Below are 55,859 nucleotides of genomic sequence, written 5' to 3' on the forward strand. Positions count from 1 at the left end.
CGCCCGGTCCTGTGGAACCCGCAGCTCAAGCTTGCCCACCCGGGTGACCAGGGTGCGGCCGTAGTAAGCCGAGCGATACCCAAGGCGCTCAGGCGTGCGTTCGCCCTTCGAAGCACCCAGCGCCTCCTCCATCTCGGCCTCAAGCACCTCCTGCATCACCGCACGGAGCACTTCGTGCAATCCATCCGGGTTCGAAAGCAAAATGTCTTTGACGGCAGCGCTGGCGGTCTTACCTTCAGTCTTGGTCATGGTGGCGTTCCTTCGCGGGAATCAGGTGACGTGAACAATCACCAGCCTGCCATGACCGCCCCCTCTCAGCGAATTTGCAGAACTCTCAGCACACTACCTAAATACCCCAACGCCGGTGCCGCCCCTCATCCGGCTGCCGCCACCTTCTCCCCGTATAGTGACGGGGAGAAGGGAGACACTCTGGCAACACTCACCTTCTTCGGTTAGCTTCGCCAAAATTCCTTGGCGGAAGGATGAACCTTTTTGAACCTATCGGCGACAGAGCAGACAGGAGCCAGGCGGCTCGACCGGCCATGACGGCAGCGACCGAGACTGATCGCGCGCTTGTCGACCGGGTCGCGAAGGGCGACCGTGCCGCTGTTCGGCTGCTGTTCATGCGTCACCACGCGCGGGTCTACCGCTTCGTGGTGCGCCAGACGGGATCGGAAATGATGGCCGACGATATCGCAAACGAGGTCTTTCTCGAGCTGTGGCGCCAGGCGCCCGGTTTCGAAGGGCGCTCGGAAGTCTCGACATGGCTGCTCGGCATCGCCCGGTTCAAGGCGCTGTCGATGCTGCGCAAGAAAAAAGAAGACTGGATCCATGACGATGATGCGGCGCAGGTTCCCGATGGCGCCGACACGCCGGAAGTCGCCACCATGAAGGAAGACAAGGGCGCCGCCTTGCGGCGCTTCGTCGATGCCTTGCCGGAGGAACACCGCTCGGTGATCGACCTTGCCTATTACCATGGACAGTCGGTGACGGAGATCGGCGAGGTACTCGGCATCCCGGTCGCCACTGTCAAGACCCGAATGTTCTACGCCCGCAAGAAACTCGGCGAAGCCCTCAAGGCCGCCGGTTACGACAGGGGGTGGCCATGAGCAATCCTGAAGACATGAGCGCCGCTGAAAAAATGTCGCGCCGTGACGAAATGGAAACGCTGCTGCCGTTCTACCTGAACGGCTCGCTGGAAGGCTCGGACCTCGAAGCCGTCGAGGAATGGCTGGCGTCCGATCCGGCGGCGACGGCGGCGCTTGGCGAGGCTGAGGCGGAATTCTCCGGCGCCACCGCCGCCAACGAGGCGATCCGGCCACCGGCCGATGCGCTCAGCCGCTTTGCCAGGGCGCTCGACGCCGAAGCCGGACCGGTCCGCGCTCCCGCGGGCCGTTCCTGGCTGGCGCAGGCACTCGGCCGTTTCATGGCGGTGCCGGTCGGTGTCGCCTGGGCGGCAGCGGCGGTGCTGCTGGCGTTGGTCGTGGTGCAGTCCTACGTGCAGACCGGCGGCAAGAGCCATGATTTCGAGATTGCCGGCGCCGAGGATGATCTGGCCAAACTGCCGTTCGCGCTGGTCAAGTTCAAGCCGGATGCGAAGATGTCCGACATCGCTGTTTTCCTCGACCAGAACGCGCTGAAGATCGCCGGCGGGCCGGCCGCCTCGGGCGTCTTCCGCATTGCCATCCCGGTCAAGACCGGAGCAGACTACACCAGGCTCGTCGGCCTTATTGCCGCCCAGCCGTTCGCGGAGACTGTGATCGAGGGAAGGAAACCGGTTGATGGCAGCTAGGGCGGTCATTCGATTTGCGGCGATCCTGGTGGCGGCGACGACAATCGTCGCCGTGCCGGCGTCGGCGCAGACCAATGATCCCAATGCCGGCCGGGCCGACTGCACCGACGCGGCCGGAGCGGCGGCTGCCGACTGCCCGAAAGACGGCAATGAGGCCAACGTCGGCGGCGAACCAGGCGCAGTTACCCTTCCGGCCCTGATCGTCGACCTGTTTCCCAACCCACCGGCTCCCGTAGCGCCCGTGCCGACGCCGCGGCCGTCAGCGCCGCCTGCCGACANCGCCGCCTGCCGACACGCAGGCCGGGCCACCCGCCGGCGGGGCGATCGTTTCGCCGACCGATCTTGTCGCGACCGCGCCGCGCCGTGCCATCGCCGGCGAGTTCGTGCCCGACGAGGTGCTGGTGACCGTCGACGGCGATGCCGGCGCCGTCCAGCAGATCGCCGCCTCCTTCGGCCTTGAAGTGCGCTCGCAGCGCCAGTCGCGGCTGCTCGGCACCACGCTGGTGCGCTTCGGCATTCCCGACGGCCGCCCGGTCGGCGCCGTGCTGGCGCAGCTGGCCGCCGATGGCCGCACCCTGCGGCGCGAGCCAAACCATATCTATTCGCTGCAGCAGGCGGCCGGCATCGTCAACTATGCCTTCGAGCGCATTCAGCTCGACAACAAGCAAGCCAGTGGCGAAAACGTGCGCATCGCCGTCATCGACACCGGCATAGACGACACCAATCCGGCGCTGTCCGGCGTCATTGCCGACCAGTTCGACGCCATGCCCAACGTGCCGGTCGAAAAGCGTGACCACGGTACCTCGGTCGACGGGCTGATCGCCGGCGTCGGCGCGCTCGAAGGCATGGCGCCCGGCGCCAGGATCTATCACGCCCGCGCCTTCGAGGACGGCAGGTCGACCATGGATGTCATCCTGTCGGCGCTCGACTGGGCGGCGGACCAGAATGTCAGCATCATCAATATGAGTTTCGTCGGCCCCAAGAACGATCTGCTCGCCACGGCCTGCCGCAATGCGCGCGGGCTCGGCATCATCCTGGTCGCTGCTGCCGGCAACAACGGGCCGAAAGCGCCCTATGGCTACCCCGCCGCCTATGACGGCGTGATCGCGGTCACCGCCACCGACGCCAAGGACGGGCTGATGCAGCAGGCCAATCGCGGCGCTTATGTCTTCATCTCGGCGCCCGGCGTCGAGATGGTGGCGCCGAGCGGCGCCGGCTCTGACGTCGTCACCGGCACCTCGTTTGCCGCCGCGATCGTGTCCGGCGCTATCGCCAATTTGATCCACGCTTCACCCGAGCGCTCCGCCGACGACATCGAAAAGGCGCTGGCCGCCACCGCCAGGGATCTCGGTCCGAAGGGACGGGACAATGATTTCGGTTATGGGCTGCTGGATACGAAGGCGGCGGCGAACAAGTAAACCGGGCGAAATTCGCGCCACCAATTCAGAGCGCCGGGCCCAGCCGGACAGGGCTGCCATCATGGAAGCGTGACAGCCGGAAGCGGCTGAGGTCGTGCCCCGTCTGGTTTCCCTGGATCAGGTCGGCAACGACACGGCCTATGCCAGGCCCGATACCGAAGCCGTGACCGCTCATTCCCGTCGCGACGAAAAGACCGCCGACGGCCTGCACATGATCCACGATGGGGACGACGTCGGGCATGGCGTCGATCATGCCGCCCCAGCCTGCCTTCAGGCGAACTGTTTCGAGCTGTGGAAAAAGACGTCCGAAATTGCGTTCTATGGAACGCAGACCGGCTCGTTCAGGGGGCGGGTTCAGCACCCGCATTTTTTCGAAAGGACTGACGGAATCCGGCGCCCAATCGCGCGGCGTCGACCAGGCGTCAGGGTAGCCTGACGGGGCGAACGGAAAGTAGCGCGTCCCGAACGGATTGTCCCTGAGGGCTGGAAGGTATCTGGTGGCGTGCCGGAAGGCGTCAGGTCCCAGGTAATGCAGATGGCTGCCGCCCGCGGCGAGCGTATACCCGCCATCCTGCCGGCGCCTGAAAGCGATGTGTTCGTCAGTCGCCGCACCTGCATAGATTTCAGCCAAGGGGTCCGTTGCGGCTGCGGTTACCCTGACGCTGAGCTGGGGGATGGAGACGCCGTGTCTTCTCAGGAACAAGGATGACCAGGCACCTCCCGCGACCAGCACGCTGGAGGCCTCGATATACCCCGTCTCGGTCCACACGCCCTTGACCTTGCCGCCTGAGATTTCGAGGGTTCGCGCTGCGCAATTCTCGACGATTTTGACGCCTTTTCGCACGGCGAGCCGGGCAAGTGCGGGCACCGCCAGCCAAGGCTCCGCCCGCATGTCGGAGGGCGTCGTCATCGCGCCCTTGAATTTGCGCGACATGCCTTTGATGAGTGCCGCGGTTTCGTCTGCATCCAGGAGACGGGTGTCGAGCGCATGCGTCGCAGCGATCTTCATGAATGCTTCGAAGCCGGCCATGTCCTTGTCGGTCCTCGCCAGGTAGGTCACACCTGTCTGGGTCAGGCCGATGTCCTCGCCGCATTCCTCAGCCAGTTGCCGCCACAGGCGAATAGCCTCTATGACGATGGGCAACTCGTCGGCGTCGCGTCCCTGCTTTCGGATCCAGCCCCAATTGCGGGACGACTGTTCGGCCGCAATGCGTCCTTTTTCCAGCAGCGTCACCGGGATGTTCCGCTGTGCCAGGAAAAGCGCCGTCGTCACACCGATGATGCCGCCACCGACAATGACCACCTCCGACGTTTTCGGCGGTGGGCCAGGATGCCGGATTGGATCCGTTTCGGAGAACGGGAATATGGGCAAGTGGCGCACCCTGAGGACTGGTTGATGGCTCTGGCTTACTGGTTGCCACCCACTCGAAGCCAAATCAAGGACAGGTCCAGGCAGACCGTTGTCCCAACGAAGTCAATCTATCTGCGGGCAACATCCACATGGGTGAACTTGCCCAGCGGAGCAATTGGATTAATCCCTAAACCGGCGCGCCGGCGACCGAGCCTCTCACCACCAGGTCGACAGGCCAGACCTCGCCCCGCGCGCCTTCTTCCAAGCCGGAAATGCGCGCTGCCAGGCGTTCGGCGATGCGGGCGCCGGCGAGGCGGATCGACGAGCGCGTCGTCGACAGCGGCACGGAAAAATTCTCCGGCTTCAGCCATGGAAAGACGTCGTCATGGGCAATCAACGACAGGTCGCCGGGAATGGTCAGGCCAAGGTCGCGCACCGCGCGCACGACGCCGAGCGACATGATCAGGCTGGAGCAGGCGATCGCCGTCGGCCGCTCGCTCTGTTCGAGCAGGCGCCTGGCGGCGCGGTAGCCGTTCTCCTCGGTCATGGTGAGTGAACAGACATGGCGCTCGCCGAGCGTCAGGCCGCTCGCGGCCAGCGCCCTGCGCATGCCGCGCTCGCGGTGGATGGCGAAGGTCTCGCGGTCGTCGCCATTGATCAGCGCCAGCCGGCGGTGGCCGAGCTGAACCAGCAGCCGGGCGGCGTCGTGGAAGCCGCCCTCATTGTCGATGTCGGTGAAGGGATAGTCGAAATCGAAGCCTTCGCTGCGGCCATGGACGATGAAGGGAATGCCGAGCGTGTTGACCAGCGCCACCCGCCGGTCGGCCGGGCGCGGCGAGGAGATGTAGACGGCGTCGACCTGGCGGTTGGCGACGATGCGGCGATAGGTGGTTTCCTGGTCGTCGGCATCGGCCGGCGACAGCACCAGGTCGAGCTCGTGCGAGCGGGCATAGTCGCCGAGGCCGGAGAGGAATTCGACGAAATGCGGGTCGATGTCGACGGAGGCGCCCGTCGGCAGCACATAGCCGATCATGCCCGTCTTGCCGGTCGCCAGCCGGCGCGCGCTCGGATTGGGCCGGTAGCCGTGGCGCTTGGCGGCATCCACCACGCGCCGGCGGGTTTCCTCGTTGACCTCCGGATAGCCGTTGAGCGCACGGCTTACCGTTGTCTGCGACAGGGCTAGCATATGAGAGAGCTGCTTCAGGTTCACTGGGAGGCCTCCAAGCCTCAAAGCGCTTTTAATTTTGAAGCCACGCGGCGCCACAACGGGCGCGGCCAAGCTGGTCGACCATACGCACTGGTCCGGCCAGTTTGAAGCTTAATACGCTGCTGCACCGCCGTAAAACTATGCTGCAGCGCACTTTACCAAGTCTTCCATCTCGAAATTAAATCGATTAGCCCACCGCCCTCTTGACTTCCAGCCGATTCAATGGCGAGATCAAAAAGACCAAAGCGCTTTGGAAGACTCTTCGAAAGGTTGCGGTTCCTTTCTGAACGAGTCACAGTCCTGCAGCGTCGGCGGGCGGAATGGAGGTTCCGTCCGGGTGTATGTGTCCACACTGGGAGGAATACCGATGAAGAAGATGCTTCTGCTTGGCGCAGCGTTTGCCACGCTCGCCTTGTCCCTGCCGGCGCAAGCCGAACTGAAGTTCAAGCCCGGGGAAGACAAGCGCTTCAACTGGGCCAATTACGAAGAGCTGAAGAAGGTCGATCTCAAGGGCGAGACGCTGACCATCTTCGGGCCCTGGCGCGGCGAGGACGAAGGCCTCATCCGCACTGTTCTCGAATATTTTCAGGAAGCCACCGGCGCCGAGATCAAATACTCCTCGTCGGAAAATTACGAACAGCAGATCGTCATCGATACCCAGGCCGGCAGCCCGCCCAATATCGCCGTACTGCCGCAGCCGGGCCTGATCCAGGATCTGGCGTCCAAGGGCCTTTTGACGCCGCTGGGCGACGACACCGCCAAATGGATCAAGGACAATTACGGCGCCGGCCAGTCATGGGTCGATCTCGGCACCTTCAAGGACAAGGACGGCAAGCCGGGCTTCTTCGCCTTCCCCTACAAGGCCGACGTGAAATCGCTGGTCTGGTATTCGCCCGACAATTTCGAGGAAGCCGGCTACAAGGTTCCCAAGACCCAGGAAGAGCTCGCCGACCTCGAGAAGAAGATCATCGCCGACGGCGGCACGCCGTGGTGCATCGGCCTCGGCTCAGGCGGCGCTACCGGCTGGCCGGCGACCGACTGGGTCGAAGACATCATGCTGCGCACCCAGACGCCCGACGTGTATGACAAGTGGGTAAAGAACGAGATCCCGTTCAACGATCCGGCGGTGGTCAACGCCATCGACATTTTCGGCAAGATCGCGACCGACGACAAGATGGTCGACGGTGGGGCCAAGGCGGTTGCCGCGACCGACTTCCGCGACAGCCCGAAGGGCCTCTTCTCGGTGCCGCCGAAATGCTACCTGCACCATCAGGCATCGTTCATCCCGACCTTCTTCCCGGAAGGCACAAAGGTTGGACAGGACGCCGACTTCTTCTACTTCCCGCCCTATGCATCCAAGCCCGAGCTGGGCACGCCTGTGCTCGGCGCCGGCACGCTGGCCATGATCACCAAGGATTCGAAGGGTGCACGCGCGTTCATCGAATTCCTGAAAATGCCGCTGGCACATGAAATCTGGATGGCCCAGGGCGGCTTCGTCACGCCGCTCAAGTCGGTCAACAAGGATGCCTATGCCAGCGACGCGCTGAAGAAGCAGGGCGATATCCTCGCCAATGCCTCGACCTTCCGCTTCGACGGTTCGGACCTGATGCCGGGCAAGATCGGCGCCGGCGCCTTCTGGACCGGCATGATCGATCTGGTCGGCGGCAAGTCGGCGCAGGATGTCGCCACCGACATCCAGAAGAGCTGGGACGCTATCAAGTAGTCAGCTGTCAAGCAGTCAGCTGGCAAGGAACCACTGCCAAGTAATCAGCCGCTTTGGCGGCAAATTCAGGACTTCCTCCACAGGCTGGGTCCGGGCCGCTATGGCCCGGATCCGACCGGCGCCTTACGCCGGACCGATTTGCGTTCGTTCGTTTCAGAATAACTTAAATCGGCGCAGAGCCACATCGCCAGGGCTGTTCAAGGCCCGGCCGATCATGCGCAGGGAGAGGGACCCATGGCTGCTCAGATATTATCGGCCATTTTTGCCATTTTCGTCGGCGTCGGCGGCTGCGTCGCCTATTTCTGGGGCGCCAACAAGCTGGTCGACCTGATTTTCCCGTCGCGCGGCGTCGCTGGCGCGGCAGCCATCGACAATCTGCGCCGGCAAGGGCTGGTGCGTCCCTGGCTGTTCGTCGGCCCGGCAATGATCATCCTCACCGTCTATCTGATCTACCCGGTGGTGGCGACGCTCTGGCTGTCCTTCCTGGATCGCGGCGGCCAGCATTTTGTCGGCTTCGCCAACTATGAATGGGCGTTCGGCGACCGCGAGTTCCGGAACTCGATCCTCAACAACATCATCTGGCTGGCGGTGGTGCCGGCGGCGTGCACCTTCCTCGGGCTGATCATCGCCGTGCTCACCGACAAGATCTGGTGGGGCACGATCGCCAAGAGTCTGATTTTCCTGCCGCTGGCGATCTCGTTTGTCGGCGCCAGCGTGATCTGGAAATTCATCTACGAATATCGCGGCGAGGGCCAGACGCAGATCGGCCTGCTCAACGCCATCATCCAGTATTTCGGCGGCCAGCCGCAGGTCTGGATATCGCTGCCTTTCTGGAACAATTTCTTCCTCATGATCATCCTGATCTGGATCCAGACCGGCTTTGCCATGGTCATCCTGTCTTCGGCGCTGCGCGGCATCCCCGAGGAAACACTCGAAGCCGCTGTCATCGACGGCGCCAATCCGTTCCAGATTTTCTGGAAGATCATGGTGCCGCAGATCTGGGGCACCATCGCCGTGGTCTGGACGACCATCACCATCCTGGTGCTGAAAGTGTTCGACATCGTGCTGACCATGACCAACGGCCAATGGAACAGCCAGGTGCTGGCCAATCTGATGTTCGACTGGATGTTCCGCGGCGGTGGCGATTTCGGCCGCGGCGCCACCATCGCCATCATCATCATGATCGCGGTCATCCCGATCATGGTCTGGAACATCCGCCAGGCGAACAAAGAGACGGGAGGACATTGAGATGGCCGTCGCGACCGGAAAGTCCTTTGCCAGCCGCTTCGGCGTCCACATCGCCGTGCTCGTCTTCGTCGCCATATGGACCGTGCCGACGCTCGGCATCCTGGTCTCGTCGCTGCGCGACAAGGACCAGATCATCGCCTCGGGCTGGTGGAACTCGTTCTCCAACTCCAGCCAGACTGAAGCCGGCCGCCTGCCGCCGGCCTCGGCGCAGGTCGAGAAGGACGGCAAGTTCGTGCTTGCCGGCAATATCTTCGGCGACGGTGCTGCGCGCAACATCAGCGCCTTCGGCGTCAAGTCGGCGGCACCGACGCAATATCCGGCCGGCACCACTGCCGATCTCGGCGACGGCGTGACCTTGCAGCTCAATGCCGACGGAACGTTCGTCATGAGTTCGCCCAAGGCTTTCGAAGGCGACCGTGGCCAGCGCGTCTATTACGCCTCGTCGGCGCCACCGAAATTCACCACCGACAATTACAAGACCGTGCTGTTTTCGGAGGGCATCGGCCGCTCGTTCATAAACTCGCTGACCGTCACCATCCCGGCGACGGTCATCCCGATCCTGATCGCCGCCTTCGCCGCCTATGCATTGGCGTGGATGCGTTTTCCCGGCCGCGCCTTGCTGATCGCCACAATCATCGGCCTGCTGGTCGTGCCGCTGCAGATGTCCTTGATCCCGCTTTTGAAGATCTACAACGGCGTCGGCATCTTCTTCGGTGTGCCGTCGAAAACCTATCTCGGCATCTGGCTGGCGCATACCGGCTTCGGCCTGCCTTTCGCCATCTATCTCCTGCGCAGCTATATTGCCGGCCTGCCGCGCGAGATCATGGAATCGGCGCGCATAGACGGCGCCAGCGATTTCGAAATCTTCGTCAAGATCGTGCTGCCGCTGTCCTTCCCGGTGCTGGCGTCCTTTGCAATCTTCCAGTTCCTGTGGGTGTGGAACGATTTGTTGGTGGCAATGGTTTTCCTCGGTACCGAAGGGGACCAGATCGTGCTGACCGCGAAGCTCAACGCGCTGCTCGGCTCGCGCGGCGGCGACTGGGAAATCCTGACGACATCGGCCTTCGTCACCATTATCGTGCCGCTGATCGTGTTCTTCTCGCTGCAGCGCTATTTCGTCCGCGGGCTGCTGGCCGGCTCGGTCAAAGGAGGTTGAGACTTATGCAAGCCGCTTTGAAGGCGACCTCGAAGCCCGATCTCGCCGTCGATCGCGACTGGTGGCGGGGCGCGGTGATCTACCAGATCTATCCGCGCTCCTATCAGGACTCCAATGGCCACGGCATCGGCGACCTCAAGGGCATCATCCGCAGGCTGCCCTACATCGCCTCGCTCGGCGTCGACGCCATCTGGATTTCGCCCTTCTTCAAGTCGCCTATGAAGGATTTCGGCTATGACGTCTCGGACTATTGCGACGTCGACCCGATGTTCGGGACGCTCGCCGATTTCGACGCGCTGGTTGCGGAAGCCCATCACCTCAGCCTCAAGGTGATGATCGACGAGGTGCTGTCGCACACCGCCGACAACCATCCATGGTTCAAGGAGAGCCGCGGCAGCCGTAGCAATCCCAAGGCCGACTGGTATGTCTGGGCCGACGCCAGGCCGGACGGCACGCCGCCCAACAACTGGCTGTCGATCTTCGGCGGCTCGGCCTGGCAGTGGGACACCAGCCGCCAGCAATATTATCTGCATAATTTCCTGTCCGAGCAGCCCGACCTCAACTTCCACAATCTGCAAGTCCAGGACGCGCTGCTCGACGTCACCCGCTTCTGGCTGGAGCGCGGCGTCGACGGCTTCCGCCTCGACACCATCAATTTCTACTTCCACAGCCAGGGGCTGGAGAACAATCCGCCGCTGCCGCCCGAAGAGCGCAACGACCAGACAGCACCTGCGGTCAATCCCTACAACTACCAGGACCATATCTACGACAAGAGCCGGCCGGAAAACCTTGCCTTCCTCGAACGGTTCCGGGCGCTGCTCGACGAATATCCGGCAACCGCCGCGGTCGGCGAAGTAGGCGATTCGCAACGCGGGCTGGAAGTGGTCGCCGCCTACACCGCCGGCGGCAAACGCGTCCACATGTGCTATTCCTTCGATTTCCTGGCGCCGGAAAAGATCAGCGCCGCCAAGGTGCGCCAGGTGCTGGAAGCCTTCGGCAAGGTCGCCAGCGACGGCTGGTCGTGCTGGGCATTTTCCAACCACGACGTGATGCGTCCGGCCTCGCGCTGGGCCGCCGACGAGGCCGACCCGGCTGCCTATCTGAAGGTTATCTCGGCGCTGCTGATGTCGCTGCGCGGTTCGGTCTGCCTCTATCAGGGAGAGGAGCTTGGGCTGGGCGAAGCCGAGTTGCAGTTCGAGGATCTGCAGGACCCCTACGGCATTCGCTTCTGGCCCGAATTCAAGGGCCGCGACGGCTGCCGCACGCCGATGGTGTGGGATGCAACCGCCAGCAATGCCGGCTTTTCGACGGCCAAGCCCTGGCTGCCAGTGCCGGGCAAGCATTTGTCGCAAGCGGTCAATGTTCAGCAGGGCGACGCGGCCTCGCTGCTCGAGCACTACCGGCGCTTTCTCGGTTTCCGCCGCCAGCATCCGGCCCTGGCCAAAGGCGACATCGAGTTCATCGAAAGCGAGGGCGACACCGTCGCCTTCACCCGCCGTGAGGGCAATGAGCAGATCGTCTGCGTCTTCAATCTGGCCAGCAAGCCGGCCGAGGTCGATCTCGGTGGTCAGGCGCTGCTGCCATTGGCCGGGCACGGTTTTTCGGGACAATCCGGCACAGGTTCCATCCGCCTCGGCGGCTACGGCGCCTGGTTCGGGCGCATCGACTGAGTTTTTGACGAAACTGGATTTTTTGAGGAAATCCAGGTTCTCTAGGGAAATCACTGGGAGGAAATTATGGCCGATGTCACGCTGAGACAGGTGAAGAAATCATACGGCAATCTGCACATTCTCCACGGCATCGACCTCGACATAAAGTCGGGCGAGTTCATCGTCTTCGTCGGCCCGTCGGGTTGCGGCAAGTCGACCTTGCTGCGGTCCATCGCCGGGCTTGAGGAGATCACCTCCGGCGAGCTGAAGATCGCCGGCGAGGTGGTGAACGACGTGCCGCCTTCCAAGCGCGGCATTGCCATGGTGTTCCAGTCCTATGCGCTCTATCCGCACATGACCGTCTACGACAACATGGCCTTCTCGATGAAGATCGGCAAGGAAAGCAAGGCCGAGATCGACAAGCGGGTGCGGCAGGCCGCCGAAATCCTGCAGCTGACCAAATATCTCGACCGCCTGCCCAAGGCGATGTCGGGCGGCCAGCGCCAGCGTGTCGCCATCGGTCGCGCCATCGTGCGCAATCCGAAAGTGTTCCTGTTCGACGAGCCGCTGTCGAATCTCGACGCGGCGCTGCGCGTCGCGACCCGCATCGAGATCGCCAAGCTCAAGGAATCGATGCCTGCCACGACCATGATCTACGTCACCCACGATCAGGTCGAAGCGATGACGCTCGCCGACCGCATCGTCGTGCTGAAGGATGGCCATATCGAGCAGGTCGGCACGCCGATGGACCTCTACAAGAAGCCCGGCAATCTGTTCGTTGCCCAGTTCATCGGCTCGCCGGCCATGAACATCCTGCCGGCGACAATCGACAGGACGGGCAACCCGACAATCGTCAGCCATGTCGGCGGCCGCAAGGCAACGGTGCCGATCGCAACGCCGGCGTCAGCAAAGGGTGCGGCAGTCAGCTTCGGCGTGCGGCCGGAGGATCTGTCGGCCGCCACCGGCGCGGAATATCTTTTCGAGGGCGTGGTGGACTATGTCGAGCAACTCGGCGAGGTGCAGCTTGTCTATGTCGATATCGGCCGCGCTGACCTGCCGTTGGTGACCAAGCTGCCCGGCAATGTCGAGGTCAAGCGCGGGGCAAAGCTGCGACTGACCGCGGATGCCGGGGACCTGCACATCTTCGACGCCGATGGGCACTCCTTCTCGCTCAAGCCGGTGGAAGTGAAGGCGGCTTGAGATAGCTGCGTCGTACAGGCATGAAAAAAGAGCGGCGGGCCAGGCCCGCCGCTCTTTTTTTAAGCTTCGGCTGTTAGTTGTTGCCGAACCGATCCCTGTCGCTGCTCTGAGGAACGAACTTCTGTTGGTCGTCCGACGAGTTCAGCAGCTTGTAGACCGCCGAGTTGGTGCCGGTCGATGAAGTGCGGGTGGTGTCGACGGCAGCGGCCGGCTGGTTGGCGCCATTGGAGCCATAATTGTCGCTGCCGGCAAAGGCAGCGCTCGAAATAGCCAGAAGGGCTGCGGTGGCAAGAACGATCTTCTTCATTTTAGTCTCCTGAATTTTTCTGATGTCGCCAGCTGCAGCGGATAAGCCCGCCGCGTGCTGGGAAACCGGCTTTTAACGGCCGAAAAGGTTACGGTCGGCACCGTGGGCAGGCGCCTGCTCGGCTGGAGCCGACTTCTCAACCGAAGCCGTATGGCCACTATCGGTCGACGTAATCGCAGGCTGGTTGGCGCCGTTCGAACCGTAGTTGTCGCTGCCGGCGAAAGCGCTGCCGGAGATGGCCAAAACGGCGGCGGCAGCAAGGATGATCTTTTTCATTTCAATACTCCTGAATTTTTTGGGATCCCGAGAGCGACGGGTTAGCCGCCCTTCTTTGGTCGGGATCAGCGATTGCCGTAGAGGTCGCGGTCGGCGCCCTGAACGACAGGCTGCTTGTCAGCGTGCGCCGGCTTCTGAATGGAAGCCGTATACGAGCTGTCGACCGAGACGGCTGGCTGGTTCGCACCATTGGAACCGTAATTGTCGCTACCGGCGAAGGCGCTGCCGGTGATCGCCAAAACGGCTGCGGCAGTGAGGATGATCTTTTTCATTTTTAGTACTCCAGTTTGTCTGTCCGTCTAGCGGCGTGTCTTGGGAGGAATTCGCGTCGTTCGGACAGCCCCGATGTGGGAAAGCCATAGGCTGGTTTCCAATCACGAAGTTGTTCCGTGTGGACTACGGTCCTGCACCTTGAAATTGTGCCAGGAAGTTCCTCTATGGTCATTTATCGCATTGTTTTCAGTTGCTTATGTCGAACCGAGTGGTTCGCTCCGGTGTCGGTTTCCGGGCCGTCGTTCACACCGTCCTGCACGCATTGTCAACAGAAACGAACCGTTCGGTTCGATTAGAGATTGCTAATAGTAACTTTTCGATACCGTTGAGCCCTTTTTGCCCCCGATCGGAACTGGATCCGCAGCGATTCGAAACGGCGATGATGGCGTCGCAAGAAACGTCTCAGCTCTTTGACCGGCGGCGGGGGGCGTATGCCGCGCGTGTCGCGCCGCATGGATATGATGTCGCTTTCATGCCGACGTCGCGATCGCTGCCGTGATTAGATGATCGCATCTCAGGTGCCGCTTCGTGACGACGCAGCGGAGAATTGGGAAGCCGGTCAGAATCCGGCGCTGCCCCCGCAACGGTGGTGGAGTTGAAGTCGCAACGGGAGACCACTGGGCAGCAGCCTGGGAAGGTGTCGCGATGGTCCGCAAGGACAACTCCAGAGCCCGGAAACCAGCCCGAGATGCCTAGACTCGACTGATCGCGGTGGGCGGTCAAGAGGTGGATAGTGCATGTCCGGAGCCGCGCCGGCCTGCGTCCGATCCTTCCTCCATCACCACCAAGTTCAGTCCTTAAACCACGAGGACAGAACTATGGATACGCGCAACGACATGCTGAGGCTCCTGAACGGCCGCAAGCAAGGCTTTTCGCTGGAACAGCCCTTCTACACCGACCCGGACTATTTCAAGCTCGACATGGAGCTTATCTGGTATCGCGACTGGCTGTTCATCGGCCATGATTGCGAACTGCCGAAGCCCGGCAGCTATATCACCGTGCAGATCGGCGATTATCCGGTGGTGCTGGTCCGCGACCAGAAGGGCAACATCAACGCCTTTCACAATTCCTGCCGCCATCGCGGCAGCCGTGTCTGCAACACTGAGAAGGGCATGGCGGCAAAGCTTGTCTGCCCCTATCACCAGTGGACCTACGAGCTTGACGGCCGGCTGCTGTTTGCCCGCCAGATGGCCGACGGTTTCGACAAGAGCCAGTTCGGCCTGAAGCCCGTCGCCTGCGAGAGCGTCGGCGGCTACATCTTCATCTGCCTGGCAAAAGAACCTGCCGACTTTGCCCCGATGCGCGCCATGATAGAGCCCTACCTCAAGCCGCACCGGCTGAATGAAGCCAAGGTCGCCTTCGAGAGCACCATCATCGAGAAGGGCAACTGGAAGCTGGTCTGGGAAAACAACCGCGAATGCTATCACTGCGCCGGCAATCATCCAGAGCTGTGCAAGACATTCCCCGAAGCGCCGACGGTGACCGGCGTGCAGGGCGCCGACAGCGATCCGGAGATGCTGGCGCACTGGGCGAAATGCGAGGCGGCGGGCCTGCCGAGCAAGTTCCGCATCGATCCGGCCGGGCAATACCGCGCCACCCGCGCGCCGCTGCTGCGCGATGCCGTCAGCTACACGATGTCCGGAAAGCGCGCGGTGACGAAGAACCTGTCCGACACTGTTGCCGCCGACCGCATCGGCACCTTGATGCACTACCACTATCCGACGACCTGGAACCACATACTGATCGACCATGCGGTCACCTTCCGGGTGCTGCCGATCAGCGCCACCGAAACCGCGGTGACGACCAAGTGGCTGGTGCACAAGGATGCGGTCGAGGGGGTCGACTACAACCTTGAGGAGCTCACCCATGTCTGGACCGAGACCAACGACCAGGACCGCCGCATCGTCGAGGAAAACGCCTTTGGCATCCTGTCTCCGGCCTATGAGCCCGGCCCCTATTCGGAGCTGCACGAGGGCGGCGTGATCCAGTTCGTCGAATGGTACGCGGCCTTCATCGGCCCGCGCCTTGCCGAAGGCGGCCGGCCGGCGCTACGCAGCGTCGCGTGAGCTGGAGCAGGCGAAGAGGGACCAGAGGATGAATGCGATGACGGATCTTGGGCTCTATCGCCATCTTGACCAGATGGCGCCGTGGAACGATAGGCTGCAGGTGCTGGAAGTGATCGGCGTCAGCGACGAGGCGCCCGACGTCAAGACCTTCACCTTCCGCTCCGACAACCAGACCTGGTTCCGCTACAAGCCGGGCCAGTTCCTGACGCTGGAACTGCCGACACCGGACGGGCCGCTGATGCGCACCTACACGCTGTCGTCGTCGCCATCGCGGCCGTTTTCGATCGCGGTGACGATCAAGGCGCAGGCCGGCAGCATCGGCACGCGCTGGATGTTCGACCATCTGGTGCCCGGTTCGCATGTCAAGGCCTACGGACCGGCCGGCGACTTCTCGTTGCACAGCCACCCGGCGGCCAAATACCTGTTCATTTCCGCCGGCTCCGGCGTGACGCCGATGATGTCGATGCTGCGCTGGCTGAACGACTGCGCGCCATGGACCGATGTCGGTTTCGTCAACTGCGCGCGGCGTGCCGAAGAGATCATCTTCCGCAAGGAACTCGAACTGCTCGGCGGCCATATGCCCGGCCTGTCGCTCGGCTTCATGATCGAGGAACGTTCCAGCCGCGAAGGCTGGTACGGCCATATGGGCCGCATCGATGCGATCCGGCTGCCCTTGCTGGCTCCGGACTTCCGCGAGCGCGAAATCTTCTGCTGCGGCCCCGATCCGTTCATGCGCGCCGTGCGCGGCATGCTGGATGCCGCCGGCTTCGACATGACGAAATACCATCAGGAGAGCTTTGCCGCGCCTGTGGTGGAGGAAATTCCGGCGCCGTTTGCCTCCCCGGTCGAGGACGGCATCGCTGCACCTGTCGAAGCCGTGACGCCGATCCGCTTCTCGCTTTCGGAGGTCGACGCCGGCTGCGTCGCCGGCCAGACCGTGCTGCAGACCGCGCGCAGCTCGGGCGTGCGGATTCCCGCCGCCTGCGAGTTCGGCCTGTGCGGCACCTGCAAGGTGAAGAAGGTCTCCGGCGAAGTCGAGATGAGCCACAATGGCGGCATCCTCGACCACGAGATCGATGACGGTTTTATCCTTGCCTGCTGCTCGAAACCATTGTCGGCGCTCGAAATCGAGGCTTGAGCCGGTCGACTTCGCCGCAACGGTCGCCGACGCAGGCGTTGTATTCGCGGGTCTTTGTCTTGCCAACCAACGGCCAAGTGATTTAGACGCACTTAGGAAGGGCTTGGCAGACCGTGAAGCCGGCGCATCCCTTCAGGGCGCATGGGACGGGGGACACAGCGATGCAACAGCGGGTCTACGCGGTCGCAAGCAAGGACATCGTTTTCGAATCATTCGATGGCGAAGCCGTCGTTCTCGATCTTTCGAACGGCAAGTATTTCGGCTTTTCCGATTCCGGCAGCCGGGTCTGGCAGGCTTTGTCGTCCGGCGTCGCCACTGAAGCGCTGGTCGGAGCTGCCGCGGGCGCCGCAAAAATAAGCCTGGCCGACCTCGAAAGCTTCGTTGCCCGACTGCTCGATTTCGGGTTGCTTGCGCCAGCCGAAACACCGGCGCAACCGCTTTCAGGCGAGCTGTCGGCCGCGCTTGCTGCCAGCAATGAGCCGCTCAAGGTCGAGGTCCATGACGACCTTGCCGATCTCATCATTGTCGACCCGATCCATGAGGTCGAGGAACCTCTCGGCTGGCCGGCGGTGAAACAGGCATAATCGTTTCCCTAAAGCGCGTCGCGTTTGAACGGACTCAGGCGACGCGCTTAGATCTTTGATTTTATGCATATCGTCGTCTCAAAACCGGGGCCGCCCCGAGCGACATGCATCAGGCGACCCGGCGCAATTCTGGACGCTGAACAACCAACACATGCCTTTGATCACGCTGCAAACCCTGCCGGATTATGCCCGCCATGTGCTGGCGGCCGCGGAAAGCGCCGCCGCCTTCTATCCCGTTGCCGCCAGCGTCCGGTTGCCGGGGCTGGACCTGAGTGTCCATCTCGACCATGGCACGCTGGCAGATACCATCGGCCATGCCTTCATACCGGCTCCGGGCAATCCGTCTGCATCTGACGGCTGCCGCATTTTCGTCGCCCACCCGGGCATCGATGGCGTCCCCGCCCCGGGCACCTGGGGCCGAGGCGATTACAACCATCATGCCTTTGCCAACCGGCTGGAAGAGGCCGGATTGCGCGGCAGCTACTATCATGACCTCGACTTCTGGCAGTTCCATGATCCGCAACGCCATGTCGGGGCGCAGCTGATGATGTCGGCCAAGGCCTTTCCGCCATGGGAACAAGGGGCGCCGCTGCGCGCCTTCCTGCATTGGGAATATGCGGCGCGCGGCATGCGGCTTACCCATGCCGGCACGCTGGGCATCGATGGCAAGGGCGTGCTGCTGGCGGGCTCTGGCGGAGCCGGCAAATCGGGAACGGTCGTCGCCGGCCTGCTCAATGGGCTCGATAGCGTCGGCGACGACTATGTGCTGATCGACCGGACCGAGGGGGTGACGGCCTATCCGCTGTTTGCCACGCTCAAGCAGGATCCGGAGGGCTTCAGGCGGCTGAAGCTGGAGGAGCGGCTAGAGTCGTACCAACCGCTGAACTGGCAAGGCAAGCATGCCTTTCACATCGACGAGATCGCGCCTCGACCAACTCCTGCAAGTCTGGACATTATTGCTTTGATAGTGCCCCATATCAGGGGAGGTGCGAGAAGCTCGGTCATGCCCATATCGCGCAAGGATGCCATGATTGCCCTGGCGCCGTCCGGCATCGTGCAGATGCCGGGCGAACGGGAAGCGGGCTTTCGCTTTTTCAGCGAGCTTACCCGCGACCTGCCATGCTACCGGCTGTCGCTGGGGACCGAGCCGCGCGAGATCGCCGGCACGATTGCGGATTTCGTCCTTCGGGGCGCTGCATGAAGTTGAGCATCATTGTGCCGGTGTACAATCGGGAGATCTATGTCGTTTCGACGTTGCGGTCCCTGCTCAGGCAACGCGACGATGCCGATCTCGATATCATCGTTGTCGACGACGGCTCGACGGACAGCTCCGTTGAAGCAGTCCGCGCCATCATGCGGGAAGCGTCGCGCATCCGCCTGTTCCAGCAGGCCAACCAGGGCGTGGCCAACGCGCGCAACACAGGGCTGAAGCAGTTGCTGCCGCAAACCGAACTGGTGTCGTTCCTGGATTCGGACGACGTCTCGCCGGCTGGACGATTCAAGGCTGGCCTACCCCTGTTCGCGGCCGACCCTGCGCTCGAGCTGACCTACTCGCTGATGACGCGCGTCGATCTCATGGATGACGAAGCCCTGCAGCCGGCGCCGGGCGGCGCAGGTCGTACCGTGCGCGGCGTCAGCCTTAGTGCCGGGATATTCCGCAGGGCACTCATCGACCGTACCGGTGCTTTCGACGAGGAGTTCCGGCAGGGCGAAGACGCCGACTATCTGCTGCGCATTTTCGAAACCAGCCCAAAGCACATTTTTCCCGACACCGTCGCGGTATACTACCGGCGCCACCCCGGCAATTTGACCAAGCAAAGGGATGTGGCGGTGCGCGAATATCTACGTGTAATTCAGAAATCCTTGCGGCGGCGCAAGGCCGATCCGTCGCGGCGCCCGGTCGAGGGGCTTTTCGAGATCAAGCGCCCGGCAGAGTGGTGAAAGAATGAACAGATCACAGCCTGGAATGCGTGCGTGAAGCTGAGCGTGATCATGCCGGTCTACAACCGCGAACGCCATGTCGGCTCGGCGCTGCGCTCGCTGCTGAGGCAGCGCGATGCCGCCGATCTCGACATCATCGTTATCGATGACGGTTCGACCGACAGTTCGGTGGCGGTCGTGCGCTCGCTGATCGCGGAGGCGCCGTGCATTCGCCTTTTCCAGCAGCAGAATGCCGGGGTGACGCGGGCACGCAACGCGGGCTTGCGGCAATTGCTGCCGCAGACCGGGCTGGTATCGTTTCTCGATTCCGACGACATTTCCCCGCCGGGCCGCTTCAAGCCGGATCTGGCCTGTTTCGACGCAGACCCCACCCTCGAGCTCACCTATTCGCGCATGACGCTGGTCGACGACATAGATGACGATACGCTGGAGCCGACAGCCGACAGCCACTCGGTGACGGTTCGCGGCATTCACCTGTCGCCCGCTATCTTCGTCCGGCGGTTGGTCGAACGCATCGGCAGCTTCGACGAGGATTTCCACCAGGCCGAGGACACCGACTATCTGCTGCGCACTTTCGAAAGCGGGCCGAAATTCACGATGCCCGACACTGTTGCGCTCTATTACCGGCGCCATCCCGGCAACATGACCAGGCAGGCCGATGTTCCTTTTCGCGAATTCATGCGCGCCGTCTACAAGTCGATGAAACGGCGCGAGGCCGACCGCTCCTTGCACCCTGTCGACGGCATCTTCGATTTCAAGGAACTTGCGAATTGGCGTTTCCTGTGATGGCCAGCTACGGCGTCGTCATTCCGGCCTTCAACGCGACCGCCACCATCGCCGAGACGCTGCGATCGGTCGCGGCCCAGACGGTCCAGCCCGACGCCATAATCGTCGTCGATGACGGCTCGACCGACGATACGGTCGCGGTGGTCAATGCGCTGGGCATGCCGGTGCAGGTGTTGCGCCAGGACAATGCCGGACCAGGCAGCGCCACCACCAGGGGCATCGCCGCGCTGGCGACGCCCTTCGTCGCCACGCTCGATGCGGACGATCTGTGGCTGCCGACCAAGATCGAAAGGCAGCTGGAGCATTTCGAGCGGTTTCCCGCGACGGCAGGAGTCTTTGCCCACTGGCGGACGTTTCGCGATGACAAGCCCGATGTGCAACAGGACGTGGCGGTGGCGGGCTGGTCGCGCACGACGATGATGATCCGCCGGGAGGTAGCCGAGGCCGTCGGTCCGATCATCGACCCGCAAGGCGGTCGCGGCGACATGGTCGACTGGATCGCCCGTGCCCGCGAGGCGGGCTTTGCGCTTGCCATGCTCGACGATGTCCTGACCTTGCGCCGCATCCGGCCCGACAGCATGTCCTATGGACGCGACCCCGTGCGCGACCGCGGTTATGTCGAAGTCGTAAGGCTGGCCATGCAAAGGCGAGCAGCGAAAAAGGCGAGCGCCGACTGATGGCCAATGCCATGCGCCGTATCGGCCGTCGGTTTCCGGACTATGGTTGGTCATGGCCAACTGGCGGACTCGACCAGCTGCTGAAGGCCGCATTGCTGCCCGATGAAGAAGCGGCAGGGCGTTACGCGGCGCGCTGGCTCGACGAGAACGATATCGACCATGTTGCCTTCCGAGAGCATCGGCTGCTGGCCGCGATCTCCGACAGGTTCGGCCGCAAGCTCGCTGGGCATCCGGCCTATCCACGTCTTGTCGGCCTGCAAAAGATGCTGTGGACCAAATCGCGGCTGGCTGCGCGCGAGGCCGAGCCGGCGCTACAGGCCATGATCGACGCCGGCTGCGCGGTGATGCTAATCAAAGGCGCCAGCCGGATCGCCGTTAACGCGTCGGCGCAGCGCGGCCGGGTGGCGCATGACATCGACATACTGATGCGCCCGCAGGCCATGATTGCCGCCTTCGATGTGCTTAGCGAACGCGACTGGCAGATCGCCACCGGCGTCAGTCCGCAATATCTGCGCACCAGGCTGGCGTCCTTGCGTTCGATGAATTTTTTCAAGGGCAGTTTCGGCGACATCGACCTGCACCAGCTCGCTTATGACGGGTCGCAGCAAAGCGCGGAAGATGATCTGGCGATCTGGCAGCGGGCGCTGTCAGCCGATTTCAATGGCGTCCGCGTGCTTGTTCCCTCTCCGGCCGACCGCATGGCGCTCGCCATCGCACATGGCGGCCTCGATGCCCACACCCACAGCGACTGGCTGGTCGACTGCGCCGTCGCCATCGAGGGCGACGAGGTCGACTGGGACGTGTTCGCCGATATCGTCGCCAGGCGCCACCTGGCCGTAGCCGCGGCGGTGGCGCTGTCCTACCTCAGCCTGGAAATCGGCATTGCAGTGCCGCCGGCTGAACTGGCACGGACGGTTGCGAACGCCGATCACGCCGGCCTGTCGCGCTGGTCCTCGGTGCTGCAGGCCAAGCCGCGCACCGATTTCGGCGGTCTCGTCTGGCTGTCGCGCGGCTTTGCCAAGCAGTTGCGCCTGAAACGCAAGAAGGGCCGACTGCAGCATCCGACGCCTGCTGCCGTCTGGCGCGGCAGGCCGACATTGCGCAAGGCAAGAGCGACGCCGGAACCGTCCGCGCTTTCTCAGGCCCTGCCGCGTCCGGACAGGACTGGAGAGATGATGCTGGACGTCACCGTCAGGATCGTCGTTCCGCCAGTCCGCCGCCGCATCGAGATGGAAATCAATGCCGGCAGCGGTCACGTCGCCCGCTTGCGTTCCATGGTGATCAGCCGCGCCGGCGGCGGACGTGTGCTGCGCTTTCGCGGCAAGGTAACGGTGGACGACACCGGCCGGCCTCTGGTGATCGAGGCACGGCCATCGCGCCAGTTCCGCAACTGGGACAATGAGGCCGAAGTCGCCGCCTATGGCGCGCTGCCGTTCCAATTGCTGTCGGCAAGGTTTTCACCCGCCTGAGAGCGGGTCGCTGTCTCCATGAAACGGTGAACCACTGTGGCCCTCTCAGACGCCATAGCGCTCGGTGCGGATGATTTCCGCTGGTATGCCGGCGTCGATCAGCGCCCGGGCAGCCGCCGAGACGAAGGTGTTCGACCCGCAGACGAAGGCGAGCGCCGGCGGCCGCGGCAGCCGCGTGAGCGCCTGCATGACCATTGCCGTGTCGATGCGCCTCGAATAGTCGGACGGGCGCCGTGCCGCCTCGCGTGTCAGCGTCAGCACCAGCTCGAACCCGTCGCGGCCGTCGCCGAGGCCGATCAGCTCGTCGCGGAAGATCACCTCGTCCCAGACCCGCACCGAAAACATCAGCGCCACCGGCACCGCCGATTTGCGCAAGGTTCTATGCCGCACCATCGCCATCAGCGGCACCACGCCGGAGCCGCCGCCGACCAGAAGCAGCGGCCCGCCATCCCCATCGGACCAGACGAAATGGCCGCCGAGCGGCCCGCGCAGTTCGATCTCGTCACCGACAGCGGCGATGTCGTGGAAGAAGGGCGAGACTTCACCATCGTCGAGCTTCTCGATCACCAGCTCGATCGTGGCGCCGCTCTCCGGCGCCGAGGCGATGGAATAGGAGCGGCGCGCCTGGTAGCCGTCAGGCGCAGTCAGCCTGACATCGACATGCTGTCCGGCGCGATAGGCGAATGGCCGTGACAGCGCGAAGAAGAAACTGGCAACGCGTGGCGTCCGCTTTTCGATCCGGGTGATTTTCGCCGTCTGCCAGGGAGATTGCGGCGCTTCGCTCATGGATCGCCGCTATAGCGCTGCTCGCGCCACGGGTCGCCATAAATGTGATAGCCGCGCAATTCCCAGAAGCCCGGCTCGTCGCGCTCGGTGAACTGCAGCCCGTTCAGCCATTTGGCCGATTTCCAGAAGTAGAGATGCGGCACCAGGAGCCGCGCCGGGCCGCCATGGTCGGCCGTGATCGGCTTGCCTTCATAAAGCAGCGCCACCATCGCCTTCCCCTCGGTGAGATCCTTGGCCGGCACGTTGGCGGTATAGCCGTCATAGCCATGCGCCAGCAGGAAGCCGGTCGGCGCTTCGATGCCGGCATCGGCAAGGATATCGTCGACCAGCACGCCTTGCCAGGCGGTATCGAACTTGGTCCAGGCGGTAACGCAATGGATGTCGCGCGTCATCTTGGTCAAGGGCAGCGCGTTGAACTCGGCCCAGTTCCACTTCTTGATCGGGCGTGGCCCGTGCTTGAGCGTGAACGACCAGTCCTCGGTGCGCACGCGCGGCGTCGGCCCCGCCGACAGCACCGGAAAGCCCTGTTCGAGATACTGACCGGGCGGAATGCGCGCATCGGTCTCCGTCGGAGGCTTTCGACCGGAGGAAAAACCGCGAGTGACCATTTGACTGTCCGTTTTTAGCAGGCCATTGCCGGCCTGCCGTAATGTTCTCGAAGATGTCGCGGCGGGCAATAGGAATTTCGGCGGCCGTGCGGCAGGCCTGTCGGTGGTCCGGCGAGCCTGCCATGATGTCTCAACCGGCGGCGAAGGATACGGCGACGAAGATTTGCGCGTCGCCGCGATCGATCAAAAGCAGCACCGACTTCCGGCCCGATCTGCCGGCCTCGGCGATCGCCTGGTTGGCTTGCCGCGCATTCCGCACCGGCGACTGGTCGACGGCGACGATGACGCCGCCCGGCTGCAGGCCCGCATTGGCGGCTGCCTTGTCCGGATTGACGCGCTCGACCACGGCGCCACGCTGGTTCCGATCACAATGTCGTCAGCGGCCTTCGGTGCGCCTGAGATAGGTTGTGGCGATCTCGCGCATCCGGTTGCCGTCGAAGCTCGGCCCATGGCCGCCATGGCCGAGACGGACAGGCAGATCGAGGAGCCGCTGCATGGTACGGCGATAATCAGGCCGGGAGGAATCCGGCAGGTCGTCGATCAGCATGGAATCGTAGATGGCGTCGCCGGCAAAGAACAACCCGTCCGTCTCTTCGAACAAAGCGATCGAATCCGGCGAATGTCCGGGCAGATGCAGGACGCGGAACTGCCGGTCGCCGAGGTCGACGACGTCGCCCTCGTCCAGCGTGCGCGTCAGCGGCGCCGGCGGGATCTTGTAGTCGGCCGCCGTCCAGCCCGGCGTCGGCAATTTCGAAACGGCGCCGTCGAGATTACAAAACATGTAGGCGTAGGTCACTGCCTCGTTCATGGTCTCGAAATGCTCGGCACTGTGCCGCGGCCCGGCGCGCAGCGGAAACTCGTGCAGCGAGCCGACATGGTCGAGATGGATGTGGGTGGCGACAACGATGAGCGGCTTGCCCTCGGGCGTGTCGATCTCAGGCGCCAGCGGGCAGATGCCCATGCCGGTGTCGACCAGCAGGTCGGCGTCGCGTCCCCTGAAATGCCAGATGTTGGCGCGCACGAAATCATGCACGAACGGCTCGGTCAGCATCGTCGTGCGGTCGTCGATGATCGTCTTGCCGAACCAGTCGCCGACAACGCGCTCGCCACCAAAACGGGTGCCGCCAAAACGGCCGCCCATCAGACGAAGGGCTTTCCCACCTTGTATTTTTCCGGCCCCAGCCGCTTCAGGTAAGCCATGCCCGCTTCCGACAGCTGGTTGACATCGGGCTTCATGAAATCGTCGGGCATATGGCGCGTCTTGCCGGCGACGTTCTTCAGCGGCACCTTCTTCAGCACGGTTTTCGTGCCGTCATATTGCAGCGCCACCGAGCCACCGCCTTCGCCGGCAACGGCAACCGCGAAGGCGCCGGCGTCGAAAGCCTCCCGCGCGTCGACGGCGCTGATCGCGCCGACATAGCCGCGCGGCATGTAGCCAAGCGCATCGACGCGGGCGCGCTTGCCCGGCAGGCCTTCGGCGAGCGCACGTTCCAGAGCTGACGGCAGGTCGCTGCCCGACAGTTTGACGTTGCCATGCGCGTCGCGCTCGAGCTTGTCCGGCGGCACCAGGCTTTCGACCAGCGCCTTGCCGTCGGCGGTGCTGACACCTTCGGAGACGGCGACGATGCAGCGCTTGTGGCGGTCGAGCGTGGAGCGCACGTCGTCGATGAAACCGGCGGCGGAGAATGGCCGTTCCGGCACGTAGACCAGATGCGGGCCGCTGTCGGGATCGAGCTGCCAGGCTGCAGCCGCCGCGGTGAGGAAGCCGGCATGCCGGCCCATGACGATGCCGACATAGATGCCGGGCAATGCGCGGAAATCGAGATCGACGGACAGGAAGGCGCCGGCGACGAATTCGGCCGCCGAGATGAAGCCCGGCGTGTGGTCGTTTTCCTCGAGGTCGTTGTCGATGGTTTTTGGCGCATGGACGAAAGCGATGCTGCCGCCGGCGGCGTCGGTCAGAATCTGCTGCGTGCCCGACGTGTCGTTGCCACCGATGTAGATGAAAGCGTCGGCGCCGGCCTTCTTCAACCCGTTGAGGATGACTTCGCAATAGGCAGCGTCGGGCTTGTCGCGTGTCGAGCCGAGCGCGGCACTCGGCGTGCCGGCGATCAGCCGCAGCCGGTCCTCTGGGATGGCGGAGAGGTCGACATAGTTGCCGTCACGAATGCCGCGCACGCCGTGGAGCGAGCCCAGCACCTTGGCGCCGGGATGGCGCTTGCGGACTTCCAGCGTGGCCCCGACAACCGTCTGGTTGATGACGGCGGTCGGGCCGCCGCCCTGTGCGATGACAAACGTTCCAGCCATGCTCGATCTCTCCCGGCGCTGTGGTTTTCAAGTCACCTTGGCCTAGCTTGCCGCATCGCGCAACGGGAGTTTCCAGCGGCGCCAAACCGCCGCACAGGATCAGACGACCACGACCGGGTTCTTCTTGGAAACGCGGCTGTAGAGGTCGATGATATCCTGGTTGATCAGGCGCACGCAGCCCGACGACATCGCCTGGCCGATGCTCGCCCATTCCGGCGAACCGTGTATGCGGTAGCCGGTGTCCTTGCCGTCCTGGTAGATGTAGAGGGCGCGTGCGCCGAGCGGGTTGGTGAGGCCACCGGGCTGGCCGTTTTGCCATTTCACCAGTTCCGGCTTGCGCTGGATCATCTCCGGCGGCGGCGTCCAGGTCGGCCATTCCTTGCCGTACTGGATGTTGGCGCGGCCGGACCAGCGGAAGCCGTCCTTGCCGATGCCGACGCCGTAGCGGATGGCGTCGCCGCCCTCCTGCACCAGATAGAGCTTTCGCTCCTGCAGATGGACGACAATCGTGCCGGGCGCCTCGCCGGTCTCGTTGACGACGATCTGGCGGCGGAACTCCGGCTTGACCTTCTGATAGGGCACCGCCGGCACTTCGAAGCCGCCATCGTTGAGCGAAGCGTACATGACATCGGGGCCGGTGACGTTCTTGTCGACGCTGATCGCCGGACGGATCGGCCGCACCGAGCCGGTGACCGTGTCATCCAACTGGAATTGCGGCAGCTCGAGCGTCGAAGTGCTGCAGCCGGCCATGCCGAGCAGCGTCATGGCGCCGGCCCCTGACAGGACGAAGCGGCGGGAATAGAGATGTTCGGCCTCGTTTGCGTCGCCATTTGCTGGCGGCGTCACATTCTGCGGCAACTCACGCATGCACCCAAACCCTACGCTGTCGGCGGGAAACACGGTCCGGCCGGATAGCAGGCAGTTTCGCCAAACATGGTTGAAAAAGGGTGAAGGCCCAACGACCGGTCTTAAGCCTGTGCCGCCAATAGCCGCAGCGATCTGGCGAAAGGGTCCGCCGTGCATTTTTGGGAGAGGGCTCTTTACATTCCTCCGCACACGAGGATTTATCCTTTTCTTTGCGCTCAAGGAGACAAAGATGTCGTTCGAAAACTGGGCCGCCTTCGCCGCCGCCTCCACCGTTCTGCTCATCATTCCCGGCCCGACCATTCTTCTGGTCGTGTCCTATGCGCTGGGCCAGGGCTGGCGCACCGCCTTGCCGATGGCCGTCGGCGTGGCGCTGGGCGACTTCACCGCCATGACCCTGTCGATGCTGGGCATCGGCGCGCTGCTGGCCGCGTCGGCGACCGTGTTCACCATTCTGAAGCTGATCGGCGCCTGCTATCTGATCTATCTCGGGGTAAAACTGTTTCGCGCCGGCGGCGCGCTCAAAGCCGAACCACGCACAGATGCCGTCTCGGCCGCCAAGATGATGGCGCACGCCTGGCTGGTCACCGCACTCAACCCGAAGAGCATCACCTTCTTCGTCGCCTTCCTGCCGCAGTTCCTCAACCGGGAAGCCGATTTCTGGGCACAGATGCTGATCTTCGAAGCGACCTTCCTGGCGCTCGCCTTCGCCAATGCCTTCGGCTACGCGCTGATTGCGGCGCGCGCCCGCAACGTCGTACGCAACCCCAAGGCGATCCGCATCTTCAACCGCACCGGCGGCACGCTGCTGGTCGGCGCCGGGATCGCCACGGTGGCGATGCGCTCGGGCAATTAGGAACTGCGGAGCATCAGGGCCGATATGGCAGTAAGAGATCCATTCGGCATGATGTTTTCGGGCGCGACCGAGGCCGGGTTTTCACCCTACAGCCAGGCCGTTCATGAATTGCAATGCTTCGTCGGCGACCCGGTCGGCTCCGTTGACCGCGCCATATCGGCGGATCCCGGTTTCGTCATGGCGCATGTCTTCAAGGGGTATCTGTTCGGCCTCGCCACCGAACGCGAGGCAACAGCGGTCGCCCAGGCGTGCCATGCTGCGGCACTGCCGCTTGCCGCGACGCCGCGCGAACAGGCGCATGTGGCGGCCCTTGGCCACCTTGCCGGGGGACGCTGGCATGACGCCGCGCGCCTGCTCGAAGATATCGCCATCGACAACCCGCTCGACGCGGTGGCGTTGCAGGTCGGCCACCAGATCGACTTCTTCACCGGCAATGCCCGCATGCTGCGCGACCGTATCGGCCGCGCGCTGCCGTCCTGGCGGTGCGGCATGCCGGGTTATCACGCCATTCTCGGTATGCAGGCCTTCGGTCTCGAGGAGATGGGCGACTATGTCAGGGCCGAAAGTTTCGGCCGACAGGCGATCGAGATCGAGCCGCGAGACGGCTGGGCGCAGCATGCGGTCGCCCATGTCATGGAGATGCAGAGCCGGCAACGCGACGGCATCGCCTGGATGCGCACCAACCCCGAGGCGTGGACGAAGGAAAGCTTCCTGCAGGTGCATAATTGGTGGCATCTAGCGCTGTTCCACTACGATCTCGGCGAGACCGACGAGGTGCTCAAGCTCTATGACGGGCCGATCTATGGCGAGCGTTCGACGCTGGCGCTGAACATGGTCGACGCCTCTGCGATCCTGTGGCGGCTTTATCTCGGCGGTGTCGATGTCGGCGACCGCTGGGCAGCGCTCGCTGCCAACTGGGCGCCGAAGGCTGGAGCCGGCAATTACGCCTTCAACGATGCGCATGCGATGATGGCATTCGTCGGCGCCGGTCTCGAAGCGCCGGTCAAGATCTTGCTCGAAGCCCAGCACGAGGCGATGCGCGGCAGCGACGACAACGCCGCCTTCACCCGGGATGTCGGCCAGCCACTGACGGAAGGCATCAAGGCATTCGGCGAGGGCAACTACAGCGAAGCGGTGCGCCTGATCCGACCGATCCGCGCCATTGCCCATCGCTTTGGCGGCAGCCACGCCCAGCGCGATGTGATTGATCTCACGTTGATCGAGGCGGCGTTGCGCGCCGGCGACCCAGCGCTTGCCTGGGCGTTGACGGCCGAGCGCGCACTGGTCCGGCCGGACAGTCCGCTGTCGGCGCTGTTTTCGCAACGCGCCGCCAATTTGTCAGAGAATTGACCCGCGGCGGATCTTGTTTTAAAAACTGGCTAGCCAGATTTTTTCGAGACCCGAAAAAATTAATGGCAATGGGAGGAATGCATGTATCTCGGCCTCGATCTCGGCACGTCGGGCGTCAAGGCGCTGTTGATCGATGCCGGGCAGAAGATCATCGGCTCCGGCCATGCGTCGCTTGACGTATCGCGGCCGCATCCCGGCTGGTCCGAACAAAACCCCGCCGACTGGATCCGCGCCTGCGATGCGGCCATTGCCGAGCTGAAAGCCTCCCACCCGAAAGAGCTTGCCGCGGTCAAAGGCATCGGCCTTTCCGGCCATATGCATGGCGCCACCTTGCTCGATGCCGGCGACCAGGTGCTGCGCCCCTGCATCCTGTGGAACGACACGCGCAGCCACGCGGAGGCCGCCGCGCTCGATGCCGACCCGCACTTTCGCCAACTCACCGGCAACATCGTCTTCCCCGGCTTCACGGCGCCGAAACTCGCCTGGGTGAAGAACAACGAGCCCGCGGTTTTCGCCGAGGTTGCAAAAGTGCTTTTGCCGAAGGATTTCCTGCGGCTGTGGCTGACCGGCGAGCATATCTCAGAAATGTCCGACTCGGCCGGCACCTCCTGGCTCGATGTCGGCAAGCGGCGCTGGTCTTCCGAATTGCTTGCGGCGACGTCGCTCGACGAAAGGCAGATGCCGTCGCTGGTCGAGGGCACGGAGAAGGCTGGAGCCTTGCGCGCCGAACTGGCCGTCAGCTGGGGCATAGCATCGGGCACCCCGGTTGCCGGCGGCGCCGGCGACAATGCTGCTTCGGCCTGCGGCATGGGCACGGTCGGCGCCGGCCACGCTTTTGTGTCGCTGGGCACATCTGGCGTGCTGTTTGCCGCCAACGCTTCCTACCTGCCCAATCCGGCAAGTGCGGTCCACACCTTCTGCCATGCCCTGCCCAACACCTGGCACCAGATGGGGGTCATCCTGTCTGCGACCGATTCGCTGAACTGGCTGTCGGAGATTTCGGGCAAGAAGGCCGGCGAATTGACCGCCGAACTTGGCGATGTGCTGAAAGCGCCGAGCGGGGTGTCGTTCCTGCCCTATCTCTCGGGCGAGCGCACGCCGCATAATGATTCCGCCATTCGTGGGTCCTTCACCGGACTGGCGCATGAGTCGAGCCGCGCGGTGCTGACGCAGGCCGTGCTCGAAGGCGTCGCCTTCGCATTCCGCGACAGTCTCGAAGCCTTGAAGACCGCCGGCACGGATTTGACGCGGGTGACGGCAATCGGCGGCGGCTCGCGCTCGCGCTACTGGCTGAAGGCGATCGCTACGGCGCTGCAGGTGCCCGTGGACATTCCGGCCGACGGCGATTTCGGTGCTGCCTTTGGCGCGGCGAGGCTTGGTCTGATCGCGGCGACAGGGGCTGATCCGCTGGCGGTGTGCACGGCGCCGAGGACGGATGCGACGATCGAGCCGGATGCTGCGCTTGGCGGGGCGTATGCCGATGCGTACCAGCGCTACCGGGCGCTATACCCGGCGATCAAAGGCGTGACCGCGTGAGTCGGCGCGAGGCACCCCCCTCTGCCCTGCCGGGCATCTCCCCCGCAAGGGGGGAGATCGGACTGCCGCATCGCTTTCACTAATTGTCAGCGTGTCAGATTGGCCGCGGCGTTCAGGCTGCCAATCTCCCCCCTTGCGGGGGGTGAGAAGTGGTCGGCGAAGCCGATGGGAAGCCAATTGCTTGGCTTTCCAAACGACGAACGCCCGAAGCGGCAGCGTAGGGCCTGTGCCGGCAGGACAGAGGGGGGTGCTCAAGCTCAAACCTCTGCTCATTCTGCTTTCTGCAACCCCTTGAACAAAAAAGTCCGGCCCGAGCGATAGTCGTAATCCGGATTTTCCCAGGCAATCATCTTGCCGGGATTGAGCAGGCCTTGCGGATCGGTCTCGCGCTTGAAGGCGAGCTGGATTTCATCCGTCTGCTTCATGCCGCCCTCTTCCAGCGTGTAGCGGTGCGGGTTGAAGATCGGGCAGCCGTTCTCCTCATGCAGCCGGATGATTTCGTTGAGCCGGGCCTCGGTGGTGAATTTCACCAGCGGCAGGCCGAAGCAGGTGATGTTGCCGTCGAGGCGCACGAATTCGAGATGCGAAAAGACCTCGTTCGGAAACATCGCGTCCATCTTCTCCACCAGCGCCAGCTGGTTGGGAAACGGATAGAGCGATTGCAGATAGGTGATCGCGGGATCGACCCGCAGTGCCCTGAGCGTGGTGTGGTTCCACGCCAGCTCGAAGCCCGGCGGCAGGCCCTTTTTCTCTTCGTCCGTGGCCGTCGCGGCATTGAAGATGACCTCGCCGCCGGCGCGGCGGGTGAAGGCGAGGAACGCGTCTAGCCCATGCCGGGCAACCATGACGACGCAGATGCTTTGCCCGTCCCGGAAGAACTTCTGGTGGCGCTTGAAATAGAGCTGCGGCACGGGCGCGGCGATCGGCGTGATCAGCTTGGTCAGGATGCCGTCCTGGCGTGCCAGCAAGTTGCCGTAGCGGGCTGCCGGCATGAAAGCGTCGAAGCCGACGATCACGTCGATCCATTCATAGGCTGCAGTCAGCGGCATCTCGACCTCGGTGATGATGCCGTTGGTGCCATAGGCGTGGGTGACTTTGTGCAAATCCTCGCCGGTGAGTTCGAGCGCCTTCGGTTCGGTTTCCATGGTGACGACGCGCAGCCGCAGCACATTGCCGAAATCACGCAGACCGCCGAAATTGATCGAGCCAACGCCGCCCGAGCCGCCGGCGATGAAGCCGCCGATCGAGGCGGTGTTGTAGGTCGACGGCGACAGCCGCAGTTCCTGCCCGGAATGCGCGCGCGTCGCTCTGTCGATGTCGGCGAGGATCGCGCCCGGCCCGGTCACCACGCGGCCCGGCGCTATGGCCTTGATCTCGTTCATCTCGGCAAGGTTCAAAACCACGCCGCCCGATAGCGGCATCGCCTGACCGTAATTGCCGGTGCCGCTGCCGCGCGGCGTCACCGGAACGCCGTGGCGGTGGCAGGCGGCGAGCACACGGATCAGTTCGGCCTCGGTCTTCGGTGTCACGATCAGGTCGCCGGTGACGTGGTCGAGCTGCTGCTTCAGCACCGGGCTGTACCAGTAGAAGTCGCGGCTCTTCTGCTGGACGATGGCCGGATTGTCGTCGAGCTTTATCCCGTCGAGATCGCGTTTGAGCGCCGAAACATCCATCATTCCACCATCAGTTCGTCGAGCTCGGCATAGTCGGGCAATTGCCTGTCGATCGCTCGGCCGTTGCGCACGACGATGCGATCCGATTCGGGCCGCGACAGCAATTCCGTCCAGCTCCGCCCTTTGAAGACGATGAAATCGGCGCTGCCACCGGCTGTCAGTGTCCCGACACCGTCGAGCCGCATCACCTTGGCCGGCGTCGCCGCCACCGTCTGCGGCCAGTCGCCGACCGGATGGTCGAAATGCAGGATGCGCGTCGCCATGCGGTAGACCTCCAGCATGTCGAGATCGCCATAGGCATAGAACGGATCGCGGGTGTTGTCGGAGGCGACCGCGACCGGGATGCCCCTCGCCTTCATCTCATGCAGCAGCGTCACGCCGCGCCAGCGTGGCGTGGTCTGGTCGGCACGCCGGTCCTGCAGATAGAGATTGCACATTGGCAGCGACACCACCGCCAGCCGCGCCTTGGCCACCTTGTCGAGTGTATCGAGCACGTCGAGATCCGGCTGGCGCGCCAGCGAGCAGCAATGTCCCACCAGCATGTTGCCCTCAAAACCGTTCCACAGTGCCGCCTCGGCGATCTTCTTCAGCGATATCGCCGCGATGTCGTCGGTCTCGTCGGCGTGGAAATCGAGATCGAGCCCGTGCCTGTTCGCCTCGGCGAACACCTTGTCGAGAAGCTCTTCGAGATCCGGCACCATATAGGTGACGACGCCGAGCACGCCCTTGGCCGCAGCCACACGCTTGGCCAGCCTCTCGAACCACTTTCTGTCGCGCACGCCTTCGATGCCGAGCAGGCAGGCCGCCTGCAGCTCGATGCGGCCGCGCCATTTCTCCCGCATCGCCTCGAACACCGGCCAGGAGATTTCCTCCTGTGGCGGCACGCTGTCGAGATGCGTGCGCAGCGCCTTGGTGCCGTGCGCGTAGGCCGAGCGCAGCGAGAAATCCATGCGCCGCGCCACGTCCTCGGCGCTCCAGCGCGCTGCACGGTCGGCGCCGGTGGCATTGAGCGCGCCCATGAAACTGCCGTCGGGATTGGGTTTGCGCGGCCAGATATGGCCCTTGTCGATGTGGGTGTGGCAGTCGACGAAGCACGGCAGCACGATGCGGCCGGCGAGATCGACGGCATCGGTCGGCGCCTTTGATTTGTATTGCGCGGCGATGGCCGAGATCTTGCAATCGGCAACGGCAATGTCGGCCAGCGCGAAACCGTCGGTGTCGTAAGTGGTGGCAAGACCTGATGTCAGCGACCGGTGAAGGCGGACGTTGGTGAGATGGTACGAGCCAGAGGTCGGTATCAAGGACCGCCCCCCTCTGCCCTGCCGGGCATCTCCCCCTCAAGGGGGGAGATTGGCAGCTTTTCCGACAGCACCCGTCTTCCAACGTCGATAATTGGCGAAATCCCGGATGACGTCCAATCTCCCCCCTTGAGGGGGAGATGGCCGGCAGGCCAGAGGGGGGGGTTTCGCGCCAGCATCTCAATCACGTCACCCAACCCCCTACCGCTCATGCTTCAGCGCGCTCTCGTGCCAGCGGCGCAGGATGAGATGCGACACCAGCGACAGCACCAGGAAGATCAATATGCCGGTGAGCGAGATCAGGATCAGCGCCGCGAACAGCCTGGGCGCGTTGAGCCGGTAGCCGGCCTCGATGATCCGCGAGGCGAGCCCTGAGGATTGTCCCTGCGCGCCGGCGACGAACTCGGCCACCACGGCGCCGATCAGCGACAGGCCGCCGGCGATCTTCAGGCCTCCTAGAAAATACGGCATGGCCGCCGGCAGTCTGAGATAGCGCAATTGCTGCCAGCGCGTCGCGCCGTTGAGCTTGAACATGTCGCGCAGATTGCGGTCGACCGAATTGAGGCCGAGCGTGGTGTTGGACAGGATCGGGAAGAACGCGACGATCCAGGCGCAAAGCAAAAGCTTCACCGTCTGGTTGTCCACATAGATGTTGATGAGCGGGAAGACCGCCACGATCGGCGTTACCTGCAGCACGATGGCGAAGGGAAAGAACGACATCTCCACCCATTTCGATTGCGCAAACAGCACCGCCAGTCCGACGCCGCCGACCACTGCAAGCAACAGACTGAGGAAGGTTATGCGCAACGTGACCAGCAGCGCGGAGAACAGGAGCCCGGCATCGCTATAGAGCGTCCACAGCACCACGCCGGGGCGCGGCAGAATATATTGCGGGATCGCGTTCCACACGCAGATGCGGTCCCACAGCCAGATCGCCAGGATCATGATCGCCAAAGGCAAGACCCACCGGCCGATCCGCTCCAGCCGCTCCTGGCGTACGCGGCCGGCCTCTTCCGCGTCGAGCGTTGCGGCATTCTGATCAATGGCCGTCATGGTGCGGTCCGGCTGATGTGTTGATGGCGTTGACCAGGATGTCCGAGGCCTGGCGGCAGAGCGCGGCATAGTCGGGCGAGGTGCGAAACACCTCGTCGCGTGGATAGGCGGCATCGATTGCCAACTCGGCATGGACGCGGCCCGGCCGCGCCGCCATGACGACGACGCGGTTTGACAGGAACACGCTTTCGAAGACGCTGTGGGTGACGAAGACGACGGTGAAGCGCTCGTCCTGCCACAGCTCCAGAAGGTCGTTGTTGAGCTTGAAGCGGGTGATCTCGTCGAGTGCCGCGAACGGCTCGTCCATCAACAGAATGCGCGGCTTCGTCACCATCGCGCGTGCGATCGAGACGCGCATCTTCATGCCGCCGGAAAGTTCGCGCGGCACGGCGTTTTCGAAACCGGTCAGGTGCACCCGCTCCAGCATCTCCATCACCACCGGCGCCGCCTTGGCACGCGACACGCCTTTCAGCCTGAGCGGCAACCAGACATTGTCGAAGACATCGGCCCAGGGCAGCAGCGTCGGTTCCTGGAAGACGAAGCCGATATTGGCGCGGTCGATCGAACCGCCCCAGTCGAGTTGACCGGATGTCGGCGTCGACAGGCCCGCGATCAGCCTCAACGCCGTCGACTTGCCGCAGCCGGACGGCCCGAGAAGGCTGACAAAATCGCCCTCGCGGATGGCGAGATCGACGTCGCTCAATGCAGTCACGCCATTGGAAAACACCTTGCCGACATGGCGCAGCGTCAGCAGCATCGGGCCTTCACCCGATGCCGTCATGGGCGCCTGCGCCATCTTTTCCAGCTTCACGATTACTTCTTCAGCTCGATTCCGACACCTTTGTTGATGAAGGCCAGCGTATAGGCCTTCTTGATATCGATGCCCTCGGGCGTGACCTTGGCCTTGACCATCTTGTCATAGAAGCTCTTGATCCGGTCTTCGTTCATGGCGCCGATGCCGAGCTTTTCGGTGTCGCCGGAATCGGCCAGGCCGAACTTCTTCATCTGCTCGATCGAGAAGGCAATCTGCTCGTCGCTCATGTCGGGGTTGTCTTTCTTGATCATCTCGTTGGCGGCCTTGTTGTCGCCGTAGAGGTATTTGTACCAGCCCTTGGCCGAGCCATCGACGAAGCACTGGACCACCTCCGGCCGCTTGTCGATCGTGTCCTGCATCACCTCGATCGTCGTCGAATAGGTGTCCCAGCCATAGTCGGCGAGCAGGAACTGGTTGGGCACGAAGCCGCCTTCCTTCTTGACCGCAAAAGGCTCCGAGGTGACGTAACCCTGCTGGATCGACTTCTTGTTGGCCAGGAATGGAGCGGTGTTGTAGGTGTAGGGCACGCGCTTGGCGGCATCGAAACCGAGTTCGATGACCATCCACTGGAAGAAGGTCTGGACGCCCTCGTCGCCGAGAATGTACTGGTCGGCGTTCTTCAAATCCTCCCACTTGTCCAGCCCCTGCCCCGGGTGGGACATGATGACTTGAGGGTCCTTCTGGAAATCGGCGGCGACGACGCGCATCGGGATGCCCTGCTGGACGGCGTCGAAGGCCGACAGCAGATTGCCGCCCATGTAGAAATCGAGCTTGCCGGCCAGCAGCAGCGGCCGCCCGCTGACCTGCGGACCTCCCTGCGAAATCGTCACGTCGAGGCCACATGCAGCGTAGGTGCCGTCGGCGACGGCCTGGTAGTAGCCGCCATGCTCGGGCTCGGCCAGCCAGTTGGTACCGAAGGTGACCTTCTCGTTTGCTGCCGCGCCGAACGTGCCGGCTCCAAGCAGCGCGACCGCAAGCGCTGAAATCTTCTGTTTTCCGTACATCGACACCACCCTTTGTTGGCTCCGGAGCGTCACGCGCCGGGCTCGACACCATTGATCCAAGAAGCAAGACACATGCCACCGCCCGGGCCGCCTGCTTGCGCGGCAGTCACTGCCAACACCGGACGGGTCATGCTGTGCGGGAGGCATCGTGCCTATTTTTTGGACGCCTGTCCACAATCGCCCTTGTGCCATGCACCACATCTTGAACGTACTATCGGTCACGTCTTAGGCTGGTCTCGCAGACAGGAGATTGCCATGTTCAGATACCTCGCGCCGAAGTCGATCAAGCCGCCTTTCGCCCGCTACAGCCACGGCGTCGAGGTGCCGCCAGGCAAGCGGCTGGTTCTGTGCTCCGGCCAGGTCGCCATCACGGCGGACGACGAGATCCCCGAGGATGCCGGCGCGCAGGCCGAGCTCTGCTTTCAAAACATAGCGGCGATTCTGGCTGAAGCCGGGCTGGGGCTAGGCGACATCGCGCGCATAAACGCCTACGTCACCGACCGCGCCTTTCTGCGGCCCTATATGGACGTCCGCGACCGCTTGTTTGCCAGCCCCGCGCCCGCCTCGACGCTGATGATCGTGTCAGGCTTTGCGCGGCCGGAATTCAAGGTCGAGGTCGAGGCGATTGCTGCCGGGTGATCGACAGGCGACGTTTGGCGCGCTAGGTCTCCCTCACAGTCAAGAGGCATGACATGACCGTTGCAAACAGACGCGTGTGGTGGGGCGACTACCGGACCACCGAATACGCCGCGATCGATCCGGAGGCGACGATTGCCGTGCTGCCGGTGGCGGCGATCGAGCAGCACGGCCCGCATCTGCCTGTATCAACCGACACCTCGATCATGAACGGCATGCTGGAGACGGTCATCGCCCGCCTGCCCGGCGATCTCGACATCCGCATCCTGCCGGTCCAAACGGTCGGCAAGTCGAACGAGCATCTGCAGGCGCCGGGCACGCTCACCCTGCCGGCGGCCACCCTGGTCGATGCCTGGACCGAGCTTGGCCTGTCCGTTGCCCGCGCAGGCGTAAGGAAACTGATCGTCGTCAACTCGCATGGCGGCAATGAAGAGATCATGGGCATCGTCACGCGCGAGCTGCGCGTGCGTGAGAGGATGCTGGCGGTGAAGACCAGCTGGCAGCGCTTCGGCCGCCCCGCCGGCATGTACACAGAGCTGGAAGACCGCCATGGCATCCATGGCGGCGACGTCGAGACCTCGTTGATGCTGCATTTTCGCCCGGAGTTAGTCGACATGGCCAAGGCCGACAATTTCGCCTCCAAGGTCGCCCGCGCCGAAACCGAATTTGCGCTGCTGCGCCACACCGGAACGCACGCTTTCGCCTGGATCGCTGGGGATCTCAACCCCAACGGCGTGGTCGGCGATGCCAGCATTGCCACGGCCGAGAAAGGCCGACTGACGGCGGAGCATCAGGCCGACGGCTTCATCACCCTGTTGAAGGATGTGCGCAAGGCGAAGCTTGCCGACTGGCTGGCATAGCGGGCCGCCTTAGCCGTCGATCTTCAACACGAAAGGCGTACCCTCAAAAGCATCGGCGCCGCGTCCGATCGCCTCGATCGCTTCGATCATGCGGCCTTGTCGTGAGAGCAGAGCATCCGCGACGGCGATCAACCGTGGATTGGGTGTCGCCGAGGGCGAAAGCTTCCGCAATGTCTGCGCAAGTTCGACTTCGTCGCGCTTCGGGGCGAGCGCCGCCGCAATGATATAGGCCGAGGCGGTCGAGCGGCTGATGCCGGCATAGCAATGGACGACCATGGGTTTGGCGCGGTCCCATTTCCGGGCGAAATCGAGCAGATTGCGCACATGGCCTTCGCCGGGCATGGTCATGCCGTCCTGCGCCACCGCGATGTCGTGCATGACCAGATGCAGGTGGTTTTCCCTCGCGATTGAGGCCGGCCGCGTCACCTCGGTGCCGGCAGCGAGCAGCGACAGCACGCGCTCGGCGCCGCTTTTGGCCACCGTCTCCTCAAGCTTTGCCAGCGAACAGATATGGATCATGGCGCGATCTCCTTCGACCCATCGTCGCGCCGTGCGTGCCAGTCGGCAAGCGCCGATTCGAGCCGCTGCCATTCCTCCTGACTTCCAGGCAGCCCCGCGCGGAGCACCTGGGGACGCTCGGAAAAATGCCTGAGCAATATGCCGCGCTCACCGAGCGTCGAAAACAGCCCCGGTGCATCGGCAAGCCGGAGATAGCGAAACAGCGTCGTGCCGCCGGCGACAGCAACGCCAAAGCGCGAAAGCAGCGCATCGAGCCGCGCCGCATCCTGCGCCAGCCGCCGCCGCATGTCGGCCTGCCAGCCGCTGTCGGCAAGCGCGCGGATGCCGTATTCGAGCGCTGGGCCGGCGACCGCCCAAGGGCCGAATTGCGTTTCAAGCCTTTCGACCGTCACCGCATTGGAAAGTGCGAAGCCGAGCCGCAGGCCGGCGAGACCGAAGAACTTGCCAAACGAGCGCAGCACGACGATGCCGCCCCGCCCGACATCGCCGGCCAGGCTTTCCGCGTGCGGGCCGACATCCATGAAGGCTTCGTCGACGACCAGCAGACCGCCTATGGCGCGCAATGTCTCGGCAAGCCGAAGCAGCCTCTCCCGCGACACGACGCGCCCGTCGGGATTGTTGGGATTGACGACGATGGCAATTTCGGCTCCCGCAAGCGCCTCGAAATCGTCGACCTCCGCCACCGCATGGCCGGCAATCGCGGCGGCCCTGGCATGCTCGGCATAGGTCGGCCCGAGCACCAGCGCCTTGCCGGGGCTGACCAGCGAGGCGACGCGTGGCAGCAGGATCTGCGTGCCCGGGGCGACCGCCACATTCTCGGCCGAAGGCGCGCCATAGGCGCCGGCCGCGACCCTGGCCAGCTCACGCAGGCGCGCGGCCTCCGGCAATCGTGACAGGGCGGTGGCGGGCAGCTCGAAAAGCGGGTAGGAGTGCGGATTGATACCTGTCGAGAGATCGACGAAAGGTTGTGGCGCGTGGGGGAAGAGCGCCCTCGCCCGGCCAAGGGATCCACCGTGATCCACCACAGTAATCGCTCCATCAGAAAGCTTCATGTCGATCCTGATCGCTTTCCTGTCGCTGGCCATCGAACGCATCCTGGGTTACCCGGACTGGCTGTTCCGTGCCGTCGGCCATCCCGTCACCTGGTTCGGCAGGCTGATAGCCTTTCTCGACCTCAGGCTCAACCGCGACACTGATTCCGACGCGCTGCGTCGCCGCCGCGGCGTGCATGCGCTGCTGGTGATCGTGCTGGTGCCGGCGGCAATCGCCTTCATCGTGCAAATCCTGCTCTGGCAGCTCTTTCCTGCCGGCATGATCATCACGGCAATCCTGGCCTCGTCGCTGCTGTCGCAAAAGAGCCTTACCGAACATGTCGAGGCGGTGGCCGATTCGCTGGATACCGGCGGGCTGGCGCTCGGCCGCATTGCGGTTGCGCGCATCGTCGGCCGCGATCCAGAGAAGCTCGACCATGCCGGCGTCAGCCGCGCCGCCATCGAAAGCCTGGCCGAGAATTTCTCCGACGGCATCGTTGCGCCCGCCTTCTGGACAGGTGTCTGCGGTCTGGCCGGCGGCGTCGCCTACAAGGCCGCCAACACCGCCGATTCGATGATCGGCCACCGCACCCCGCACCACGAGGCCTTCGGCCGCGCGGCGGCACTCTTCGACGACTGGATCAACCTGCCGGCGTCCCGGCTGACCGCGTTGCTGATCGTTGCCGCCGCCTTTCTCGTTGACGGCGCCGATCCCCGCAACGCCTGGCAAGCAGTGCGGCGCGACGCCAAAAAGCACCGCTCGCCCAATGCCGGCTGGCCGGAAGCGGCAATGGCCGGCGCACTCGGCCTGGCGCTCGCCGGCCCGCGCAGCTATGGCGGCGTCATCGTCGAGGACGCCTATATGGGCGAAGGCGGTAGGCGCGCGGCGGAAAGCCAGGACATCAGGCAGGCGCTGAAATTGTACCAGGTGGCGGACTATCTGCTGATTGGGCTGTTCGGGTTGCTGTCGGCGGTGCTTATCGCGGTGACGTTCTGAGAGCTTACCGTCGCCTTCCTTTACCCTCCCCCTTGTGGGGAGGGTCGGCGCGAAGCGCCGGGGTGGGGGACTGCGTACTACGAGAACCCCCCCCCCCCCCCNACCCCCACCCCGATCCGCTTCGCGGATCGACCCTCCCCACAAGGGGGAGGGTAAAAGGTGAGGATAGCCCCTCAAAACTCAATCCCCTGCTGTGCTTTAACGCCGGCCGAAAAATGATGCTTGGTCACGCCCATCTCCGTCACCAGATCCGCCGCCTCGACCAGCGCCGGCTTGGCGTTGCGGCCGGTGACGACGACATGCAGACCTTCGCGCCGCGCTTTCAGCGCCGCCACCACTCTGTCGAGATCGAGATAGTCGTAACGCAGCGCGATGTTCAGTTCGTCCAGCACGACGAGGCTGATCGAGGGATCGGCGATCAGTTCCAGCGCCTTGGCCCAGGCGGCTTCGGCCGCCTTAATGTCGCGCTTCAGATCCTGCGTCTCCCAGGTGAAACCCTCGCCCATCGTGTGCCAGACGACGCGGTCGCCAAACGCCGCGAAGGCATCCTTCTCGCCGGTGTGCCATTTGCCCTTGATGAACTGGACCATTCCGACGCGCTTGCCATAGCCGAGCATGCGCAGCGCCAGCCCGAAGGCGGCCGTGGTCTTGCCCTTGCCGGGTCCGGTGTTGACGATCAGCAGCCCCTTCTCGACCGTCTTTTCCGCGACCTCGGCGTCCTGCACCGCCTTGCGTTTGGCCATCTTGGCGCGGTGGCGTTCTTCGTCTTTTGCGTCGATATCGGTCATCATTTCACCTTGAGCGGCAGCCCCGCCACCATCAGTAGCACCGTATCGGCAACCGCCGCGACCTGCTGGTTGAGACGGCCGGCGGCATCACGAAACCGGCGTGCGAGCGCATTGTCGGGCACGATGCCTTGCCCGACTTCGTTCGAGACAACGAGCCAGGGCCCGCGCGGCCGCGACAGCATGTCGGCTAGCCGCCGGCATTCCGCCTCGAGATCATGGTCGGAAAGCATATGATTGGTCAGCCACAGCGTCAGGCAATCGACGAGCACCGGCTGGTTGTCGGGCAAGGCTTCGAGCGCTCCGACAAGATCGAGCGGCGCGTCGATGGTCGCCCAGCCTTCGCCGCGCCGCGAGCGATGCAGCGCGATGCGCTCGCGCATCTCATCGTCATAGGCTTCGGCGGTGGCAATATAGGCCCATGGCGGCGGCAACGCCGTCGCCAGGGTTTCGGCATGCGCGCTCTTGCCGGAGCGCGCACCGCCGATGATAAAGGTCAAACTGCGATCAGGCAAAGCTGTCGCGCAGGCTGGTCGCCGAGCCGGTGAAGCGTTCGCGCACCACGCCAATGACGGCGCCGAGCACCAACCAGAACACCAGATTGGTCACCGTCACCGCCACCACGAACTGGTGATGCAGGCCTTCGGGGATCGGCGTCTCGAAACTGTCGGGCTGCGGCGCGCCGACAATATGCGGGGCGACGATCAGAACGACGGCAAGGACGGTCAGCGGCGCCGAGGTGCGGAAGGCGATCAAGGCAAGGCCAATGGCAGTCGCCACAACCGTCGCCACCCACCAGATCTGGCGCTGCATGAGATCGGCCGCCGGCATTGCCGGCAGTTCCGGCGGCAGGCCGAGGCCCGGAGCCAGCGTGAATACGGCAAAGCCGGCCAGACCCCAGAACACCCCCTGGCGCCAGTTGCCGATGCCGCCGGCGAATTCGGAAACCGCCACCAGGACCAGCGCGAAACCGATACCGGTGACGATATTGGCCAGCACGCTGAAGGCGAATCGCTCGAAGCCGTCGGCCGGCGCCCAGCCTTCGTCCTCCGCTGGCGCGGCAGCTTCAGCCGGTGCGGGTGCTGCGCTGCTCACGGCATTTTCCGCCGGCGCGGCGGTGCTCATGGCATTGGTGTCCGCAGCGTTGGCGGCGGGCGCCGCGGCATGCTCATGCTCATGGCCGCCACCAGCCTTTTCGTAGACCTCGGCCTTGAGGATCAGCGGCACGGTGGCGTAGGCCTGCATGCAGGCGAGAGCGACACCCGCCACGAGCCCTGCGATCGCCGCGATGAACACGACGTTGCGAAACAGGTTCATGATGTCAGATCCTCGTCAGTGGCAGGGAAACGCCATCGAATGGCGATAGTCGTGCGCCGCATTGTGGACCGCATCGATATGCGAGAAACCGACAACGCCGACGACGAAAATGCCCAGAAACGCGCTAAGCACGAGCTGCATGAAGCGCGACTGCGAGGAGACGGAAGCGCCGAGGGAGACGAAAGCGGTATTCATATCTTGTCCTTTCGCCCTCCACCCGAGGGCATCGAAGTCAGTTCCCTGTCGCCGGCAGGTCTCCTGGCTCGCGGATCAGCGCCCTTCCCCACCTTCCCGAGGAAAAAATCCTCAGTGGCTTGGAGAGGACTACCGCACACAGTTGCGGGGGCAGCCACGGCATTGGGCAACAAGTCAGCCCTCACCGCATTCCCTCTTGGTCCCTAACGGAACCGACGACATGCATGACTATAGGCTGAAACGGCCGCATCCGGCAAACCAAATTCCGCCGGCCAACAGCGCGAATGCGCCATGCGGCGTTACGGGTTCAACGCGGTGATCCGCTCGGCAACCAGCCGCTGCAGCCGCCACAGATGGCGATCGTGAATGCCGCGCTCTTCAAGGTTTTTCACCGTGTTGTAGAGATAGTCGGCGCCCGACCCCCAGTGCCCGCAGGACGTTGCCAGCCTTTCGACGACCTTGCCCTCGTCGAGCGGCCCTGAATAGGTCAGGCCGTTGCGGTTGATGACGAAGGCCAATGCCCTGAGCGGTCCGGCCTCGCTTGCAAGCTTCAGCATGCGCGGCCGGTAGCTTGTCGGCTTCAGCGTGACTTCGCGCCGGAAAAGCCGGCCCAACTGCCCGCGCCGGTTACTTTCGGTCAGCCGGAAGGCGACGCCCTTGCATTGTCCGCCACGGTCCAGCGCCATCATCAGGCCGGGGCTGTCCTTGGTGCCGCGCCAGCGCGTCATGTTCATGCAAAAGGACCGATGCCAGCCGCGCGCCAGCGCAACGCGGTCCTCGACATAATCTATTTCCGGTTTCCAGATCAGCGATCCATAGCCGAACAGCCATAGCGGTTCGCTATCCGGGAGTTCGACCTGCAATTCATCCAGCAGCGCGTCATAGTCGGCGTCATCGAGATGCATCGCGTCCGGATCCGGCCCGGGGTCCCTGATCTCGCGCCAGCAGCGTGCGACCAGCTCCGGCGTAAGCGACATCTGTCGTGCGGCCAATTTCCGAATCCCCCCAATTTCCGAATGTCCCATGTCCACGACATGATTATGCGCCGCGCCTGCAACCGGCAATGCGGCACTCTGATTGACAAACTATCTGCCGGGGTGTCGGCTGACGCTTCATAGGAAGCCAGCCATGCATCCCAACCCGAGCGAGCGCGACCCCTATAACGGCCTGAGCCGGGCCGAACCGACGCTACCGTCATCGGCCTATTGGGATAGCGAGGCTTACCAGCGCGATCTCGACGCCATCTGGTACAAAAGCTGGCTGCTCGTCTGCCGCGAGGCCGATCTTGCCCAGCCTTTGGCATTCAGGACATTCCGCGTCGGCACGCAGGAAATCGTCATTCTGCGGGACGAGACCGGCGAGTTGCGCGCCTTCCACAACACTTGCCGGCATCGCGGCTCGCAGCTTTGCCAGAAAAGCGAGGGCCGGCTGAAAGCGCGGCTCATCACGTGCCCCTACCACGCCTGGTCCTACTCGCTGCGCGGCGATCTCGTGCGCGTTCCCTCGAAATCGCTGCCAGATGGTTTCGACAAGGCAGATCATCCGCTCTACCGGGTGGCGCTGTCGGTGTGGCGCGGCTTTGTCTTTGTGAACCTTCAGCAGGCTGCGGCCGGCTCCGCCGGGACCTCCTTCGATCCCGCATCCGGCGACCTCGCCAACTGGCCGCTGGAAACGCCGGTATCAGGCCATGTCCTGCGCAAGGTGATGAACTGCAACTGGAAGATCTTCTGGGAAAACTTCAACGAGTGCCTGCATTGCCCGGGCGTCCACAAGGACCTGTCTCGGCTGGTGCCGATATACGGCCGCGGCCTGATGAGCCGGCACGACGACCCCGACTGGGTCCGCCATGCCGACAATGACGCGCCGGAGTTTTCGGGTGGCCTGCGCGCCGGCGCCGAGACCTGGTCGCGCGACGGACATGCCCATGGCCCGGTCTTCCCGGGTCTGACGGCGGCCGAGCGCGCGGCCGGACAGACCTATGCCACCAACCTGCCCTCGATGTTCATCGTTGGCCATGTCGACTATATCAGAACGGTGCGGCTGGTGCCGCTCGGCCCGGAGCAGACCGAGCTGACCGCCGAATGGCTGTTCGCGCCCGAGGCGCTGGCTGAGACCGACGTCGACAATGTCGTCGCCTTCGGCACCCAGGTGCTGGAGGAGGATGCCGCGATCTGCGAGATCAACCAGAAAGGCCTGCGCTCGATGCGGCACCGGGCCGGCGTGCTGATGCCGGAGGAGTATGATCTGCACCGCTTCCACAACTGGGTGCGCGAGCGGCATGCTGCACTTGAGGCAACCGCCTGATCGGCGACTAAAGCGACTTCGGCAGATAGCGCCAGGTGATAAAGCCGCAAACCGCGGCCAGAATGCCCAGCGTCACGAACACCGAGCCGAGGCCGAAAAACGCCAGCATCACCGAATAAACCAGCGGCGGCGTCAGTTCGGAAAAGTCGAGATAGGTGCGGTAGACCGCGGCCATCTGCGCCCGCTCATAGGACCGCACCGAGCGCATGAAGGCGGTCGAGCCCAGTGCATCGAGCGCGATGGTGAAGAAGGCGCCGCAGAGCAGGAAAAAGCCCGTAAGCAGCGGCGCGGTAGTGCCGACCGCGCCCGCCGCAAGCAGCGTCGCCGACATCGCGAAATAGGCGAAGGTCATGGTGCGCCGGCCGCCGAAGCGTTTTCCCGCTTTGCCCCAGAAGATCGCCATGAACAACAGCGCATTGCCGGCCGAAACCAGCAGGCCGCCGGCAAGCTTGCCCTCGCCGGTAATCACCATGAACAGCGGCCCGTAGACGAAGAACGTCGTCCAGAAGCAGGAGCGGCCGAAGGCGATCAGCCAGGCCAGCCTGAGCCTGGGTTGTGCTACGAAGCGGCCGATATTGGCCAGCGGATTGGCCGGCCGTGTCTTGCCCGGCCGGATCGACCGGTTGTCGCCCAGCCTGTAGGCCCAGAACAGCGCCAGCAACGCCAACGCAAACACCGCGACCGCGCCATGCGCGGCATAGATGCCGTAGCGTGTGTAGAGGAAGATGCCGAGTGTCGGCCCGCCGGTCCAGGCAAGCATCGACCACGCCATGCGCAGCGATTCGGCCTGCATGAAATCGGTCTTGCGGATGTGATCCATGATGTAGAGGTTGAGCGTGATCGACAGCGCGCTCGCCCCCATGACGCGGCACAGCATGCCTGCCAGTTGCCCGGCAAGCGTGTGGGTGACGAAGAACAGCGAGCCCATCGCCAGCAGGCAGGCGCCGGCGGTATAGACCCAGCGCCGGGCAAACCTGCGGATCAAGATCGGCATGAACAAGGTCACCGACAGGCCGAGCAGCGCCACGATGGTGTATAGGATCGAGACGATCTGCTCGTTGTGCAGAATCTCATAGGCCTGGATCGGGATGACGCTCGATACCGTGGCGCGGGCGAAGGATTCGACCGCATAGAGCGAGGCAAAGGTGCGCGCATCCGCCGGACGCAGGGCCGGAAGCCAGATCGGATGGCGCACATGGGTGGACATTTGATCCCCAAATCAGACTCGCAGCCCAAATCTGCGCTGGCGCTTCCTCCGCCGGTAATAGGAAACCGACCCCTTCCCGGCAAAAAGCGAATTCGGCCAAAGGCTTTCCGGCTCTGGCCTAAAGCGCCGCCCGATGCAGCCGCACGGCGCGACCCGGAGCGTAGAGGGCGGCCTTCTTTTGTCCGGTGCAACCGTGATAGTCGTCTTTGGGGCTGAATCAGATCGCGAGACCATGAGCATCCATACCGCACCCCCTGGAGATCAACTGAAGCGAGATAAACCGAAGCGCATCGTCGCCATCGATGTCGCACGCGGCATCGCGCTGATCGCCATGGCGAGCTACCACTTCACTTGGGATCTCGAAAATTTCCACTACACCGACCCCGGCCTCACCGCCGTCGGTTGGTGGAAGATCTATGCGCGCTGCATCGCCTCGACCTTCCTGTTCCTGGTCGGCGTCAGCCTGTTTCTCGCTCATGGCAGGCAGATCCGCTGGACCGGCTTCTGGAAACGTTTTGCCATGGTCGCCGTCGCGGCCGCCGCTATATCGGCGGTCACGTACTTCATCACGCCGGACAGCTTCATCTTCTTCGGCATCCTGCATCAGATCGCGCTGGCCAGCCTGCTCGGCCTTTTGTTTCTGCGGCTGCCTTCCTGGCTGACGCTGGTCGTGGCGGCGGTGGTGATCGCAGTCCCCCTCTATCTCCGATCTGAAGCCTTCGATCATCCGGCGCTTTGGTGGGTCGGCCTGTCGGCGATCAACCCGCGCTCCAACGATTACGTGCCGCTGTTTCCCTGGTTCGGCGCCGTGCTTCTCGGCATCGCCGCGGCAAGGTTTGCGTCCACCACTGGCCTGCTGGCGCGGCTGGCCACGCTGGGATCAGGAAGCTGGACCAGGCCGCTCACCTTCATCGGCCGCCACAGCCTGGCTTTCTACCTGATCCACCAGCCGCTGCTGTTCGGCTGCGTCTGGCTGTTCTCGCAGATTGCGCCGGCGCCCGTCGAAACAAGGGAAGTGATCTTCCTCAAGGAATGCCAGGTATCTTGCGAACAGCAGCGCGACACGGAGTTCTGCACCAGCTATTGTGTGTGCATGCTGGACACGCTGCAAAGCGAAGCGGCATTCGACCGGCTCTACAATGGTGACCAGACCCCGGAGTTCAAAGCGCATCTCGGTGAACTCGCCGGCATCTGCACCGCAAGGACGGAGGAGAGTCCGATGAAGCAGGGAGGGCAACAATGACCGACAAGCTCACAAAACCCGGGCTGGCAAAACCCGATCTACCGAGACCACGGCTGACCCCATGGCCGCCGCTGATCTACATCGCCGCCATTGCCATCAGCATCGCGCTCGGCCTGTTCTATCCCCTGCCCTGGATCGGCGACCTCTTGGGCGACCTTTTGTTTGCCGCCGGCTTTGTGGTGCTGTTTGCCGTCGCAGCCCTCTGGTTCACCGCTATCCGCACCATGATCCGGGCCAAAACGACGATGAACCCCAATGGCGTGCCGGAGCATCTGGTGACGTCGGGCCCGTTCGGCGTCACGCGCAACCCGATGTATCTGGCCAACACGCTGCTTTTGATCGGCGTTGCCTTCGTCTCGGGGATCGTATGGTTCCTGCCGCTGGCTTTGATCGCGGCATTTGCAACGCAGAAGGTCGCCATCGAGAGCGAGGAGAAGGTGCTGTTCGCCAAATTCGGCAAGAAGTACCGCGACTATGCGAAGCGGGTGCGCCGGTGGATTTGAGGCGGGTGTGATCGCTGGCAGGGTTCGCATGCCTTGGCGACTAGCCGAACGCCCATCTCTTCGTCATCCACGGGCGGAGCAAGGAGCGTAGCGACGCAGCACAGACCCGAGGATCCATGCCGCGACTCCAGAGCGTTGCTATGGTCCAGAATTCGCTACCGCTGCACTCCACGACCGATGTCACGGAATGGATTCTAGGGTCTCCGCGACGGAGCTTCGCTCCTGCTTCGCCCTAGAATGACGAAGTGTGGAAGGCCTCCGCTAATCGCGAACGTTTGCGACGGGCGCGCAAACGCTCGACGGTCCGCTCAGGTATTAACCCCCAGCTCCACCAGCCGCTCGACGCAAGACTCCTCAGCCTGGTCGAGCTCCGCCAGCGTCTCCTCGAGATCGCGGCGCTTCTGCCTGAGATCCTCGCGCTTTTCCTCGATGCGCTTGATCATCAGCTTGAGTTGACCGACCTCGCCGGGCGGTTCCTTATACATCTGGATGATTTCGCGGATCTCGTTGATCGAGAAGCCGAGCCGTTTCCCGCGCATGATCTGACGGATCAGATGCCGGTCCGACGGACGAAACAGCCTTGTGCGGCCACGCCGCACCGGTTGCACCAGCCCCTCATCCTCGTAGAAGCGCAGCGTCCGCGTCGACACGTCGAATTCGCGGGTCAGTTCGGTGATCGAATAATATTCCCGCATCTTTGCTCCAAATGTCGGAACATCGGAAAAGGCCGGTCGCCCGGGATTTCCAACGCATTCCGATCAACCCCGTTCCAAGCCGGACTCGGCATGGAACCCCGCGCAAGCCTCGCACCACATTTACGTAAAAGTCAATTGAACCCGCAACGCCTCTTTCTCAAGGGATAGCGAACCACCAGGTGGCCAGCCCGAGGAAGGCAAAGAAGCCAACGACGTCGGTGACGGTGGTGACGAAAACCGCCGACGCCACCGCCGGGTCGATCTTGAACCGGTCGAGCAATAGCGGGATCAGGATACCGGCAAGGGCTGCCACGAACATATTGATGATCATCGCCGCCGCTATGATGCCGCCCAGATTGGCATCGCGGAACCAGACGGCCGCGACGATGCCGATCAGCACGGCGAAGATGATGCCGTTGATGGAACCCACGCCCATTTCGCGGCGGATGATGCGGCCGGCATTGTAGATGTCGAGATCCCTGGTCGCCAGCGCGCGCACCGTGACGGTCATGGTCTGCGAGCCGGCATTGCCGCCCATGCCGGCCACGATCGGCATCAGCACGGCCAGTGCCACAATATGCTCGATGGTGCGGTCGAACAGGCCGATCACCGATGCCGCCAGGAAGGCCGTCAACAGGTTGACCAGCAGCCAGGGAACGCGCGAGCGCGAGGTCGAAAGAATGCTGTCGGACAGCTCTTCGTCGCCGACGCCGCCCATGCGCAGCAGATCTTCCTCGGCCTCCTGCTGGATGACGTCGACGACGTCGTCGATGGTCAGCACGCCGACCAGCCGCTCGTTCTCGTCGACGACGGCGGCGGACAGAAGATCGTATTGCTCGAAGTCCCGCGCCGCCTCTTCCTGGTCCATGGTTGCCGGAATGGCGTGCCTCGTCTCGTGCATCACGTCTCCGACCTTGGTCGTGCGCTTGGTGCGCAGGATCTGGTCGAGGTCGATGGCGCCGAGCAACTTGAAGCTTGGATCGATGACGAAGATCTGGCTGAAGCGCTCGGGCAGGTTCTTGTCTTCGCGCATGTAGTCGATGGTCTGGCCTATGGTCCAGAACGGCGGCACGGCGACAAATTCGGTCTGCATGCGGCGACCGGCGGTCTCTTCCGGGTAGTCGAGCGAGCGGCGCAGCCTGATCCGCTCGGTGAACGGCAGCTGCGACAGGATCTCGTCCTGGTCTTCCTTTTCAAGGTCTTCGAGAATGTAGACCGCGTCGTCGGAATCGAGGTCCTGCATGCCCTGGGCAATTTGCTCATTGGGCATATTGTCGACGATATCGCGGCGGATCGCCTCGTCGACCTCGGTCAGCGACGAGAAGTCGAAGTCGGCGCCGAGCAGTTCGACAAGGGCGCGACGCTGTTCGGGGTGCAGGGCCTCGAGCAGATCGCCAAGTTCCGACTGGTGCAGGTCGTCGACTTCGCGCTTCAGCGTCAGCGTATCGCGATCGGCGATCGCCGCCCCGATCTGGGCGAGGAATGATGACAGAACGGCGCCGTCCTCGCCATAGATGTCGGCGTGGGCATCGTCAGCGGCTTTGGCGCCGGTCGTGTGGTCGTCCTGGCGTTCCACCAGCGGCTCCCGCCATGGGAATTTCGGAAAAGGTGCCTGTCAGGTCTAGCGCGCAACGCACGGTAATATCAAACGAAATGCGCCCCGCCCTGCATATGGGCGAGAGCGATTTCATCAGGATATGACGCCGCCCAGGATTCAGGCGGCGCGACAGCGCATGTCGCTGGGGAAAGAGCACCCGAGCACGGTTAGGGCAGAATTGTCATGATGCAGGTCCTGCCATCTGCCGGACCCGCCCAGGCCAGGAACCAGAACAGCCGGAGGCCCTTGAAGATCAGGTCACAGACGCAGAAGGCAATCGAGGAACGGCGCGTGCGCGTGGTCGTCGCCGAACGCAATCCGCTCGTCATATCGGCGCTGCGCGACATGCTGGACTGCGACGGGCGCTTCGATCTCAGGGCCTGCGTGCAAAGCGGCAGGCATTTTCTGGAATTGGCAGCCGAAGCGGAATTCGACGTCGCCGTTATCGGCTGGAAGCTCTCCGACATGGACGGCGCCGATGTGCTGGCCGAGGTTCACAGCCGCAAGCTGGGCGTGCGCATCGCGGTGTTTTCCAACGACCACGACATCGGCATCCTGAAGCAGTGCGTGCGGCTCGGCGCCCAGGGCTACTGCTTCCAGTTCGACGATCCGGCGATCATCTTCGAGACTATCCTGGCCGTCGCGCATGGCCGCATCTGCATCCCCTACATCGACATCAACAAGGTCAACGACACACCCTTGTCGCTGCTCACCGTGCGCGAGCGCGAGCTGCTGGCGGTGCTGTCCGACGGCTGGACCAATCTGCAGATCGCGACGCGCACCGGGATTTCGGAGAACACGGTGAAATACCACCTCAAGAATCTCTACGACAAGCTCGACGTCCGCAACCGGGCGATGGCAGTCGCGCTCTACGCGCGGGAGAGGCGTACCCAGAAGCAGCCGTTGGGGTAGGCGAGCGACTGGCCGCGGGTAGGTCACCCGGGTAGGCAACCCCCACCCGCGCGCGGCAAGATGTTACCCCTTGAGGTGTTGTTGCCATTAGCCGTCGAGACGAAACTCCCCTCACCGCTTTGCTGGATCAGGAGGAGTTCGCGACATGGCCGGTTTCACCCATCTTTTCATTCCCGGACCGACCAACATCCCCGAACAGGTCCGGCAGGCGATGAACCTGCCGATGGAAGACATGCGTGCAGCATCCTTCCCCGATCTCACGCTACCGCTGTTCGAAGACATCAAGACGGTGTTCAAGAACGAGACCGGCCGCGTCTTCATCTATCCCTCCTCCGGCACCGGCGCCTGGGAAGCGGCGATGACCAATGTGCTCAGCCCCGGTGACCGCGTGCTGATGTCGCGCTTCGGACAGTTCTCGCATCTGTGGGTCGACATGGCCGAGCGCCTCGGCTTCGAGGTCGATGTCATCGATTGCGACTGGGGGACCGGCGTGCCGCTCGAGCTCTATGCCGAGCGGCTCAGCGACGACAAGGCGCATCGCATCAAGGCAATCTTCTGCACGCAGAACGAGACGGCGACCGGCGTGACCAGCGACGTCGCCGGCTGCCGCGCCGCGCTCGACGACGCCAACCACCCTGCTTTGCTCTTCGTCGACGGCGTCTCGTCGATCGGCTCGATCGACTTCCGCCAGGAGGAATGGGGCGTCGATTGCGCCGTCAGCGGCTCGCAGAAGGGTTTCATGCTGCCCGCCGGCCTCGGTTTCCTCTCCGTCAGCAAGAAGGCGCTGGTGGCCTCGCGGAGCGCCACGCACCGCCGCTGCTTCTTCTCCTTCGAGGACATGATCCGCGCCAACGATGCCGGCTACTTCCCTTATACGCCGGCTACACAGCTGCTGCGCGGTCTGCGCGCCTCGCTCGACCTGATCGCCGAGGAAGGGCTGGAAAACATCTTCGCCCGCCACCATCGTCTCGCCGAAGGCGTGCGCAAGGCGGTCGACGCCTGGGGCCTGAAGCTCTGCGCCAAGGCGCCGAAATGGCACTCCGATACGGTCAGCGCCATCCTGGTGCCGGACGGCGTCGACAGCGGCGATGTGGTCAAGCGCGCCTACCAGAAATACCAGACCGCGCTCGGCGGCGGCCTCAGCAAGGTGATCGGCAAGGTCTTCCGCATCGGCCATCTCGGCTGGCTGAACGAGGTGATGGTGCTGGCCTCGCTCTCGGCCGCCGAAATGGCGCTGCTCGACTGCGGCGTACGGCTGGCGCCCGGCTCCGGCGTCGGCGCCGCCATCCAGCACTTCCGCGCCTCGGCCGCCGTGCCGGTCGCCGAAGCCGCTTGAGGGGAGCCGACGATGAGCCACACCATCAACCATCTGAAAAAACTGCGGCTGCAGCGCAGCGAGCTGGCCGTTCCGGGCTCCAGCCCGGAGATGATCGACAAGGCCGCCAACAGCGCCGCCGACTTCATCTTCCTCGACATCGAGGATGCGGTCGCCCCACCCGACAAGGAACGCGCCCGCAGGAACATCATCCAGGCGCTGAACGACATCGACTGGCGCGCCAAGGGCAAGACCGTCTCGGTGCGCATCAACGGCCTCGACACCCATTACATGTACCGCGACGTGGTCGACGTCATGGAACAGGCAGGCGACAGGCTGGACACGATCCTGGTGCCGAAAGTCGGCGTGCCGGCCGACCTCTACATGGTCGAGGCCATGGTCAACCAGATCGAAATGGCCAAAGGTTTCAAGACCCGCGTCGGCCTCGAAGCGCTGATCGAGACCGCGCTCGGCATGGCCAATGTCGAGGCGATTGCCGCGACACCCGGCCGGCTGGAAGCCATGCATTTCGGCGTCGCCGACTATGCGGCAAGCTGCAAGGCGCGCACGGTCAACATTGGCGGCCTCAACCCCGACTATCCCGGCGATCAGTGGCATTTCGCTCTGTCGCGCATGACCGTCGCCTGCCGCGCCTATGGCTTGCGCGCCATTGACGGGCCGTTCGGCGACTTCTCCGATCCGGAGGGCTACATCGCTGGCGCCAGGCGCGCGGCGGCGCTGGGCATCGAAGGCAAGTGGGCGATCCACCCCTCGCAGATCGCGCTTGCCAACGACGTCTTCTCTCCACCGGAAAAAGAGGTCACCCGCGCCCGGCGCATCCTCGAAGTGCTGAAGGAGGCGGAGGCGCAGGGCAAGGGAGCGGCCGCACTCGACGGCAAGATGATCGACGCAGCGTCGGAACGCATGGCGCGCAATGTTCTGGTGGTCAACGAGGCAATCGAACGGGCCAGCCAATTCTCTAGCGAGCCGCGCGTCGCCACGCATTGACTGTTCAGGGAGGACAAAATGGACATCCACGAATATCAGGCCAAGGAACTGCTGGCACGCCACGGCGTGCATGTGCCGCGCGGCGGGCTGGCCTACAGCCCCGAGCAGGCGACCTACAGGGCCCGCGAGATCGGCGGCGCCAAATGGGTGCTGAAGGCGCAGGTGCATTCCGGCGCCCGCGGCAAGGCCGGCGGCATCAAACTGTGCGCCAATGACGAGGAGATTTCCAGCGCGGCCGAGGGCATGCTCGGCCGCAAGCTGGTGACACAGCAGACCGACCCGCGCGGCAAGCTGATTTCGCGCCTGTATCTCGAGGAAGCCGTCGATATCGCGCAGGAGCTCTATGTCGGCTTCGTGCTCGACCGCAAGGAAGAGCGCGTCATGATCGTGGCGTCCGCTGCCGGCGGCATGGAGATCGAGGACATCGTCGAGAAGGCACCGAACTCCATCCTGCGCACATCGGTCGATCCCGGCGTCGGCATGCAGCGTTTCCAGGCGCGCGAGATCGCCTTCGGGCTCGGCCTCGACCACAATCTGATCGGCAAGGCGACCGAAACCATCTTCGCCTGCTATCAGGTGTTCCGCGACTACGACGCCTCGATGCTGGAGATCAATCCGCTGGTGGTGACCCGCGACGGCAATCTGATCGCGCTCGACGCCAAAATGTCGTTCGACGAGAACGCGTTGTTCCGCCGGCCGGAAATCTCCGAGCTGCGCGACAAAAGCCAGGAAGATCCGCGCGAAACTTTTGCCAGCGACCGTGGCCTCTCCTATGTCGGCCTCGACGGCAACATCGGCTGCATCATCAATGGCGCAGGGCTCGCCATGGCGACCATGGACATGATCAAGATCGCCGGCGGCGAACCGGCCAACTTCCTCGACATCGGTGGCGGCGCCTCGCCGGAGCGGGTGGCGAAATCCTTCCGCGCCGTGCTCGGCGACAAGAATGTCGAGACCATCCTGGTCAACATCTTCGCCGGCATCAACCGCTGCGACTGGGTCGCCGAAGGCGTCATCAAGGCGATCCGCGAGGTCGGCGTCAACGTGCCGCTGGTGGTCCGTCTCTCCGGCACCAGGGCCGAGGAAGGCCGCCGCATCCTGGCTGATTCCGGCGAGGCGGTGATCGTTGCCGGCACGCTTGCAGAAGCCGCCGAAAAAGCCGTCGCCGCATGGCGCGCGGCCACCAAGAAAAAAGCAGCCTGAGGGAGGTCGAGAAAATGGCAATCCTGCTCAACCGCAGCACCCGCGTCATCGTCCAGGGGTTCACCGGCAAGATCGGCAGCTTCCATGCCGACGACATGAAACGCTATGGCACCAAGCTGGTCGGCGGCGTCACCCCCGGCAAAGGCGGCCAGAAGCATCTCGGCCTGCCTGTCTTCAACACGGTCAAGGGCGCGGTGCGCGAGACCCGCGCCGAGGCCAGCATCGTCTTCGTGCCGCCGCCCTTTGCCGCCGATTCCATCATGGAAGCGGCCGACGCCGGCATAAAACTCTGCGTCTGCATCACCGACGGCATCCCGTCGCAGGACATGATGCAGGTCAAGCGCTACATGCTGCGCTACCGCTACGAGGACCGCATGCGGCTGATCGGCCCGAACTGCGCCGGCGTCATCACGCCCGGACAGGCGCTGATGGGCATCATGCGCGGCAGCATCTATCTGCCTGGCCGCGTCGGCATTGTCGGCCGCTCCGGAACCCTGGGCTACGAGGCGGCGTCGCAGATGAAGTCGCTCGGCATCGGCGTCTCGACCAGCGTCGGCATTGGCGGCGACCCGATCAACGGCTCGTCCTTCAAGGACATGCTGAAACTGTTCGAACAGGATGACGACACCGACGCGGTGGTGATGATCGGCGAGATCGGCGGACCGCAGGAAGCCGAAGCCGCGATCTGGGCGCGCGATAATATGCGCAAGCCCCTGATCGCCTACATCGCCGGCCTCTCCGCCCCCAAAGGCCGCCGCATGGGCCACGCCGGCGCCATCATCTCGGCCTTCGGCGAGTCGGCGCAGGAAAAGGTGGAGATCCTCAAGGACGCCGGGGTGATCATCGTGCCGACGCCGTCGTCGTTTGGTGAGGTGGTTGCAGAGACGCTGGCGGGGATGAAGAAGGCCGCCTGAACAGCGGCCTTCGCGTTCGACCGCGCCTCATGCCGCCTTGTCGGCTGCCGGCTTCGCGACCTTGGTGCGGGTGGCGCTGCGGCGGCCGTCGACGCTGACCGGAATGTCGCCGTCGACCGTGGCGCGACGCACCACCCGGTGCTGGTCGCCGTAATCGTTGACGGCGTAGTGCTGCGTCGCGCGGTTATCCCAGATCGCCACATCGCCG

At 63.7% G+C, this 55,859-nt stretch carries 56 protein-coding genes, 2 pseudogenes and 2 riboswitches (1 of these 60 running past the window's edge); of the genes and pseudogenes, 30 read left to right on the forward strand and 28 right to left on the reverse strand.

Features of this window, described 5'->3' with window-relative positions; translation table 11 throughout:
- A partial coding sequence (locus X771_RS137900; protein WP_023690249.1) for an IS256 family transposase occupies window positions 1-249 on the reverse strand: 249 nt, incomplete at its 3' end.
- Window positions 250-542: 293 nt separating this feature from the next.
- Between X771_RS137900 and X771_RS137895 the strand changes: the two genes are divergently transcribed.
- From X771_RS137895 to X771_RS0135170, 3 genes and pseudogenes are all read left to right on the forward strand, one after another.
- Entirely contained in the window at window positions 543-1,109 is a 567-nt protein-coding gene (locus tag X771_RS137895; RefSeq protein WP_023690250.1) for a sigma-70 family RNA polymerase sigma factor, read from the forward strand.
- Window positions 1,110-1,123: 14 nt separating this feature from the next.
- Entirely contained in the window at window positions 1,124-1,792 is a 669-nt protein-coding gene (locus X771_RS137890; protein ID WP_023690251.1) for a hypothetical protein, read from the forward strand.
- Window positions 1,782-3,210 (forward strand): annotated as a pseudogene (locus tag X771_RS0135170) (S8 family serine peptidase). The gene X771_RS137890 and the pseudogene X771_RS0135170 overlap by 11 nt, the downstream one beginning before the upstream one ends.
- A 25-nt stretch (window positions 3,211-3,235) precedes the next feature.
- On the opposite strand, the gene X771_RS137885 reads toward X771_RS0135170, so the two are convergent.
- Together X771_RS137885 and X771_RS137880 are read right to left on the reverse strand one after the other, a co-directional pair.
- Window positions 3,236-4,582: an FAD-binding oxidoreductase gene (locus X771_RS137885; RefSeq protein ID WP_023690252.1), complete on the reverse strand. Its 1,347-nt coding sequence runs from the start codon at window positions 4,580-4,582 to the stop codon at window positions 3,236-3,238.
- Window positions 4,583-4,748: 166 nt separating this feature from the next.
- Entirely contained in the window at window positions 4,749-5,771 is a 1,023-nt protein-coding gene (locus X771_RS137880; RefSeq protein WP_023684299.1) for a substrate-binding domain-containing protein, read from the reverse strand.
- Between the two features lie 364 nt (window positions 5,772-6,135).
- On the opposite strand from X771_RS137880, the gene X771_RS137875 reads away from it, so the two are divergent.
- From X771_RS137875 to ugpC, 5 genes are all read left to right on the forward strand, one after another.
- Complete coding sequence (locus X771_RS137875; RefSeq protein ID WP_023690253.1) at window positions 6,136-7,491, forward strand: ABC transporter substrate-binding protein; 1,356 nt, start codon at window positions 6,136-6,138, stop codon at window positions 7,489-7,491.
- 234 nt (window positions 7,492-7,725) lie between these two features.
- Window positions 7,726-8,739 (forward strand): sugar ABC transporter permease, encoded by a 1,014-nt coding sequence (locus tag X771_RS137870; protein ID WP_023690254.1) that lies wholly within the window; start codon window positions 7,726-7,728, stop codon window positions 8,737-8,739.
- Window position 8,740: 1 nt separating this feature from the next.
- Entirely contained in the window at window positions 8,741-9,895 is a 1,155-nt protein-coding gene (locus X771_RS137865; protein WP_023690255.1) for a carbohydrate ABC transporter permease, read from the forward strand.
- Window positions 9,896-9,900: 5 nt separating this feature from the next.
- Complete coding sequence (locus X771_RS137860) at window positions 9,901-11,565, forward strand: alpha-glucosidase family protein (protein WP_031203229.1); 1,665 nt, start codon at window positions 9,901-9,903, stop codon at window positions 11,563-11,565.
- Window positions 11,566-11,631: 66 nt separating this feature from the next.
- Window positions 11,632-12,744 carry a sn-glycerol-3-phosphate ABC transporter ATP-binding protein UgpC gene (gene ugpC, locus X771_RS137855; RefSeq protein ID WP_023668888.1) on the forward strand — a complete coding sequence of 371 codons (1,113 nt, stop codon included), beginning with the start codon at window positions 11,632-11,634 and terminating at the stop codon, window positions 12,742-12,744.
- A gap of 73 nt (window positions 12,745-12,817) precedes the next feature.
- Here ugpC and X771_RS137850 read toward each other — a convergent pair whose 3' ends face one another.
- The 3 genes from X771_RS137850 to X771_RS137840 form a co-directional block, all read right to left on the reverse strand.
- A complete protein-coding gene (locus tag X771_RS137850) occupies window positions 12,818-13,051 on the reverse strand; it encodes a DUF680 domain-containing protein (protein ID WP_023690257.1) in 234 nt (77 codons plus the stop codon).
- Window positions 13,052-13,123: 72 nt separating this feature from the next.
- Window positions 13,124-13,327, reverse strand: a complete 204-nt coding sequence (locus tag X771_RS137845) for a DUF680 domain-containing protein (RefSeq protein WP_023668886.1) — start codon at window positions 13,325-13,327, stop codon at window positions 13,124-13,126.
- 65 nt (window positions 13,328-13,392) lie between these two features.
- Window positions 13,393-13,599 carry a DUF680 domain-containing protein gene (locus tag X771_RS137840; protein WP_023668885.1) on the reverse strand — a complete coding sequence of 69 codons (207 nt, stop codon included), beginning with the start codon at window positions 13,597-13,599 and terminating at the stop codon, window positions 13,393-13,395.
- 500 nt (window positions 13,600-14,099) lie between these two features.
- Window positions 14,100-14,302: riboswitch (cobalamin riboswitch) on the forward strand.
- Window positions 14,303-14,418: 116 nt separating this feature from the next.
- Here X771_RS137840 and X771_RS137835 point away from each other — a divergent pair.
- From X771_RS137835 to X771_RS137800, 8 genes are all read left to right on the forward strand, one after another.
- On the forward strand, window positions 14,419-15,666 hold the full coding sequence (locus X771_RS137835) for an aromatic ring-hydroxylating dioxygenase subunit alpha (RefSeq protein WP_023668884.1): 1,248 nt from the start codon (window positions 14,419-14,421) through the stop codon (window positions 15,664-15,666).
- Window positions 15,667-15,703: 37 nt separating this feature from the next.
- A complete protein-coding gene (locus tag X771_RS137830) occupies window positions 15,704-16,804 on the forward strand; it encodes a hybrid-cluster NAD(P)-dependent oxidoreductase (RefSeq protein ID WP_023690258.1) in 1,101 nt (366 codons plus the stop codon).
- A gap of 161 nt (window positions 16,805-16,965) precedes the next feature.
- The gene (locus X771_RS137825; RefSeq protein WP_023690259.1) at window positions 16,966-17,388 is read left to right on the forward strand and encodes a PqqD family protein; all 423 of its coding nucleotides are present in this window, start codon (window positions 16,966-16,968) and stop codon (window positions 17,386-17,388) included.
- A gap of 151 nt (window positions 17,389-17,539) precedes the next feature.
- Window positions 17,540-18,589, forward strand: a complete 1,050-nt coding sequence (locus X771_RS137820; protein WP_023690260.1) for a hypothetical protein — start codon at window positions 17,540-17,542, stop codon at window positions 18,587-18,589.
- The gene (locus X771_RS137815) at window positions 18,586-19,329 is read left to right on the forward strand and encodes a glycosyltransferase family A protein (RefSeq protein ID WP_023690261.1); all 744 of its coding nucleotides are present in this window, start codon (window positions 18,586-18,588) and stop codon (window positions 19,327-19,329) included. Before X771_RS137820 ends, X771_RS137815 begins: the two co-directional genes overlap by 4 nt.
- Window positions 19,330-19,362: 33 nt before the next feature.
- A complete protein-coding gene (locus tag X771_RS137810; protein ID WP_023690262.1) occupies window positions 19,363-20,115 on the forward strand; it encodes a glycosyltransferase in 753 nt (250 codons plus the stop codon).
- A complete protein-coding gene (locus X771_RS137805) occupies window positions 20,100-20,792 on the forward strand; it encodes a glycosyltransferase family A protein (RefSeq protein WP_245260725.1) in 693 nt (230 codons plus the stop codon). The genes X771_RS137810 and X771_RS137805 overlap by 16 nt, the downstream gene beginning before the upstream one ends.
- On the forward strand, window positions 20,792-22,261 hold the full coding sequence (locus X771_RS137800; protein WP_023690264.1) for a nucleotidyltransferase family protein: 1,470 nt from the start codon (window positions 20,792-20,794) through the stop codon (window positions 22,259-22,261). Before X771_RS137805 ends, X771_RS137800 begins: the two co-directional genes overlap by 1 nt.
- A gap of 45 nt (window positions 22,262-22,306) precedes the next feature.
- Here X771_RS137800 and X771_RS137795 read toward each other — a convergent pair whose 3' ends face one another.
- From X771_RS137795 to X771_RS137770, 6 genes and pseudogenes are all read right to left on the reverse strand, one after another.
- On the reverse strand, window positions 22,307-23,047 hold the full coding sequence (locus X771_RS137795) for an FAD-binding oxidoreductase (RefSeq protein ID WP_023690265.1): 741 nt from the start codon (window positions 23,045-23,047) through the stop codon (window positions 22,307-22,309).
- The gene (locus X771_RS137790; protein WP_023690266.1) at window positions 23,044-23,655 is read right to left on the reverse strand and encodes a molybdopterin-dependent oxidoreductase; all 612 of its coding nucleotides are present in this window, start codon (window positions 23,653-23,655) and stop codon (window positions 23,044-23,046) included. Before X771_RS137790 ends, X771_RS137795 begins: the two co-directional genes overlap by 4 nt.
- A 130-nt stretch (window positions 23,656-23,785) precedes the next feature.
- Window positions 23,786-24,016, reverse strand: a pseudogene (locus X771_RS137785) (PDZ domain-containing protein); the annotation flags it as partial.
- 15 nt (window positions 24,017-24,031) lie between these two features.
- Window positions 24,032-24,796 (reverse strand): MBL fold metallo-hydrolase, encoded by a 765-nt coding sequence (locus X771_RS137780; RefSeq protein WP_050587501.1) that lies wholly within the window; start codon window positions 24,794-24,796, stop codon window positions 24,032-24,034.
- Window positions 24,796-25,962: a diphosphate--fructose-6-phosphate 1-phosphotransferase gene (locus X771_RS137775; protein WP_023690269.1), complete on the reverse strand. Its 1,167-nt coding sequence runs from the start codon at window positions 25,960-25,962 to the stop codon at window positions 24,796-24,798. Before X771_RS137775 ends, X771_RS137780 begins: the two co-directional genes overlap by 1 nt.
- 99 nt (window positions 25,963-26,061) lie before the next feature.
- A complete protein-coding gene (locus X771_RS137770; protein WP_023690270.1) occupies window positions 26,062-26,829 on the reverse strand; it encodes a L,D-transpeptidase in 768 nt (255 codons plus the stop codon).
- Window positions 26,830-27,058: 229 nt separating this feature from the next.
- Here X771_RS137770 and X771_RS137765 point away from each other — a divergent pair, with 229 nt between their 5' ends.
- The 3 genes from X771_RS137765 to xylB all read left to right on the forward strand — a co-directional run bounded on the left by X771_RS137765 (window position 27,059) and on the right by xylB (window position 30,568).
- Window positions 27,059-27,682 (forward strand): LysE family translocator, encoded by a 624-nt coding sequence (locus X771_RS137765; protein WP_023684282.1) that lies wholly within the window; start codon window positions 27,059-27,061, stop codon window positions 27,680-27,682.
- Window positions 27,683-27,706: 24 nt separating this feature from the next.
- The gene (locus tag X771_RS137760) at window positions 27,707-29,032 is read left to right on the forward strand and encodes a tetratricopeptide repeat protein (protein ID WP_023690271.1); all 1,326 of its coding nucleotides are present in this window, start codon (window positions 27,707-27,709) and stop codon (window positions 29,030-29,032) included.
- 81 nt (window positions 29,033-29,113) lie between these two features.
- On the forward strand, window positions 29,114-30,568 hold the full coding sequence (gene xylB, locus X771_RS137755) for a xylulokinase (RefSeq protein WP_023690272.1): 1,455 nt from the start codon (window positions 29,114-29,116) through the stop codon (window positions 30,566-30,568).
- Window positions 30,569-30,837: 269 nt separating this feature from the next.
- On the opposite strand, the gene X771_RS137750 is transcribed toward xylB, so the two are convergent.
- The 5 genes from X771_RS137750 to X771_RS137730 all read right to left on the reverse strand — a co-directional run bounded on the left by X771_RS137750 (window position 30,838) and on the right by X771_RS137730 (window position 36,410).
- Window positions 30,838-32,241 carry an FAD-binding oxidoreductase gene (locus X771_RS137750; protein WP_031203233.1) on the reverse strand — a complete coding sequence of 468 codons (1,404 nt, stop codon included), beginning with the start codon at window positions 32,239-32,241 and terminating at the stop codon, window positions 30,838-30,840.
- Entirely contained in the window at window positions 32,241-33,542 is a 1,302-nt protein-coding gene (locus X771_RS137745) for a cytosine deaminase (protein WP_023690274.1), read from the reverse strand. Before X771_RS137745 ends, X771_RS137750 begins: the two co-directional genes overlap by 1 nt.
- A 198-nt stretch (window positions 33,543-33,740) precedes the next feature.
- A complete protein-coding gene (locus X771_RS137740) occupies window positions 33,741-34,592 on the reverse strand; it encodes an ABC transporter permease (protein WP_023690276.1) in 852 nt (283 codons plus the stop codon).
- Window positions 34,579-35,403 (reverse strand): ABC transporter ATP-binding protein, encoded by an 825-nt coding sequence (locus X771_RS137735; RefSeq protein WP_023690277.1) that lies wholly within the window; start codon window positions 35,401-35,403, stop codon window positions 34,579-34,581. The genes X771_RS137740 and X771_RS137735 overlap by 14 nt, the downstream gene beginning before the upstream one ends.
- A 2-nt stretch (window positions 35,404-35,405) precedes the next feature.
- Window positions 35,406-36,410, reverse strand: coding sequence for an ABC transporter substrate-binding protein (locus X771_RS137730; protein ID WP_023690278.1), 1,005 nt, complete (start codon window positions 36,408-36,410; stop codon window positions 35,406-35,408).
- A gap of 255 nt (window positions 36,411-36,665) precedes the next feature.
- Here X771_RS137730 and X771_RS137725 point away from each other — a divergent pair, with 255 nt between their 5' ends.
- Together X771_RS137725 and X771_RS137720 are read left to right on the forward strand one after the other, a co-directional pair.
- Window positions 36,666-37,049 carry a RidA family protein gene (locus tag X771_RS137725; RefSeq protein WP_023690279.1) on the forward strand — a complete coding sequence of 128 codons (384 nt, stop codon included), beginning with the start codon at window positions 36,666-36,668 and terminating at the stop codon, window positions 37,047-37,049.
- 53 nt (window positions 37,050-37,102) lie between these two features.
- A complete protein-coding gene (locus tag X771_RS137720; protein ID WP_023670776.1) occupies window positions 37,103-37,906 on the forward strand; it encodes a creatininase family protein in 804 nt (267 codons plus the stop codon).
- A 9-nt stretch (window positions 37,907-37,915) separates the two neighbouring features.
- Here the strand turns inward: X771_RS137720 and X771_RS137715 are convergent, their stop codons facing one another.
- Both X771_RS137715 and cobD read right to left on the reverse strand, forming a co-directional pair.
- Window positions 37,916-38,425, reverse strand: a complete 510-nt coding sequence (locus X771_RS137715) for a tyrosine phosphatase family protein (RefSeq protein WP_023690280.1) — start codon at window positions 38,423-38,425, stop codon at window positions 37,916-37,918.
- Window positions 38,422-39,477 carry a threonine-phosphate decarboxylase CobD gene (cobD, locus tag X771_RS137710; RefSeq protein WP_023690281.1) on the reverse strand — a complete coding sequence of 352 codons (1,056 nt, stop codon included), beginning with the start codon at window positions 39,475-39,477 and terminating at the stop codon, window positions 38,422-38,424. The genes X771_RS137715 and cobD overlap by 4 nt, the downstream gene beginning before the upstream one ends.
- On the opposite strand from cobD, the gene cbiB reads away from it, so the two are divergent.
- Window positions 39,476-40,453, forward strand: a complete 978-nt coding sequence (cbiB, locus tag X771_RS137705) for an adenosylcobinamide-phosphate synthase CbiB (protein ID WP_023690282.1) — start codon at window positions 39,476-39,478, stop codon at window positions 40,451-40,453. The genes cobD and cbiB overlap by 2 nt on opposite strands.
- A 173-nt stretch (window positions 40,454-40,626) precedes the next feature.
- On the opposite strand, the gene cobO is transcribed toward cbiB, so the two are convergent.
- From cobO to X771_RS137680, 5 genes are all read right to left on the reverse strand, one after another.
- Entirely contained in the window at window positions 40,627-41,241 is a 615-nt protein-coding gene (gene cobO / locus X771_RS137700) for a cob(I)yrinic acid a,c-diamide adenosyltransferase (RefSeq protein WP_023690283.1), read from the reverse strand.
- Complete coding sequence (cobU, locus tag X771_RS137695; RefSeq protein ID WP_023690284.1) at window positions 41,241-41,753, reverse strand: bifunctional adenosylcobinamide kinase/adenosylcobinamide-phosphate guanylyltransferase; 513 nt, start codon at window positions 41,751-41,753, stop codon at window positions 41,241-41,243. Before cobU ends, cobO begins: the two co-directional genes overlap by 1 nt.
- Complete coding sequence (locus X771_RS137690; protein ID WP_023690285.1) at window positions 41,746-42,555, reverse strand: CbtA family protein; 810 nt, start codon at window positions 42,553-42,555, stop codon at window positions 41,746-41,748. Before X771_RS137690 ends, cobU begins: the two co-directional genes overlap by 8 nt.
- Window positions 42,556-42,570: 15 nt before the next feature.
- Window positions 42,571-42,750, reverse strand: a complete 180-nt coding sequence (locus X771_RS137685) for a CbtB domain-containing protein (protein ID WP_023690286.1) — start codon at window positions 42,748-42,750, stop codon at window positions 42,571-42,573.
- Window positions 42,751-42,785: 35 nt separating this feature from the next.
- Window positions 42,786-42,982, reverse strand: a riboswitch (cobalamin riboswitch).
- A 67-nt stretch (window positions 42,983-43,049) separates the two neighbouring features.
- Window positions 43,050-43,742, reverse strand: a complete 693-nt coding sequence (locus tag X771_RS137680; RefSeq protein WP_031203234.1) for a gamma-glutamylcyclotransferase — start codon at window positions 43,740-43,742, stop codon at window positions 43,050-43,052.
- Window positions 43,743-43,878: 136 nt separating this feature from the next.
- Between X771_RS137680 and X771_RS137675 the strand changes: the two genes are divergently transcribed.
- Window positions 43,879-45,054 carry an aromatic ring-hydroxylating dioxygenase subunit alpha gene (locus X771_RS137675; RefSeq protein ID WP_023690288.1) on the forward strand — a complete coding sequence of 392 codons (1,176 nt, stop codon included), beginning with the start codon at window positions 43,879-43,881 and terminating at the stop codon, window positions 45,052-45,054.
- Window positions 45,055-45,061: 7 nt separating this feature from the next.
- On the opposite strand, the gene X771_RS137670 is transcribed toward X771_RS137675, so the two are convergent.
- Window positions 45,062-46,261, reverse strand: coding sequence for an MFS transporter (locus X771_RS137670; RefSeq protein WP_023690289.1), 1,200 nt, complete (start codon window positions 46,259-46,261; stop codon window positions 45,062-45,064).
- Between the two features lie 232 nt (window positions 46,262-46,493).
- Between X771_RS137670 and X771_RS137665 the strand changes: the two genes are divergently transcribed.
- Both X771_RS137665 and X771_RS137660 read left to right on the forward strand, forming a co-directional pair.
- Window positions 46,494-47,504: a DUF1624 domain-containing protein gene (locus X771_RS137665; protein WP_023690290.1), complete on the forward strand. Its 1,011-nt coding sequence runs from the start codon at window positions 46,494-46,496 to the stop codon at window positions 47,502-47,504.
- Window positions 47,501-48,007: an isoprenylcysteine carboxylmethyltransferase family protein gene (locus X771_RS137660; protein WP_031203236.1), complete on the forward strand. Its 507-nt coding sequence runs from the start codon at window positions 47,501-47,503 to the stop codon at window positions 48,005-48,007. The genes X771_RS137665 and X771_RS137660 overlap by 4 nt, the downstream gene beginning before the upstream one ends.
- Before the next feature lie 308 nt (window positions 48,008-48,315).
- On the opposite strand, the gene X771_RS137655 is transcribed toward X771_RS137660, so the two are convergent.
- Window positions 48,316-48,702, reverse strand: a complete 387-nt coding sequence (locus tag X771_RS137655) for a MerR family DNA-binding transcriptional regulator (RefSeq protein WP_006203215.1) — start codon at window positions 48,700-48,702, stop codon at window positions 48,316-48,318.
- A gap of 157 nt (window positions 48,703-48,859) precedes the next feature.
- Window positions 48,860-50,278 carry a magnesium transporter gene (mgtE, locus tag X771_RS137650; RefSeq protein ID WP_023670790.1) on the reverse strand — a complete coding sequence of 473 codons (1,419 nt, stop codon included), beginning with the start codon at window positions 50,276-50,278 and terminating at the stop codon, window positions 48,860-48,862.
- Window positions 50,279-50,590: 312 nt separating this feature from the next.
- On the opposite strand from mgtE, the gene X771_RS137645 reads away from it, so the two are divergent.
- The 5 genes from X771_RS137645 to sucD all read left to right on the forward strand — a co-directional run bounded on the left by X771_RS137645 (window position 50,591) and on the right by sucD (window position 55,651).
- On the forward strand, window positions 50,591-51,211 hold the full coding sequence (locus tag X771_RS137645) for a response regulator transcription factor (RefSeq protein WP_031203282.1): 621 nt from the start codon (window positions 50,591-50,593) through the stop codon (window positions 51,209-51,211).
- A 145-nt stretch (window positions 51,212-51,356) separates the two neighbouring features.
- Complete coding sequence (locus tag X771_RS137640) at window positions 51,357-52,547, forward strand: aminotransferase class V-fold PLP-dependent enzyme (RefSeq protein WP_023690293.1); 1,191 nt, start codon at window positions 51,357-51,359, stop codon at window positions 52,545-52,547.
- 12 nt (window positions 52,548-52,559) lie between these two features.
- Window positions 52,560-53,534, forward strand: a complete 975-nt coding sequence (locus tag X771_RS137635) for a CoA ester lyase (protein WP_023690294.1) — start codon at window positions 52,560-52,562, stop codon at window positions 53,532-53,534.
- A gap of 18 nt (window positions 53,535-53,552) precedes the next feature.
- Window positions 53,553-54,737: a malate--CoA ligase subunit beta gene (locus X771_RS137630; protein WP_023690295.1), complete on the forward strand. Its 1,185-nt coding sequence runs from the start codon at window positions 53,553-53,555 to the stop codon at window positions 54,735-54,737.
- A gap of 14 nt (window positions 54,738-54,751) precedes the next feature.
- Complete coding sequence (gene sucD, locus X771_RS137625) at window positions 54,752-55,651, forward strand: succinate--CoA ligase subunit alpha (protein WP_023690296.1); 900 nt, start codon at window positions 54,752-54,754, stop codon at window positions 55,649-55,651.
- Between the two features lie 27 nt (window positions 55,652-55,678).
- Here the strand turns inward: sucD and X771_RS137620 are convergent, their stop codons facing one another.
- Window positions 55,679-55,859: the 3' portion of a TauD/TfdA family dioxygenase gene (locus X771_RS137620; protein WP_023685215.1), read on the reverse strand. It continues 752 nt past the right edge of the window; 181 of the gene's 933 nt are visible here — the last part of the coding sequence; its start codon lies off the right edge, out of view; the stop codon is at window positions 55,679-55,681.

Origin of the sequence: Mesorhizobium sp. LSJC269B00, from assembly GCF_000502815.1 — a bacterium.
Lineage (GTDB): Bacteria > Pseudomonadota > Alphaproteobacteria > Rhizobiales > Rhizobiaceae > Mesorhizobium.

What these genes read in the sequence shown, in the direction of transcription:
- X771_RS137895 (WP_023690250.1), top strand. Translation starts at nt 543, where the DNA reads ATGACGGCAGCGACCGAGACTGATCGCGCGCTTGTCGACCGGGTCGCG.
- X771_RS137890 (WP_023690251.1), top strand. Translation starts at nt 1,124, where the DNA reads ATGAGCGCCGCTGAAAAAATGTCGCGCCGTGACGAAATGGAAACGCTG.
- X771_RS137875 (WP_023690253.1), top strand. Translation starts at nt 6,136, where the DNA reads ATGAAGAAGATGCTTCTGCTTGGCGCAGCGTTTGCCACGCTCGCCTTG.
- X771_RS137870 (WP_023690254.1), top strand. Translation starts at nt 7,726, where the DNA reads ATGGCTGCTCAGATATTATCGGCCATTTTTGCCATTTTCGTCGGCGTC.
- X771_RS137865 (WP_023690255.1), top strand. Translation starts at nt 8,741, where the DNA reads ATGGCCGTCGCGACCGGAAAGTCCTTTGCCAGCCGCTTCGGCGTCCAC.
- X771_RS137860 (WP_031203229.1), top strand. Translation starts at nt 9,901, where the DNA reads ATGCAAGCCGCTTTGAAGGCGACCTCGAAGCCCGATCTCGCCGTCGAT.
- ugpC (WP_023668888.1), top strand. Translation starts at nt 11,632, where the DNA reads ATGGCCGATGTCACGCTGAGACAGGTGAAGAAATCATACGGCAATCTG.
- X771_RS137850 (WP_023690257.1), bottom strand. Translation starts at nt 13,051, where the DNA reads ATGAAGAAGATCGTTCTTGCCACCGCAGCCCTTCTGGCTATTTCGAGC.
- X771_RS137845 (WP_023668886.1), bottom strand. Translation starts at nt 13,327, where the DNA reads ATGAAAAAGATCATCCTTGCTGCCGCCGCCGTTTTGGCCATCTCCGGC.
- X771_RS137840 (WP_023668885.1), bottom strand. Translation starts at nt 13,599, where the DNA reads ATGAAAAAGATCATCCTCACTGCCGCAGCCGTTTTGGCGATCACCGGC.
- X771_RS137835 (WP_023668884.1), top strand. Translation starts at nt 14,419, where the DNA reads ATGGATACGCGCAACGACATGCTGAGGCTCCTGAACGGCCGCAAGCAA.
- X771_RS137830 (WP_023690258.1), top strand. Translation starts at nt 15,704, where the DNA reads ATGACGGATCTTGGGCTCTATCGCCATCTTGACCAGATGGCGCCGTGG.
- X771_RS137825 (WP_023690259.1), top strand. Translation starts at nt 16,966, where the DNA reads ATGCAACAGCGGGTCTACGCGGTCGCAAGCAAGGACATCGTTTTCGAA.
- X771_RS137820 (WP_023690260.1), top strand. Translation starts at nt 17,540, where the DNA reads ATGCCTTTGATCACGCTGCAAACCCTGCCGGATTATGCCCGCCATGTG.
- X771_RS137815 (WP_023690261.1), top strand. Translation starts at nt 18,586, where the DNA reads ATGAAGTTGAGCATCATTGTGCCGGTGTACAATCGGGAGATCTATGTC.
- X771_RS137800 (WP_023690264.1), top strand. Translation starts at nt 20,792, where the DNA reads ATGGCCAATGCCATGCGCCGTATCGGCCGTCGGTTTCCGGACTATGGT.
- X771_RS137795 (WP_023690265.1), bottom strand. Translation starts at nt 23,047, where the DNA reads ATGAGCGAAGCGCCGCAATCTCCCTGGCAGACGGCGAAAATCACCCGG.
- X771_RS137790 (WP_023690266.1), bottom strand. Translation starts at nt 23,655, where the DNA reads ATGGTCACTCGCGGTTTTTCCTCCGGTCGAAAGCCTCCGACGGAGACC.
- X771_RS137780 (WP_050587501.1), bottom strand. Translation starts at nt 24,796, where the DNA reads ATGGGCGGCCGTTTTGGCGGCACCCGTTTTGGTGGCGAGCGCGTTGTC.
- X771_RS137775 (WP_023690269.1), bottom strand. Translation starts at nt 25,962, where the DNA reads ATGGCTGGAACGTTTGTCATCGCACAGGGCGGCGGCCCGACCGCCGTC.
- X771_RS137770 (WP_023690270.1), bottom strand. Translation starts at nt 26,829, where the DNA reads ATGCGTGAGTTGCCGCAGAATGTGACGCCGCCAGCAAATGGCGACGCA.
- X771_RS137765 (WP_023684282.1), top strand. Translation starts at nt 27,059, where the DNA reads ATGTCGTTCGAAAACTGGGCCGCCTTCGCCGCCGCCTCCACCGTTCTG.
- X771_RS137760 (WP_023690271.1), top strand. Translation starts at nt 27,707, where the DNA reads ATGGCAGTAAGAGATCCATTCGGCATGATGTTTTCGGGCGCGACCGAG.
- xylB (WP_023690272.1), top strand. Translation starts at nt 29,114, where the DNA reads ATGTATCTCGGCCTCGATCTCGGCACGTCGGGCGTCAAGGCGCTGTTG.
- X771_RS137750 (WP_031203233.1), bottom strand. Translation starts at nt 32,241, where the DNA reads ATGGATGTTTCGGCGCTCAAACGCGATCTCGACGGGATAAAGCTCGAC.
- X771_RS137740 (WP_023690276.1), bottom strand. Translation starts at nt 34,592, where the DNA reads ATGACGGCCATTGATCAGAATGCCGCAACGCTCGACGCGGAAGAGGCC.
- X771_RS137730 (WP_023690278.1), bottom strand. Translation starts at nt 36,410, where the DNA reads ATGTACGGAAAACAGAAGATTTCAGCGCTTGCGGTCGCGCTGCTTGGA.
- X771_RS137725 (WP_023690279.1), top strand. Translation starts at nt 36,666, where the DNA reads ATGTTCAGATACCTCGCGCCGAAGTCGATCAAGCCGCCTTTCGCCCGC.
- X771_RS137720 (WP_023670776.1), top strand. Translation starts at nt 37,103, where the DNA reads ATGACCGTTGCAAACAGACGCGTGTGGTGGGGCGACTACCGGACCACC.
- X771_RS137715 (WP_023690280.1), bottom strand. Translation starts at nt 38,425, where the DNA reads ATGATCCATATCTGTTCGCTGGCAAAGCTTGAGGAGACGGTGGCCAAA.
- cbiB (WP_023690282.1), top strand. Translation starts at nt 39,476, where the DNA reads ATGTCGATCCTGATCGCTTTCCTGTCGCTGGCCATCGAACGCATCCTG.
- cobD (WP_023690281.1), bottom strand. Translation starts at nt 39,477, where the DNA reads ATGAAGCTTTCTGATGGAGCGATTACTGTGGTGGATCACGGTGGATCC.
- cobO (WP_023690283.1), bottom strand. Translation starts at nt 41,241, where the DNA reads ATGACCGATATCGACGCAAAAGACGAAGAACGCCACCGCGCCAAGATG.
- X771_RS137690 (WP_023690285.1), bottom strand. Translation starts at nt 42,555, where the DNA reads ATGAACCTGTTTCGCAACGTCGTGTTCATCGCGGCGATCGCAGGGCTC.
- X771_RS137685 (WP_023690286.1), bottom strand. Translation starts at nt 42,750, where the DNA reads ATGAATACCGCTTTCGTCTCCCTCGGCGCTTCCGTCTCCTCGCAGTCG.
- X771_RS137675 (WP_023690288.1), top strand. Translation starts at nt 43,879, where the DNA reads ATGCATCCCAACCCGAGCGAGCGCGACCCCTATAACGGCCTGAGCCGG.
- X771_RS137670 (WP_023690289.1), bottom strand. Translation starts at nt 46,261, where the DNA reads ATGTCCACCCATGTGCGCCATCCGATCTGGCTTCCGGCCCTGCGTCCG.
- X771_RS137665 (WP_023690290.1), top strand. Translation starts at nt 46,494, where the DNA reads ATGAGCATCCATACCGCACCCCCTGGAGATCAACTGAAGCGAGATAAA.
- X771_RS137660 (WP_031203236.1), top strand. Translation starts at nt 47,501, where the DNA reads ATGACCGACAAGCTCACAAAACCCGGGCTGGCAAAACCCGATCTACCG.
- X771_RS137655 (WP_006203215.1), bottom strand. Translation starts at nt 48,702, where the DNA reads ATGCGGGAATATTATTCGATCACCGAACTGACCCGCGAATTCGACGTG.
- X771_RS137640 (WP_023690293.1), top strand. Translation starts at nt 51,357, where the DNA reads ATGGCCGGTTTCACCCATCTTTTCATTCCCGGACCGACCAACATCCCC.
- X771_RS137635 (WP_023690294.1), top strand. Translation starts at nt 52,560, where the DNA reads ATGAGCCACACCATCAACCATCTGAAAAAACTGCGGCTGCAGCGCAGC.
- X771_RS137630 (WP_023690295.1), top strand. Translation starts at nt 53,553, where the DNA reads ATGGACATCCACGAATATCAGGCCAAGGAACTGCTGGCACGCCACGGC.
- sucD (WP_023690296.1), top strand. Translation starts at nt 54,752, where the DNA reads ATGGCAATCCTGCTCAACCGCAGCACCCGCGTCATCGTCCAGGGGTTC.